Genomic DNA, 57,671 nt, shown 5'->3' with positions numbered 1-57,671 from the left:
TATATTAAAGAATGAATACAAAAATAGGTTATTTTACAGATTTTTTGGTCATTTATCTATCTTATTTTTGCCCGAGGCTCGATGGAAATAGAAAAATCACTTTTCGACAATTTACAAGATTTTTTTGGTTTTGATACTTTTAAGGGGGATCAAGAAGCAATCATAACAAATGTACTACAGAGAAAGGACACATTTGTCATAATGCCTACTGGGGGTGGTAAATCTATCTGTTACCAGTTACCGGCATTGATGAGTGAGGGGACAGCGATTGTCATTTCACCGTTAATTGCCTTGATGAAAAACCAAGTTGATCAGCTTCGCGCATTTGGCGGAGAGGATAGTATTGCTCACTTTTTAAATTCTTCATTGAACAAAGGTGATATCATGCGTGTCAAACAGGATGTTACAGCAGGGAAAACAAAATTACTTTATGTAGCACCAGAATCGCTTTCGAAATTGGAGAATGTCGAGTTTCTGAAGCAGATTACGGTATCTTTTGTTGCTGTCGATGAAGCCCATTGTATCTCCGAATGGGGACATGACTTCCGTCCGGAATACCGCAAGATTCGTCAGGTTATCAATGGTATAGGTGAAAAAATACCCATTATTGCATTGACAGCTACAGCTACACCTAAGGTGCAGTCAGATATTCGTAAGAATCTTCAAATGAATGATGCTATGCTCTTTAAATCTTCATTTAACAGAGGTAACTTATTCTACGAAGTAAGGCCGAAGAAAAATGTCGTTAAAGAAATTGTTCGTTTTATAAAAGGACAGTCTGGTAAAACAGGTATCATCTATTGCTTGAGCCGTAAGAAGGTTGAAGAAATTAGTGAAGTTCTTAATATCAATGGAATCAAAGCACTTCCTTATCATGCTGGATTGGATGCGAAAACACGCGCCGATACACAGGATAAGTTTTTGATGGAAGATGTCGAAGTTATCGTAGCAACGATAGCATTCGGTATGGGTATTGATAAGCCCGATGTACGTTTTGTGATTCACCATGACATTCCAAAATCTATGGAAGGTTATTACCAAGAAACTGGTCGTGCTGGACGTGATGGTGGAGAAGGTCTATGTTTAGCTTTTTATTCGGAGAAAGACGTTGAGAAATTAACGAAATTCATGAAGGATAAGCCCGTTGCTGAAAGGGAAATCGGAACACAAATTTTAAAAGAAGTTATTGATTATTCAGAATCTGCAGTCTGTCGTCGTAAACAAATTCTACATTATTTTGGTGAGAATTTTGACGAAACCGGATGTAGTAATATGTGTGATAATTGTCGTGCTCAAAAAACTTATTTTGAAGCAGAACAATCGTTATTTGAAGTTCTTTCTTTTATTAAAGCACAAGGTGAAAACTTTGACGATCTACACGTGATCAATGTCATGGTGGGTCAGAATAATCAACCTGTTTCTGCTTATAAACATGATGAGCATCCTTTGTTCGGAAAAGGTAAAGATAAAGGAGTAGTGTATTGGGAATCATTGGTTCGTCAAGCGGTGCTCAATAACTTTCTAGCAAAGGATATTGATCATTATGGCTTATTAAAGATGACGGACATTGGTCGTCATTACCTGGAAAATCCGTATGCACTGAAATTTGTGATGAACCGTCCTTTGGATTTTTCAGATGATTCATCATCTGAAGATGCTGGACATTCAACAGGCGCTTTAGATACGGAGCTATTGAAAATGCTGAAAGATCTTCGTAAAAAGATTGCGAAATCAAAGTCACTTCCTCCGTTTGTTATTTTTCAAGATCCATCATTGGATGAAATGTGTACGCATTATCCCGTCTCATTGGACGAACTGAAACAGATACAGGGTGTCGGTAACGGCAAAGCGGTTAAATTTGGCGCTCAGTTTGTAGAATTGATCAAGGCGTATGTCGAAGAAAATGATATTGATCGTCCGGTAGATTTAGTTATAAAAGGTACAGCAAATAAATCAGCGCTTAAGGTCGCGATTATTCAAAATATAGACCGTAAAATTGGTTTAGATGATATCGCAGCCGCAAAAGGAATTAGCTATGAAGAATTGTTGAAAGAAGTTGAAACAATTGTAAATGCTGGTACCAAACTTAATATCGGATATTTCGTTGATGAGATGATCGATCAAGATCGTCAAGATGAAGTCTACGATTATTTTAAGCAAGCAGATTCGGATTCTATTGATGAAGCTTTAAAAGATTTAGGTGGAGATGATTATTCGTATGAAGATATTCAACTGATGCGAATAAAGTTCATGTCTGAATTAGGGAATTAGAAACGCATATATTAAATGATAAATACAGTACTACCTCAAATTAAAAATGGAGATTCGACGAATTTCTTTTTAATGGCAGGACCATGTGCGATAGAGGGAGAAGAAATCGCTTTAAGAATCGCAGAGAAAATCGTAACCATTACAGACCGCTTAAATATTCCTTATATATTTAAAGGATCTTACCGTAAAGCAAATCGTTCGCGTGTTGATTCTTTTACAGGAATAGGTGATGAGAAAGCTTTGCGTATTTTAGAGAAGGTTGGTAAAACATTTGGTGTACCCACTGTAACAGATATTCATGAAAGTCATGAAGCAGCTTTAGCTGCAGCATATGTTGATGTTCTACAGATTCCAGCTTTTTTATGCCGCCAAACAGAATTGCTTGTTGCAGCAGCGCAGACTGGAAAGGTAGTAAACATTAAAAAAGGACAATTTTTAAATGCAGCTTCGATGAAGTTTGCTGTTGATAAAGTTATTGACTCGGGCAATAAGAACGTGTTATTAACAGATCGCGGTAATACATTTGGTTACCAGGATTTAATTGTTGATTTCAGAGGAATTCCAGAGATGAGAGGTTTTGGTGTACCGACTATTATGGACTGTACACACTCTTTGCAACAGCCAAATCAAACTTCTGGCGTAACGGGTGGTAAACCTGAATTGATAGAAACGATCGCAAAAGCTGCAATAGCAGTTGGAGCTGATGGTTTATTTATTGAGACTCATCCAAATCCAGCACAAGCAAAATCTGATGGCGCTAATATGCTACATTTAGATTACTTAGAAGACTTAATGGAAAAGTTAGTTCGTGTAAGACAAGCTATTCTTTAATTAAAGAGCTTTTATCATAAAGAAAAGTCATCGTTCTAAACGATGACTTTTTTTTATGCACTTATTTCTTGTTGCCTCGATGAATTCTTTATGGCAACTAAAGTAATTCGAATGATACAAAAGAATTATTTCTATTTATCCTGATAATTGGTAGATTTGGTTTTCAATCTAAATTATGAAATTAAACTTAGTTTTATCTTTTGCCAGTCTATTTGTTGCTTTTAGTTCATTTGCTCAACAATCGATCAACTGGAATGATCCGCTTAAAAATAAGGTGATTCAAGGACGTATTCATACGGAAGAATTATCGAATTATTACCGTTTGCCCGAGAGCCTGAAAAGTCAGGTGCGATCTCCTGTATGGAGCTTAGGTACCAATAGTGCCGGTTTGTATGTTGACTTTCAGACCGATGCGGAAGCCATTAAAGTACGCTATAAAGTAAGCGGATCTTTAAATATGCCACATATGCCTACGATTGGTGTTAGTGGTGTCGATTTATATGCGCAAGATGATAGGGGTAATTGGAACTGGGCATTTGGTAACTATAATTTTGCTGATACGGTAACCTATAATTACAAAGCATTAGGCAAAAATTCAAATTTTACTTATCGCTTATACCTGCCTTTATACAATACAGTGGAATGGTTGGAAATAGGAGTAGGGTCTGATAAGAGTTTTAAATTTGTTGTTCAAGAAGGTAAGCCAGTTGTTGTTTACGGAACTTCAATCGCTCAAGGCGCATGTGCTACTAGACCTGGATTAGCCTGGAGTAATATGCTAGGTAGAGCTATTAAAAACCCAGTCATCAATGTTGCCTTTTCGGGTAATGGTCGTTTAGAACAACCTATTATCGATCATATAAACCAAGTGGATGCTGCTGTTTTTATATTGGACTGTATTCCAAATCTAGCTTTAACGAAAGATAGAACTGCACAGCAACTGGATTCTTTACTGTCTAATGCAGTTACCGAAATTCGAAAAAAACATCCGAAGACACCGATTATTGTTACCGAGCATAGCTCAGGATTTAATAACGCCATCTTCAATTTAGATATTAACGAAGAATATAAAAAGAGCAGTGCTGTCGCTAACCAATTTGTAAATCGTATTAAGCAATCTGGAGATAAAAATCTCTATCTATTAACAAATAGGGAAATTGGTTTAGATATTAATTCAACCGTAGATTCTGCTCATCCAAATGATATCGGAATGAAAAAAATAGCCGATGCTTATCAAAAATTGATCAATAAAATTGTTAAAAAGTAAACGTAGTTTTATTGCGACCAAATGGGCCATTATCATGATTCATTAAGCGTCCAATTGCTAGCATTAGATGCTTAATTACAGTTTGTGTTATAGCTGTAATTAAGCATTTTTTATGTGCTTCAAGTTAGAAGCCTATTCATAGAAGGGACTTGGAGCATAAGTTCGTCCTCCTTGCGATAATCAAAACCCTTAAATTGTTAAAGGGTGATTTTTACTGATCGATGTAGCAACCCAAACACCTGTACTAAAACAAGCTTGTAGCAGATATCCGCCTGTTGGTGCTTCCCAGTCTACCATTTCGCCGGCACAGTATACCAAAGGAAATTTATGTAATGAAAGGTCTTTATTCAGTTCATTAAAGGGTATACCTCCAGCCGTAGAGATCACCTCATCTAAGGGTCTTAATCCTGATACTTGGATAGGGTAGTTTTTAATATGCTGTCCTAGTGCTATTGGATCTGTGAATGTTTGTTTATCCAATTTCTTTAATAGCGCAACTGCAGTGGATGAAAGTTTAAGTTTGTTTTTTAATAGTGAACTTATATTTCCGCCAGATTGCATCTGCTTTAAAATTGCATCTAATGACACATTGGGCTTGAGATCAATATGAAGTGTGATCGGGAATTCGTATGGTCTGCTGTAGCGGTTCATATAATAGAGCGGACTCCCTTCTATTCCATAGGTTGTAAATACAATTTCTCCTAATTTACTCGTGCCGTTAAATGCAACCTGAATGTTTTTTAATACCTGTCCCTCTAGATCGCTCAGGTCATTGGTCGTATTATATCCCGAATTGGCAGCTTGTAAAGGGGTAATGTTTATCTTTTTATTTGTCAGAATCGGAATCCATGAAGCATCTGATCCTGTTTTTTTCCATGAACCACCACCTAGTGCCAAGATGAGCTGACGATAACTTTTGCGCACAACTTCTTTGTTGTGCAGCAATGTGACAGAATTTACATCAAAATCCACGAAACTGTACTCATAGTTAATGAGGACTCCCAGTTGGTTAAGATGATCTAGCCATGCTTGTAAAACTTGGATGGGTTTTATATGTTTTTCGGGAAATATTTTTCCAGAACTGCCAACATATGTCAGAATTCCGATTGATGAAAGCCATTCCACAGTAGCATTATTATCAAAATGGCGTACGATCTTTTGGATTTCCGCGGCATCATATTGAGTAACGAAGTTTTCTATTTGCTCACTATGCGTTAGGTTAAATCCGCCATGACCAGCGACTAAGAATTTTCTGGCCGCAGCTTTATTTTTTTCATAGATGTGTACCTGATAACCTCTTGTTGCCAGTTGTTGCGCAGCCATCAGTCCAGCTGGACCAGCACCAATGATGATAATAGGATCTTCGTTCATGATCTGCAAAAATAGGCATTTACGACTAGGAATAAACTAAATTGAACCGGAAATATAAATACGGGCCTATATAGTGTGGATGTTTACCGCAAATCTATGATCATCTGTTATGATAGTAGGATTTTCTATTTTGAAATTTAGCTGTTGTTTAGTAGGACAATACCATAGCTAGTAATAAAGCTTTCGTGTCAATTTTTTCCAAGAGAATAGGCGGGAATTATGAATTGGAATAAGAATTTGATTTTTGTATATTTAGTTAAAAAATATATCTTCATATGGCTAAATCAATTAAACTAACTCAAAGGGTTAAAAAAGGTGATGAAGTAGTAGAAAGACCCATCTTTTTTATAGCCGAAAACATTGTTCATTTTGTTCAAAATGAATATCAGGGAAGGACCTTGACTACTATATTTTGTATTGTTTCGTCAACGCACGGAACGACGTCTTTTGATGTTATTGAAACGGCAGAAGAGGTTGATAGATTGATCAATTTGTAATAACTGAAAAACCCGACCTATTGTCGGGTTTTTATTATTCAGGATGTCCTCTGGATAGAAACTTATTTTTCTTTATTAAAGATGTATTGTCCACCACCTTGTTTAAGAATCATTACGTTCTCTGCAGGTTTAAATTCGAGTACAATTCCAGCCTTATCAAATTTGAATATATTTTCCGCAGTACATTCAAGTTGCATGGATGCTTGTCCGTCAGCTTGCGCAGTTAAATTTTTGCCATCATTGGTTATTGTTATTTTTATGGGTATTTGAGCGGATGCATAAACTCCGTTATACTTTGCCAGTTCCTCAGCATTTATTTGATATGTTGAAAATTCGGGAATTTCAAAAGGTTTACCGAATATGGCATTCAAAACAGTCACAGCTACTTCATTATTGTTATAATTGGAACCGTTTGAAGTCAGTGCAAAAGATATGTGATCGCTCGGAAAGTAAGAAAATACTGCGGTGAACTTATCTATTCCGCCACGATGACCAAATCCTTGCTTGTCGTAAAAAGGTTGTTTAAAAAGTCCCAGACCATGTCCATCTTGGATGTTTTCCATTAATGCCAGACTCTCGGCTTTTAATATCTTTCCTGAAAAAAGGGCGTCGCTAAATTTTATCAGATCAAGCGGATTAGAAACGATTCCTCCAGCTCCTAAAGGAATTGATGTGTCGGTTTCTTTGGCAACTTTCCAGTTATCTTCAAAGGTATATGATTTTGCCTCATTATTTGAAGTATTAATTGAACCTCCAAAATAAGTATTTTTAAGCGAGAATGGATCAGTAATACATTTTTTCAAAAGTGTTGCATAGGACGTTTTGTAAATTTTCTCAAGAATATAAGTTAATAGTACATAGTTTGAATTGCTATATTCCGATTTTGTATCAGGTTGAAAGTCCGAACCTCCCTTTTCAATAAATGCCATCATTTCCTTTTCGCTTTTGGGAGTATAGCACCAGTTGATGTAATTTTCATCATCCGTAAAGTCATGGACACCACTTCTATGGCTAAGCAAATGACCAATTGTTATGGCAGATGCGTTTGTTAAGGAAGGAAAGAATTTATCAATATGTTGAGCGAGGTCCAGTTTTTTTTCCTCAACTGCTTTCATGATCAGTACTGCAGTAAACGTTTTAGAGATTGAACCGATTCTATATTTGGTATTAGCATTAGATCTGGTATTATTTTCATAATTGGAATAACCTATGGATCTACTGTAGATAATTTTTTCATTTTTCGACACTGCAACAGTTCCCATAAATTTATTAGCTTTCTCCAAGGAGCTGAAATACAAATCGAGTTTGTTCGTGTCAAATTGTTGCGCATTTGTCAATGTCGAAACAAAAAAACAGGATAATAAGAAGAGATATTTTTTAATCATAACGGTTTGTGGTTTATATTTTTTTTCAATTTTAACAGTAAGGTTAATAGTATATATAATGTGATCGAGGCTACAACCATTAAAGGGATAAACCAATTTCCTAAGCGCTCATATTGAAGATAACTGACACCATCTGAATTATTATATTGCCCGAGTATAAAGATGTCCTTTGCACGATAAAAGAGTCCCACGTGATCCGGGTCGATCAGTTTAGCAATGATTAAAAAAAGAAATCCAAATAAAAATAGATATAGTATTGCAAATATTATATAGGAAATTCCGTTGCTAATATTTAATGTTAAAGCTTTCACTATTTCGAGAGGATTGAAAGTACGTGTTGCTTCCTCCAGTTTCTTATTTGCTACCAGAGGTTTTAGAAATTCTTCCGGTTGTCCGAGTTTTTCTAAAATATCTAATAAATGTTCCACTTCGTCCCGACCATTGGGATTATCTGAAAAGCCTTCGAAAAGATGACTGTTTATCTCCAGTAAAATTTCCTGTTGATTTTGTTCATTTAATACCTTAACAGTATTTCGGACACGTTTAAGGTAATCTCGGTATATCCGTGTACAATTCCTGTTTTCAAATTCTATTTCTTTAAACTTCATATTAGATTGAATTGATGGTGTCGTTTAATGTGATCCAGTATTTTTTCATCTCTTCGGCTGTTTCCTGACCTAAACTTGTGATGTTGTAATATTTTCTGGGAATTCCTGAATTCTGTTCTACCCATTTATAGTCAACAAGTTTTTCATCTTTAAGTCTGTTCATCAACGGATATAATGTGCCCTCCGCGATTTCAATGGCCGTCCTTTTTTTTATTTCGTTAATTAGATCATAGCCATAATATTCACGCTTATCCATTAAGATCCTTAAAACAACAAAAGATAAGGTTCCCTTTTTGAGCTGTGAAGTCCATTTATTTACAAAGTCATTATCCATGGAGCTAAGCTAAAGAAAATACATAGTATAACAAAGTACTTGATTTAAAATTGTTTATTTTTTTGAATTGATATTTGATGTAGGATTTATAGGTAAACTATTTTTGAGGTAACCAGTATACGATATCTGCAGCGATATGGAGGGATTCAATAGTTGATTTTAGTCGTAAGCACTAAAAATAGCAATAGCGTTACGATAGGAGATTATTAGTGATCCTATCATAACGCATTGAATTGATCTATTGTTGATTAGAAATTGTTAACTGGATTATAAATTTCGTTTGTTGCTTTCTATAGCAATGAATTCTGGTAAATAATTTGGTGTACAGCCTTTTGATACCATATCACCTATATAGAGGCCTGTTTTTTCTCCGATTGCAATACACCGGTCTCGGTATTGTTTTTCATAAACGCCAATCCATCCTGCTAGGAAATTCATTGCCCATTGTACTTCTGGCTCTTCTCTGGCAATTTTGGCTTCTATTTCATTTAATAATTCTAGTGAATTAGGAGGAGGTATTTGTCCTGTCCATCTTAAACGGGCTTGGTAGTACCAGAATATCCGCCTTTGTAGCGGTGATACACTATTTTGCCAGGATTCAATAAGTGCAATCGTTTTTTTGTCTTTGGTCAGTTGGTTTGCCATAAGCCAATCCATAAGCTGATTCCGTTCTTCGGGTGGATGCATAAGCATATCCTGATCGAGCTGATTGACGGTGTCTTGTGAAATGCGCTTATTATCCATAATCAGAATGGCCAATAGCCTTGCTAAAAAATCAGGTGTAGACCATAACTCCAGTGCTAATTCGTGATCTTTTTTGATCTCCTTCGCAATTTTTCTTAAGTCTCCGAGCTTAGTTGTTGTGCTGATCTGACTTAGAATATGCGCTGTTTTTGACGAAAGTTTCATGACAATTCTTTTTAATATTGAATACCTAGAAATTCAACGTTAAGTTATCAAAAACTATTTACTCTTTTTTAACGAATTTCTTGACAATAATTATGGATTCTTACCAATTTGTAGTGCAATAGGGTATTAAGCTATTTCATTGTTTATGTGCTTTCTTAAAACTTACGTTTACAAAACGTCCATAAACAACAAAACTTTGGCTACGGATTCCTGATCAATCCTTTTTATAATCAAGGACATCGGTTGATTGCTCATGATGGAGGCTTTTTTGGAGCTAAAGGTGGGTCGTGGAAATACGAAAAAACTATTTAAATGAACCCAAAGGGGAATAGTAGAACAATTCACAAAGTAGTTCATTTTATCGAGACCCTAGATGACCAAATTTAAGGGGCTCGTTAGGTCTCTTTAAAGATGAGAAGTATTGAAAAAAAACGATAGGTGTATAAAAGGCAAATCTTGTTGATCGATCGTTTTTTATTTTTTTATTTCAACAAAAATAGATTGTGCATATCCGTTTTTTGTACCATCAGTTAGGTTTTTAGCAACCCCGTTTATCCATAATTTCGCCACATCTCTGTCGTTATCATTTTTTTCATATCCTCCGATGTAAATATTATTGTTGTTTACAAAAACTGAATTAGCAACAGCGTGATGTTTTCCATCTGTAATGGCTTGTACTTTTCCATTTATCCATAATCTCGCCACTTCAACTCCATTAATATTTTCACTACCAACTATATATGTATCATTGTTCCAAATATATATGGATCTTGCATATGAATCATTTAGGCCATCAGACAAATTTTGAGATTTTCCATTTTTCCATAATTTGGCTATATATTTATCATGTTCTATTTCATATCCCACAACATAAATGGTACCATTTTCAACAAATAACGAGAGCGCATAAGCATCATTTAATCCATTACTAAGATTTTGTGGTTTTCCGTTTTTCCAGATTTTAGCTACACTATTATTTCTGTAATGTTTACTTTTATTTCCGGTTTGTTCGTGTCCACATATATATTCATCTCCTTTATATACAAAAATCGAAGCATCATCTGTTGGGTTTTCTCCATTTGTTATATCAGTATAAACACCATTCTTCCATACTTTAATCATATAATTTTTTGTATTATACTGAGCACCAAGAATATAAATATTGTTCTTATCTATAAACAAAGAACTGGTATGAGCAGCAGTTTTACCGTTTGTTAATTTTTGTATTTTTCCATTTTTCCAAATAGTTGCAACGTATTCATTATCAAGTATAATTGATCCTACAATATAAACATCATTGTTGTTTACAAATACGGATTTAGCATCTGAATATAGTTCACTGTTTTCTAAGTGAATGTCTTTACCATTTTTCCATAGTTTTGCTACGTGTTTCATGCCTACCTCGTCTGCAATTTCTTCTATTGAAGATTCAAACTTGCTATCATTGTATTCGTACCCTACAACATATATATCAACCTCATTTAAAGTTTTACTTGTATCAGTTGATATTTTGCTTGTTTTACAAGACATTAATAAACTTACAATTGAAATAGTGAATGATAATTTTATAAAAGACGAATTCATTTTACCTTATTTTTAGCTTTTATTATTTTATTTATTGAAATGTCGCCCAATGTCTTACAGCTTGTCGATTGTGGAGAATTGTACGCAATTCCGCTCAAATTATTACTGAAGATTACTAGAATTACTCATGCTGAAATTTAGCAGTTGAGCTCCACTATAGTTAAATCGATGTTAGCAATTTTTTTTATTTATTTGCTTCTTAACAGTATTATAAATTTCATTTTTGTCTGACTTAGACAAGACATTTAGCGCGGTCAATATTTTTCGTCCTGAACTTGTTTCTATTTCTAAATAGTTTCCTTTCCAGAAATCTTCTACATAATATATATTAGTAATCTTTGAATAATGTAAAAGTGTCAATGGATTTAGGTCAAAAGATAATCTTTCAAGTTTATTACCTCCTGTAATTTCCTTAAAATATAATCCCTTGTCATCAGTTTTTGCTCTAATGATTTTACTTCTATATTTTATAGTAATATATCCAAAAAAGATGAAGCCAGCTCTGAAAAGCAATAACAATATCGAGACAATAAAATGCATTATGCCTCTGAAATCAATAATCATGCTTTGAAAGTTATTCCAAAATGACCTTTTTATATCAAACCCAATAAATGTTGTGGCAATGCCCATAATTATAAAAATTACTCCTATAGTTATGGACCTAAAATTAGATAAATAATAACTTTTCACTTCCATTTATTATCTTTTTCCCTTCTATGGTGTTTCTTAAAATTACCTCTAACTCAAAAATTGATGCAATGCATATTTTGTTTTATTAGACTTATTTTAGTTATCAATATACCGTAAATTCATGAAATATCTAAAATCCAACATCAATATAACGACGTTAGTGTATCAAAAGTGTTGATGAAATTTACAACGCTTACAAACCCTAGCTTTATAATTAAAACGTGTAGGAGGACTGTTGTTATTTGCACGGGATTGTTTTTAAGCTGACGCAAAACGTTACGGTGCTTTACGCAATGGCGGATTTTGGAGCCGAAACTTTCAACTCAAATACAAATTTCCACCAAAGCACATAACTTGAAGTATGTACATTCCGCCCACTATTGTCATCTGCGATGTAATCATTAAAACAAAAAAAAGACAAGATGTGATACCCCATTGCTCGTTACCAACTTTTATTATTTTATTCGTCATTCGACTTTAAATATCTCGCAGGTACATGGTCAGTCAGCCAAACACCATTTGTCGAAATGAAAAACTGAAAATTGTCGGTGTACATTTTTTCAGCAAGGACTTTAAGTACAACAGGCTTTCCGTGTCTTCGTCCAACCTTAATTGCTGTTTCAATGTCGCTACTCAAATGAACGTGCTGTCTGCTCCGCTTTTCAAGTCCTTTGTCAATTATTGATTGTACTGATTTTTCGCTTGTTCCATGATATAGAATTTCAGGTGGTTTTTGGCTCTCGTAGCCTAATTCAATTTCTATTGAATGTCCTTGACTTGCTCTTATTTTGTCAAGCGTTTCATTAAAAGCAAATCTCTTTTTTGGATTTGTCGCAACAATATAGTTAAGTGTATCTCGGTCGAAACTTATACCATTTTCGTTTGCCTTTTCAATTAATTCTTTAACGTCGGTCCAACCATTTTGGTCAAGTTGAATACCAATTGTTTTAGGTTGGTGTCTTAGTACCAAACTTAAAAACTTGCTTATATGTGTCAGTTGTTTATCGCTTGTCATATTATTTTGTATAGATGAGGAAATACTCTTTCAATTTTATTTCTGTCAATTAGGTCTATTAGCTCCAGACTGTTCCAATCAATTAACACCAATTTACAACTTTCGCCTGATTCATAAAGTGCATCTAAAATTTTAATAAAATGGTCATTTGTTATTTTGCAGATTCGCGATACGCTTGCGACTATCGATTCGGCAAAACCCTTGTATGTGAAGGCATAATTTTATTCGAAAATTTGGTCAATTAAATTTTTGTAACTTTCATAAACCGTATTTCCTCTTTTGCTAACACTTGGTAAATCAAAGTCAGTAATTTTCGTTATCTTGAATAGTTCAAATATCGGATGTAAATCATCTATTGTTTCTTTAACCAGTGGTCTTTTATTGTCAAAATGATAATTTGCAATGCGATTACATATAAATTCGCTAGCACTTATTTGATAATTACTAGTTGAATTAGATGAATAAATGTCAGCACCTTTTTCTATTAGTAATTTCATAATTTCAAATGCCTCTCGATATTTTTTTGTAGGTTCACTTTTAACCGTCCATTGGTCTTTTTTGAATAATCCTAAAAAGCCAGAATTATTTTGAGGACTATATTTAGGAATGTAAATTTCATCTCTTGAATTGGCAATAACTGCTTCAATTTCGAAATGTAAAACCGGTTTTCTCCAATCTTCATCTTCAATTTCTGTTTCCATAAATTTTACATCAGCTCCACGTTCAATTAGTAGTTTAGCTATGTCAAAGTTTTCAGTTTTAATTGCAGTCTGTAAAGGAATTTCTCCATCATCGCGTTTAGATATTCCTTTTGCAATACAATTTACTAATTCCGGATTTTTGTCGAGAATTTTAGAAATTTCGTTAATTTCTTTTTTCCTTATTGTACTAAATAATTTTTTCATCTTTTAGTCTATGGATTATGCTTGAAAATACTTGCACATAACGTTTCGGGGCTTTGCGATGGTGGGGTAATCGAAGCACAATCTTCAGTTTTGTACAAAAGTTGAACCGAAGAACTGCCGTTGAACTCTGCAGTTTCGCCCCAATATTGCAAAACCCTTGTTACCTGCTTTGCTAATTTGCTATCATATTTTCTGTTTATTTGGGATTAGGAAAATAAAAACTAACCAAACTAGTTGTATGACAATCAAAACAAAAGCAACTAATTGAGTTTGAAAAGCGATGTTTTGCAATGTTTTTTTCATTTTTGCGATTTTGGTCTATTTGATTTTTCAGAAGTTCTTTCTCATAATTGTTAATGTCAGTTCTTTCACTTACTTTATGTTTTGCATCCATTACATACCAATCAGTTTTGTTAGATGAGATGTCAACATATTTGACATAATTAATAATTATCCATCCGCAAATTAGAATGGTAATTAAGTATAATGCTATGGCAATTTTTTTCTTCATCTATTTATTGTTCACAATATCTAGCTATGCAACCTTTTGTAAGGTTCTTTACATACAATCTTCGTTCTCCGTAATGATAGGTTATAGTATCAATAATGCCAATTAGTGAATCTTTGTGATGCCAATTTATATAAATGCTATCATTCTTTTTATGCAAATAATCTTTTCTAAAATCCAATACATCAGCGACACTGCAATCATCTCCACACGATTTCCATACCGACTTTTCAAGGTTGTTTTTGTCTTTACTGTTACAAGAATTCAATATTATAGTGCAAGTGAGCACGGTAAATAGTTTTTTCATTTGTTTTTATTTTCTCGTACTTCCGATACGCCAGAATATGGTGGCTCATTATTGATAAGTTTCCCTGCTTTGTCGTAGCTTAAAGTGCGTATTTCTCCGTTGAGCTTTTTTTCTACAGCCTTTTTTTGGAAAACACCATTTTGATAGTATTCTCTTACTTCATTTTTTTCTTCGTCTTGGTAAGAACGTGTATTTAATTTCCCTTTATTGTAATAGTCATTGTATCTGATATCATTTTTGGTGTATTGTTTGTTGTGTAAGTTGCCGTCTTCATTATAGGTTTCATAGATATTTTGTCCTTGTTTCTTTTTTTTATTACCGTTGGGATAGAACTCTGTATAAGTTTCTGTAACCCTGTCTGATATATAAGATAAAGTGCCGTTTTCATAATACTTCTTTGATATTCCTCTGCCATAGTATTTGTTTTTGTCTAAAGACATCCATCCTTCAGATTTAAGCGTTTGCTTTTCATCGGGATAATATTCCTTGTAGTAGGCTTTTTCATCATCCCTATGTCCTGTCTGGCATAGAAGGCTGTCAATATATATCGTGAATTCTTTTACCATAGAATTCTCAATCTTGTATTGGGTTACTTTCTCTTTCTTATGATTATTTGTAACGAAAACCAATCCGTAAATCAGACCTTTTTTTATGGAAATATCAATCGTTTGCTCCTTATTCTTAAAAGCGTAATTCCCATCATTTAGTAATACTTTTCTATCGGTCCGGCTGTCGGATACTGTTACTTTTTGCATGAACACCTTATCAGTTTCTGTATTCCCAAGATTTACTTTCAATGTGTCTTGCCCCTTTTGTGCAAAAGCAAGAAAGCAGGTGAAAAGTAGTGTTGTGAGCGAGAGTAGTTTTTTCATTTTAGTAATTTTCATTCCTTTGTCTGTCCATTGTTGGCCGTATTTGTTTAGATTGTGTCAACCTATTTTCATACGGGAGGTTTATAAGCATTGCAGGTAACGTTGAAGCATTGGCGATGGTGGGGCAATCGAAGCACAAATCTTCAATTTTGCACAAAAGTTCAATTGAAGAACTGAACTTGAATTTAGCAGTTTCGCCCCACTATTGCAAAGAACCCTTGTTGTGCAATTGTGCTTTTTAGTCTATCAAGAATACTCTATTTTTTCCATAGCAGACAGAAAATCCAATCGAAATTTCGTAGCGTCAAAATTTCCTAACTTCTTTTGTTTGTCAACTAAAACTTGTGTTGAATTATATAACAATTCAAATACATAGTCGCAAATTTCTTTATCCGTTGATAATTCTTTCAATCTTTCGTAATCTGGATGAATACTATAATGACCAACATTATATGTAAAGAAGTCCGTGTATGAGGAAGGCTGACTAACTCTCTTCTGATAACGAAATGGATGAGATTTGTAATGTGCTACCAACTCCAAATCTATCCAAAGATATTCCATAATACCTCCATAATCATTATTTAGTTCTTTTTCAAAGTGCTCAAAATATTTGTCAATGGCTTTAGCTACTTTAGTGGTATTTTTATCCATAATATTCGCAAAAAATTCCATTTTCAAACGATGTCCGTTAGGTCTTGAACGACTTTCGGGAAATTCTCTGATAATACCACTTTTAAATGTGCCATATGAATTAAAGAACATCATTTTCGTAAATGATTTATCTATAATGCCAATTTCCTTTTTATGTAGAATTTTTGCGATTTCTGTGACAGCTTCTGATTTAGAAACCAAAGAACTTTTATTTGAAGAAATGCACAAATAGATATCCCCATCATTAAAAGTCTCTTCGATTTTTTGACTTACAAATTCGGATTTAAAATCTTCATTTATACCACTGTAAAACCATTTTACATCTCCTTCGCTTTGGGCTAACTCTCCGTTTTCATTTAGCCAATTCGTTAAGTCACATTTACTGTGAAAAAATCTAAATAATTGTTTTGTATCCATTGATTTAAATTTTGGTTGTCTGCGTGTTATCGGTTTAGCATATCGCACAACGATTTGGGGCTTTGCGTTCGGGCAGGAAATCGAAGCACAAAAGCCGATATTATTACTAAAGTTAAATTGAAAAACTACTATTGAGTTTTGCACTTCAGCCCGCCTGACGGAAACCCTTGTTAGTGGCAGTTTTTTATATGTTATTCAATATTAATTCTTCTAAATTTTCAGCAAGTTTTTCAATTTCGTTATTGTCGTGGTAATATATTTTTACATTTCCATTTGGTGTAATAAATATTGGGTCTCCTGAACCGTCAATAGAAATTACATAGCTTGATTGGATTTCATTACAAACCTGAAATTCTAAATAACTACTTCTAAATGATTTTGTAATTTCAAGAATGGTTTGTTCTGCTTTTTTTGAACCTCTTTTTGTGCAAGGAAGCAAATCAATTCCTACATAAGCATCTCCATAATTTAAAAGTATATATTTATACGTATTGTCAAACGTTATGTTTAACTCTTTTTCTGTTTGTTGAATATCTTTTTCTTCGTTTCTCTCTTTCAGAAAAATTTTAGTTTCTTCTGATGAAAAATATTTATCTATTGCATTTTTAAACTCACTTGTCATTTGTTTATATTTCAAAAGGATAATTTTCTAATAAATGTTCGTTTATTGATTGAAGTTGTTTTTAAAACTCAATTTTTGTTTGTTTGTTTGTCTAGTTTTCCGATTGTATCATAAATTTCATCAAGTTGTTTGTTTAAAAAGGAAAATTGCAACCATTGCTGAAAATTAACACCAAGGTTTATAAAATTTATTGGGCTTAATTCTTCGTGGTTATGGTCGTAAAATAAGACCTTGTTATTCTTGTCAAATAGCCAAAAATCTCCTTGTCCGTTTTGACCGAATAACCAAAAATTTTCTATTTCTGTTGAAGTTATGTTTTCTGTCCAATAGCTTTTGTCTGAAAATTCTTTAGTTATATTATGTGCTTCAACGCTGTTGAATAAAATGCATTCAGATGAAATTTCAATAGTTTTAATTTGAGTTACAATTTCTGAATAGAGCGTGTCAAATATGTAATTGACAGTTTTAGGAAAATTCTGTTTACTAGAATTCTCAACTAAAAGTGTTATTCTTATTTCTTCTATTGGAATGATTTTCATTTTTGCTGGTGCGTTGTTTTAAAATTGCCATTAACTCAAAAATTGACGCAATGCATATTTTGTTTTGTAAAACTTATTTTAGTTATCAATATACTGTAAATTTATGAAATATCTAAAATCCAATATCAATATAGCGACGCTCTTTTACTTGCTTTCTTTGGTCGAGAATTCGGTTCGTTTACCTTGTATGGTTATGCGGACATAAATGGGATGTAGTCCTGCTTTGTTAGCTTTTACAGCACGGGTATACATGTAGATAGTAACTTGATTGCTCATTGTGGTGGTGTTTTATTTCAATATTCAATTTATTCTATTGGATATAAACTGTCAAGATGTTCAGCATCTGGTCATGCCTTTATGCGGTATTCATCTAGCGGTTCATTTAAGCGAGACCCTAGCTAGCCAAATTTTAGGGTCTCGCTAGGGTCTCGCTAGAAATGAGAAGTATTGAAAAAAACGATAGGTGTATAAAAAGAAAAACCCTATAAATCCTTGAATTTATAGGGTTTTGATATATTTTCTTTATCAGGATGCGGAAGAGGAGGGATTATTTCATGATCCCAAAAAGGGGGGCTTCAATACAAAACAAAGCCATTTACTCCGTTCATTAGTTTTATTGTTTATATACTTTTTTTTAAAACTTACGTTTACAAAAGTCCATAAACAACAAAGCCCTACTATGAGTCGGGCTTTATTTTGTCTTGGCGGAAGAGGAGGGATTATTTTCATGATCCCAAAAAGGGGGGATTCAATACAAACAAAGCCATTCACTCCGTTCATCACTTTTGTTGTTTATATACTTTTTTTTAAAACTTACGTTTACAAAAGTCCATAAACAACAAAACCCGACCAATAGTCGGGCTTTGTTTTGTCTTGGCGGAAGAGGAGGGATTCGAACCCTCGGTACCGTTTCCAGTACGACAGTTTAGCAAACTGTTCCTTTCGGCCACTCAGGCACTCTTCCTCGTTTTGACAATGCAAACATAAGGCAATTATTTTATTTTTGCAAAGTCTAGAAACGCCTTTTTTATCCTTTTATTGATTTTTTTTTATGAAAGTCGATAAATAGCAAAAATCGCACTTATCAGCAGGCTTTATTTTGTCTTGATGAAGGGATTATTTACTTCATCATGAATGGAGATCGTTATTCCTATAAAATTTGACGATCCTCTTCGCCCATTATTTTACTGTACATCGACTTTCTTAAAATCGATTTTTACAAACGTATATAAACAACAAAAGCCGACTATAAGTCGGCTTTTATTTTGTCTTTGCGGAAGGGGAGGGATTATTTTCATGATCCAAAAAAGGGGGGGGGCTTCAATACAAAACAAAGCCATTCACTTTGTTCATTACTTTTGTTGTTTATATCCTTTTTGTTAAAACTAACGTTTACAAAAGTCCATAAACAACAAAACCCGACTATTGTCGGGCTTTGTTGTGTCTTGGCGGAAGGGGAGGGATTCGAACCCTCGGTACCGTTTCCAGTACGACAGTTTAGCAAACTGTTCCTTTCGGCCACTCAGGCACCCTTCCTCGTTTTGATATTGCAAACATAAGGCAATTATTCTATTCTGCAAAGTCAATTTTATAAAAAAAATACAAAAAATACGTAAGGTTATAGTAAGCGATTGTATGTCAATTTATTGCTTACAGAATAATTTTCACTTATTTTTTCTTGCTGAGATCGTAATCGACCCGAACATGGTAAATGCTCTTCAACATTGCCTTGAAAATGGTTGCAGATTCTGTGATTTCCTTTAATGTAATATTACTATTTGCAAATTGATTCAGCTTCAGCTTATGCTCAATAATTTTATCGACAAGCGTATTAATAGAATCTTCCGTATGTTCTTTAAGAGCTCTAGATGCTGCTTCTACAGAATCTGCCATCATTAGTACAGCTGTTTCTTTCGAATAGGGAATAGGCCCAGGATATTGGTACAAAGATTCATCAACTAGTTTGTCGGGATTATTCTTTATAAATAAATTATAGAAGTAATCGACTTTTGTCGTACCGTGATGCGTTTTGATGAAATCGATTATAACATCTGGAAGCTGGTTTCTTTTTGCAATCTCAACGCCCTTTATAACGTGTGAAATAATAATTTGCGCACTCTGTTCAGGTGATAATTCATCGTGCGGATTCTTTTCTGTTTTTTGATTTTCAATAAAGAACTGTGGATTTGTCATTTTACCAATATCGTGGTAAAGTGCACCTGCCCGTACTAAGAGAGGATTTCCGCCAATTCGGTAGATAGCCGCTTCAGCTAAATTGGCTACTTGTAAGGAGTGCTGGAAAGTACCAGGGGCTTTAAATGAAAGTTCCCGCAGAAGCTTTGAATTACTGTTGGTCAATTCCATTAACGTCAGATCAGATACGATTCCAAATAGTTTTTCAAATGCGTATACTAATGGGTACGCCATTAATGTGATCATGACACTGACCACAAAAGGGATGACGTCCATGACGTTAATGGTACTTAAGGATCCGTTACGTGTGAGTAAAAGTCCAAAATAAGCAATCAAATAAGTCGCGAGTATAATGGCTGACGAGATGAAGAATTGTTCTCTTTTTACTAATGTTTTGATACTGTAAATCGCCACGATTCCAGCCATGAATTGCAGAAATACAAATTCATACGAGTTCGGAACAAATAACGCTGCCAGTAGGACCATGAGTAGGTGAATATTCAAAGCTACCCGGGAATCAAATAGGATGCGGATAATGATCGGAACTGAACAGAATGGAATGTAGTATAAATTAGGAATTTTAATCTTGATGGCCCATGACAAGACGGCAAGCATGCCGATGATCACAATCATAATGATTGATAGCAGGCGATTGTTGTAATAGATGTCTTTTCTGAAAAGATATAGAAATACCATCAGAATACATAAAGCAAGAGAGATAATCAAAAATTGCCCCAGTGTAACGTAAATCTGATTGCCAGAGATTTTTCCTTCGTCCTCATAAATCTTGCGTAACGATTCTAGTTTCTGATAGGTTTCATTACTGATAATTTTATCCTTTTCAGCAATTAATTCTCCCTTTTGTACAACTCCTCGGGTAGAGGAGATATTTGCTAAAGCATTTTGTTCCAGTCGCTCTGTCTGTTGATCATTGTAAACATAATTTAGGGTAATATAGTTTTTTAATGTCTCTAAGAGCCATTTCTTGTACACGATCTTTGACGAATTGCTTAAGACTGAATTGGCGTATTCATAAGAAGATTCGATTGTATAACAATCTGCCGTATTTTTTTGAGTGGCGACTTTATCTTGTATCAAGGTGAAATTATACTGCTTTGCAGCAGGACTCTTGTCGTCATTTCGGTTTTGAAAACGATTATTTAAAGACAGGATGCCTCGATCGTAGAGATGCGTTAATATGGCATTTCCGACGGCACGGTAATCCTGTATTTTTTGAGGAGTAGTGTCTAATTTATTGGTTTGCCATTTTTCAGCTAGATCAGTTTCAAATTGATCGATCTGTTCCCTACTGATGGTCGAATTAACGTCATAGATAGGTTGAATGGTTTTAAGAATGTTTTTCTTGTCTTCATTTAGTTCCTCCTGTGTTTTGAGTATCGCAAAATTATAAGGAGAAATTAAGTTTTCGTGATCCCAGACTTTTCCTTTCTGAAATTCATAGCGAAAGCGAGCCTGCTTTGGAAGGAAGATACAAATAAGAATGATGGTTGCCAATATTAAGCTTATCTTACGAATAAGGTTAAGATTAGTGTCGGACTCACGATTATATTTAATTTTTAATCTACTCACGGGGTTGAATTGTAGTTGGATAATAAAAAATTACTCAAACAAATGTACTTAAAAATGCGCTATTATAAAGCTCATTGTCATTACGAGGTCAGGTTATGTTTAATTTTTTTGATTTAAATTCGGGCTATCCGCAAGACTTAATTATCTTTGCAAAAACAAATCAAAGACTCATGTCAAGTAAAAAGCATCTTATTGCACCTTCAGTTTTGGCAGCGGATTTCGCTAAATTGTACGATGATATTATAATGGTAAACAATAGTGAAGCCGATTGGTTTCATATTGATATTATGGATGGCGTGTTTGTGCCAAATATTTCTTTTGGTTTTCCAGTAATGCAGGCAATCGCTAAACATGCTACAAAACCTTTAGATGTACATTTAATGATTGTAGATCCTGATCGTTATTTACAGTTATGTAAAGATTCTGGAGCTGCTGTTATTACCGTGCATTATGAGGCTTGTACACATTTACATCGTACGTTAGCAGCGATTAAGGAATTAGGTTGTAAAGCTGGGGTCGCTTTGAATCCGCATACACCAGTTTCTTTATTGGAAGATGTGATTGCAGATTTAGATTTAGTGTGTTTAATGTCTGTAAATCCAGGTTTTGGCGGGCAGAAATTTATTCAAAACACCTACAGTAAAGTAAAACAATTGCGCGCTATGGCAACAGGTGTGAATGATGGATTATTGATTGAAATCGATGGAGGTGTCGGAGTAGGTAATGCAGGCGCACTTTTACAAGCTGGCGCAGATGTGTTGGTAGCGGGAAGTTCTGTGTTTGCAGCAGCAAATCCAACACAGTCGATCGCTGATTTGAAAGCTGTTGATATTCAATTGAAAAATATTTAGTTAAACTAATATATTGGCTATAAAGGGAGATCGGATATGATTTCCCTTTTTTTGTGGGTTATTTCCACATTATATTTAATCTTAGCGTCAAAATTTACTAATTTCTTACCCTAAATATTTTAAATTTAAATAGTCAAGTGTCTGTATTTTAGCATGTTGTTTCGATATTTTATTTTGAAATAAATGTTGTTTAGAATATTTCCAAATTAAAGCAATAAGTCTTATTGGTACGTATTAACCGTTGATTTTTAGTATTTTTGTAGTACGAGATGAGAAGTTTTTTTAAATGAAAACAGATCGTCAAAATGAAAGAATTGTAGAGTTAAATTTAAGCACCGGCTTGCAGTGCATTACTGATGTTTTTTTAGCTTAATTATTAAACGTGTGGTAGTATCAGGAGATAATATTTGATATTTTTTGTATTGCCTTTAAACATATAAAAGATTTATATACTATGAGTATTTACAACGATTACGTACAAGAGGTTGTAGAACGAAAAGGTGAAGGTTTAAATCCTAAACCAATTGACGGAGCAGAATTACTAAGTGAAGTTATTGCTCAAATTAAAGATTTGAATAACGAAAATAGAGTCGAGTCTCTGAAGTTATTTATTTACAACACTTTATCTGGTACGACTAGTGCGGCTGGTGTAAAAGCAAAGTTCTTAAAAGAAATTATTCTTGGTCAAGAGACTGTTGCAGAAATTACACCTACTTACGCATTTGAGTTGTTATCTCATATGAAAGGCGGTCCTTCTATTGAAGTACTTCTGGATTTGGCATTAGGTAATGATGCAGCTATTGCTAAGCAAGCTGCTGAAGTTCTTAAAACACAGGTTTTCCTTTATGATGCCGATACAGAGCGTCTAAGAGAAGCATTTAACAGCGGTAATGCAATTGCGAAAGAGATTCTTGAAAGCTATGCCCAAGCTGAATTTTTCACGAAACTTCCAGAGTTACCAGAAGAAATAAAAGTTGTAACTTATATTGCAGGTGAAGGTGATATCTCTACGGATTTACTGTCTCCAGGTAACCAGGCGCACTCGCGTTCTGATCGTGAGCTACATGGAAAATGTATGATCACTCCAGAAGCGCAGCAAGAAATCAAAGCTTTACAGGTACAATATCCAGACGCAAGCGTTATGCTGATTGCTGAAAAAGGTACAATGGGAGTGGGATCTTCAAGGATGTCAGGTGTAAACAATGTGGCGTTATGGACAGGTAAACAAGCAAGTCCTTATATCCCATTTGTAAATATTGCTCCAATTGTTGGTGGTACGAATGGTATTTCTCCAATCTTTTTGACAACGGTAGATGTTACCGGTGGTATTGGAATTGATCTTCAGAACTGGAAGAAAAAAGTAGACGAAAATGGTCAAGTTGTCCGTAATGAAAATAATGAACCTGTTTTAGAAGAAGTTTATTCTGTTGCTACAGGAACTGTTCTTACAATCAACACGAAGACTGAAAAATTATATAATGGAGATCAGGAATTGATCGACATCTCTAAATCGCTTACTCCTCAAAAAAGAGAGTTTATAAGAGCAGGTGGCTCATATGCAATTGTATTTGGTAAAAAGATCCAAACGTTTGCTGCAGGAGTTTTAGGGATTTCAATTCCGACTGTTTTTGCTCCTGCAAAAGAAATTTCTATTGAAAATCAGGGCTTAACGGCTGTTGAAAAAATCTTCAATAAAAATGCTGTTGGTTCAACTCCAGGAAAAGTGTTACATGCTGGTTCTGATGTTCGTGTTAAAGTGAATATCGTAGGATCTCAAGATACAACAGGTTTAATGACCGCTCAAGAGTTAGAGGCAATGGCTGCTAAAGTTATTTCTCCTACAGTTGACGGTGCGTATCAATCAGGATGTCACACAGCATCTGTATGGGATAAGAAAGCGCAAGCTAACATTCCTAAGTTGATGAAGTTTATGAACGACTTCGGATTAATCACTGCACGTGATCCTAAAGGAGAATACCATGCCATGACTGACGTTATTCACAAGGTATTAAACGATATTACGATTGATGAGTGGGCGATTATTATTGGTGGCGATTCTCATACACGTATGTCTAAAGGTGTTGCTTTTGGAGCTGACTCTGGAACTGTTGCCTTAGCATTAGCTACAGGTGAGGCGTCTATGCCGATTCCAGAATCCGTTAAAGTAACTTTCAAAGGCAGTATGAAACAGCACATGGATTTCCGTGATGTGGTTCATGCGACACAATCTCAAATGTTACAGCAATTTGGTGGAGAGAATGTGTTCCAAGGTAGAATTATCGAGGTACATATCGGTACACTTCTTGCCGATCAGGCCTTTACTTTTACAGACTGGACTGCAGAGATGAAAGCAAAAGCTTCGATCTGTATCTCCCAAGATGAAACGTTAATTCAGTCTTTAGAAATCGCTAAGAGCCGTATCCAGATCATGATCAATAAGGGTATGGAGAATAAAAATCAAGTATTACAGGGATTGATCGATAAAGCTAATAAACGTATCGAGGAAATTAGAACAGGTGAAAAACCAGCTTTATCTCCAGATGCAAATGCTAAATATTATGCTGAAGTCGTGATCGATCTTGATATTATTGATGAGCCGATGATTGCCGATCCTGATGTTAACAATGTTGACGTTTCAAAACGTTATACACATGACGCAATTAGAGAACTTTCTTATTACGGCGGTGACAAAAAAGTAGACTTAGGTTTCGTAGGTTCTTGTATGGTACATAAAGACGATTTAAAAATCGTTTCTCAAATGCTTAAGAATGTGGAGAAACAACTTGGTGTTGTTAAATTTAATGCACCTTTAGTTGTCGCTGCGCCTACTTACAACATCATTGATGAATTGAAAGCAGAAGGAGATTGGGAATACTTACAGAAATATTCGGGTTTTGAATTCAGTGATGCTTTGCCAAAAAGTACTGCACGTACAGAGTACGAAAATATCATGTATTTAGAGCGTCCAGGTTGTAACCTTTGTATGGGTAACCAAGAAAAAGCGGCAAAAGGTGATACGGTAATGGCTACTTCAACCCGTCTTTTCCAAGGTCGTGTTGTTGAAGATAGAGACGGTAAAAAAGGAGAATCTTTATTAGCATCTACTCCAGTGGTTGTGCTTTCTGCTATCTTAGGTAGAATTCCAAACGTTGAAGAGTACAAAGCTGCTGTCGAAGGTATCAACTTAACTAAGTTTGCGCCTATCTCGACAAAGTAGAAAAAACTAATATTGAAGTTTTGGTAATTAACTAAATTAATATCATAAATTAGAAATATATGGCTTTTGATATAGAAATGATTAAAAAGGTCTATAGCCGTTATGAGGAGCGTGTAAACGCTGCTCGTAATCTGGTTAATAAACCTTTAACCCTATCTGAGAAAATTTTATATACTCACTTATGGGATGGTAATGCAACTGAAACATACGATAGAGGTGTATCTTATGTAGACTTCGCTCCAGACCGTGTAGCGATGCAAGATGCGACTGCACAGATGGCTTTATTGCAATTTATGCAAGCAGGTCGTCCTCAAGCGGCTGTTCCTTCGACTGTGCACTGTGATCACTTGATTCAGGCAAAAGAAGGAGCTCAAGTGGATTTACAAAGAGCAAATACAGAATCAAAAGAGGTTTTTAATTTCTTGGGTTCTGTTGCAAATAAGTATGGTATCGGATTCTGGAAGCCTGGAGCAGGTATTATTCACCAAGTTGTCTTGGAGAACTATGCTTTCCCTGGTGGTATGATGATCGGTACAGATTCACATACTGTTAATGCTGGTGGTTTGGGTATGTTGGCTATCGGTGTCGGTGGTGCTGATGCATGTGACGTGATGGCTGGTTTACCTTGGGAACTGAAATTCCCGAAATTGATCGGTGTTAAATTAACAGGTAAGCTAAGCGGATGGACGTCTCCTAAAGATGTTATCTTGAAGGTTGCAGGTATCTTAACCGTTAAAGGCGGTACTGGTGCTGTTGTAGAATACTTCGGTGAAGGGGCTCAATCTATGTCTTGTACGGGTAAAGGTACCATCTGTAACATGGGGGCTGAAATTGGTGCTACGACATCTACTTTCGGTTATGATGAGTCAATGGAACGTTATTTACGTGCAACTGACCGTGCGGATGTTGCGGATGCAGCGAATGCTGTTAAAGAACATTTAACTGCGGATCCTGAGGTTTACGCAAATCCTGAGCTATATTTTGATCAAGTTATTGAAATTAATTTATCTGAATTAGAACCTTCTTTAAACGGTCCTTTTACACCAGATTTATATACTCCAGTTTCACGCATGCGTGAAGAAGCGGCTAAAAATGGCTGGCCTACAACAGTAGAATGGGGATTGATCGGTTCATGTACAAACTCTTCTTACGAGGATTTGTCACGTGCTGCTTCTATCGCTAAACAAGCGGTTGATAAAGGTTTAGTAACGAAGGCAGAATTTGGTATCAATCCGGGTTCTGAGCAAGTTCGTTATACTGCTGCTCGTGATGGTTTATTGAAAACTTTCGAAGATCTGAATGCGACGATCTTTACAAATGCTTGTGGTCCATGTATTGGTATGTGGGACCGTGTTGGTGCTGAAAAACAAGAGAAAAATACGATTGTTCACTCGTTCAACCGTAACTTTGCTAAACGTGCCGATGGTAACCCAAATACATTTGCTTTTGTAGCTTCACCGGAAATCGTTGCTGCAATTGCCATTTCGGGTGATTTAGGTTTCAATCCATTGACAGACACCTTGACAAATGCTAAGGGTGAGCAGGTTAAATTAGACCCGCCTACAGGTGATGAATTACCTTCAAAAGGTTTTGCTGTAGAGGATGCAGGTTATCAAGCTCCTGCGGCGGATGGTTCATCGGTTAAGATTGATGTGGATCCAAATTCTGACCGTCTGCAATTATTAGAGCCTTTTGCGGCTTGGGAAGGTACAGACTTGAAAGGTTTGAAATTATTGATCAAAGCTAAAGGTAAATGTACAACTGACCATATTTCTATGGCTGGTCCTTGGTTGAAATACAGAGGTCACTTGGATAACATCTCGAACAATATGTTGATTGGTGCTGTTAATTACTTTAATGAGAAAACAGATTCCGTTAAAAATCAATTGACAGGTGAGTACGGACCAGTTCCTGCAACGCAACGTGTTTATAAGGCAGCCGGTATCGGATCTATCGTTGTTGGTGATGAAAACTATGGTGAAGGTTCTTCACGTGAGCATGCTGCCATGGAGCCTCGTCATTTAGGTGTTCGTGCAGTGTTGGTTAAATCTTTTGCTCGTATCCACGAGACAAACTTGAAAAAACAAGGTATGTTAGGTTTAACTTTTGCTAATAAAGAAGATTACGATAAAATCCAAGAAGACGATACAATCGACATCTTAGGATTGACAACATTTACTCCAGGGCAACCGCTAACGTTAGTACTTCACCATGCAGATGGAACGGAAGATCAGATCTTAGCTAACCATACTTACAACGCTCAACAAATTGAGTGGTTTAAAGAAGGTGGTGCTTTGAACATTATACGTAAAAACCAAGCAAAATAATTTTATTTGCTTATCAACGCATAACCCGGTACTTTTGTGCCGGGTTTTTTTTGACAACAATATGAATAAATTTTTATTAGCCTTAAGTGCGCTAACTTTATCTGCTTCTTCTTTATTTGCGCAAGATAATAGTAATGAATCTCCTGCAAAACCAATTGCTAAGAGTATTTTCAATCCGAAATATTCCCGTACAGAAAGTAATAAGGGAAAATTTTATTTTCACTGGGGCTATAATTTTTCATCTTATGGTAAGAGTGATATCCGTTTTAAAGGAACCGGATATGATTTTACATTAATGGATGTAAAAGCGGCAGATAGACCGACTAAACTGTCCATGACCTATATTAACCCGGCAACGATCTCGATTCCGCAGTTTAATTTCCACTTCGGTTATTTTATTAAAGATAATTATTCGATTTCGCTAGGTTGGGATCACATGAAATATGTTGTTGATATTCCGCAGACGGTAAGAATTAAAGGACATATTAGTCCTGAGATCTCTGAACCAGGTATCCCAACATATGGCATGGCTGGAACCTATAATGGAGAACAGGTTACTTTGGTTGATTCGGTATTGCAATTTGAGCATACCGATGGTTATAATTTTGCCTCTGTCGCTTTAGAAAGACATGATGATATCTGGGTTTCCAGAACCGGAAAGTCTTACTTGTCGATGGAAACAGGTGCCGAAGTAGGTTTATTGGTTCCTAGAACTGATGTTCGTCTGTTTGGAGTTGGAGAGAATAACTATTGGAACATTGCCGGCTACGGTGCTGCTGCAAAAGTAGGTTTGCAGTATCATTTTTTTAGAGGATTATATCTTCAAACGAGTTTTAAAACAGGTTGGACAGACCTGAATAATATTCGTACAACGGGTAGAAATAATATAGATAAAGCAAGTCAATCCATATGGTTTTTCGAGAACTATTGGGTCCTTGGATTTAAATTCTAATAAAGTAAAAATGGGATGATCTAAAAATCATCCCATTTTTGTTTAAATATCAGAAAGTTGAAAACTGTCTTTGAGCCGTATTCCTTTTTCTGTATGCTGTAAGGTACAGCAAGCATTCACGGCGTCATGCTCTAAGAAAAGTATATATTCTTGATCGACAATCTCTTCCCAATAATTTTTCCTTTCTTCCATGGTTGTCAATGGTCTTACATCGTAACCCATCACATACGGAAGGGGTACATGTCCCACAGAAGGAAGTAAATCTGCCATATAAAGAATTGTTTTGTCTTTATATTTGATCTGGGGCAACATCATTGACTCTGTATGTCCATGGGCATATCTGATTTGGATATCTGGTCCAAACGGATTTTTTTCTTTTTCGACAAACTTGAGTTGTCCGCTTTCTTGTATCGGTTTTATATTTTCCTCTAAAAAAGAAGCTTTTTCTCTTGGATTTGGATTTGTGGCCCAGTTCCAATGTTCGGCATTACTCCAGTAATTCGCCTTTGTAAAAGAAGGCCTCAGTTTTTCACCTTCGCGGACTATAGCACCCCCACAGTGGTCAAAATGCAAGTGTGTTAAAATAACATCGGTGATGTCTTCTCTATTAAATCCATATTTTGCTAAAGACTTGTCAATGGAGTTGTCTCCGTGTATATAATAATGCCCAAAAAATTTCTCAGACTGTTTGTCTCCGAGTCCAGTATCGATAAGAATTAATTTTGCGCCATCTTCTATAAGTAATAGGCGATTGGTCCAGGTGCACATATTATTTGCATCGGCAGGATTTGTTTTGTGCCATATGGATTTTGGAACCACACCGAACATGGCACCTCCATCTAATTTGAAGTTCTGCGTTTCAATTGTATAAAGTTGCATGATATTCTCTTTTTACTATTTACACGAATATACTAGTTTTGTTTTGGAAAAAATAAACCTTAATAATATGATAATATAGTGGTTATTGCTGTATCATTTCTTTATAAATGAGCTGTATGCAATCTTTTAATAATGGGTTAAAGTCTACGTTTTCAGGTGTACGGTAACCATTTGTTATCACAACAATTCCGAATTTTTCTTTAGGATCGAAAAACATAGCACTGTAGAGACCATATGCGGAGCCTGTATGTCCAATTAAAACTTTATTAGGGATCAATGTGTTGATGGATCTTAAAGCTAGCCCATATCCTTCTTCAGCAGTAATGGGCGTCTGCATAATTTTAGAATTCCGTTTCTTAATGATCTGTTTTCCATTTAATCCTGTACCATAGTTCATATGCATACCCATGTATTTAGCGAGATCGACTGCTGAGATCTTCATCCCGCCCGTAGGTGAGAAAATAGGAGTGGAATGCCCTAGTGTATAATTTTTTATTTCCAGCGATCTTGGATTATAAGCGCTGGGCTGTGGAAAAAACTCATGCTTAGCAGAATCGTATTCATATAAGGTTACAAATTTGTTTTGATCTAGAGAGTCCACGCAATATCCTGCATACAACTGCAGCGGATCTAAAATATGTTCTTTAATATATTGGTCAAAACGTTGTCCTGAAAGGCGCTCAATCACAGCGCCAACCATATTAAAGTTGAGGTTGCAATAATCGTAGGTCGTGCCAGGTTCGTTTGGGCTGTAAGAAGAGGCATATTGATCTGACTTTGATGGATTGATGACATCAAGATCAAAATATCCATTTTTATCATTAATACTGGAAGTATGGGAGAGAACCATTCTGAGTGTAATCTTCTTATTCGGAAACTTTGGATTTTGAACTTTAAAACCTATTAGATCACCAAAGTCATCATCGAGATGACATTTCTTTTGCTCTATTAACTGCATAATAGCTGTTGCTGAAAAGGACTTTGATATAGAGGCAATTCTGAATAGGTCATCCTGATCCAAAGGTTGTGCTTGTTCTCTGTTTTTCAAACCGTAAGATTTATTGAAAAACAACTCGTTATTTTTAATAACAGCTACCGACAGTCCAATAGCTTCATATTGAGCCATGATATCAGTAATTTTTTTGTCTAAACTGTTCGTTTGTGCCCACGTTATTGGACTTATCAGAAACAAATAAATTAAAAGAAGAGGAACGTACTTTTTCATGATTTAAGGATTAGTATTGGAAAGGTATAAATAATTAATAAGGATCATGATATTGTCTTGCATTTTTATGCAATTTTTATGCAATTTTTATGCTGATTCATTCGGTTTTCAAAGATTTGGGATCATAAATGGGAATCGATATCATTGAAGCCGATTTTAGTAGCAGTAGTTATAAAATATAATTTAAATTACTTTTTTATGCAGTTTAAAATACTGTTTTTTAGCTTGTTATGGCTATTTATAAATCAACTACTTTTATTTAAAATAAATCTAAATAGAATCAAAAAAAGATTGTAAGTTTGCATCCAAAATAAAATTAATCTAATTATTCATATACATATGAAAAAGTCATTTCTCGGCTTAGTTTTAAGCTTAGGATTAGTTGGAGGGGTACAACTTGAGGGGGTTGCACAACATCATGGAATTCATGGGAAACTAAAAAGCAAATCCGGTGCTCCAATCGAAGCAGCTACAGTTACAGTTAAAGAATTGGGGACTTCTACTGCAACAGATCGCAATGGATCGTTTTCATTTTCAACTTTACCAGATGGAACTTATACCATAATTGTTAAAAGTTTAGGTAATGTTATAGACGAAGAGAAGATAAAAGTAGTGAACGGTTCTTCTCAGCCTATTAATTTGGTTGGAGAAAGCCGTGATTCGAAATTGGATGTGGTAGATGTCCGAGGATATAACTCGCATAATAATCAGACTGTCAATGTTGGAAAAGCTGGAATTATAGATAAAGACTTACCGCAAAGCGTTCAGATCATTAATGAGCAGGTGATCCGGGATCAACAGGTTAATCGATTGAGTGATGCCTTGAAAAATGCCAATGGTATTGCTATGGGCGCAAATAGAGGTGGTGTAAATGAAAATTTTTATGCACGTGGATACAGCCTTGGTGCGAATAATATTTTCAAAAATGGTGCACGTACCAATAACGGTGGATCTATTGAAGCGAGTACATTAGAATCGGTAGAAATATTGAAAGGTAGTGCCGCATTATTATATGGTGGTGTAACTGGGGGTGCTGTCGTTAATTTAGTAACTAAGAAACCTAAATTTGAATATGGAGGTGAAGCTTCATTCCGTGTGGGAAGTTATGATTTTTACAAACCAACGGTTGATGTGTACGGGCCTATTTCAGATAAGGTTGCTTTTCGTGTAATCAGTACTTATGAAAAATCTGGAAGTTTTAGAGATCATGTCGACTCAAAAAGATTGTATGTCAATCCTTCTATTTTATATAAGATCAATGACCGTACGGATATCAACTTTATGTTTGATTACCTAAAAAGCGATTACACACCAGATTTTGGTATTGGATCGGTAGACGGTAAATTGAATCAGGATGTTGGTCGTAATACTTTTATGAATACCTTGTGGGCATATAATAAAACCAATACCACAAATGGGCAGATCAACTTAAATCATCAGTTTAATGATAACTGGAAGTTGAATGCAATTGCGAGTTATCAAAGTTATGGACGTGATTACTACGGATCGGATAGGGTTCAAGCAAATGCACAAGGTATCGCACCACGTAATTTGACGCGTTCAAAATCGGATGAACTTACTTTCAATCAGCAGTTGAATTTAACCGGAACTGTTAAAACAGGTGCTATCAAGCATAAGATCTTAATCGGAGCTGATGCTGATCAGTCTAATACAAAAGCATATGCATACTTTATAGACGGTATTAATTATTATGATAAGCAAGGGGCATTAAAAGTCAATGTTTATGATTCTATTTATGTCTTTAATCCGAGTGAAACGGCGGCTCATTTACCTTCTGGCAAAGGTTTGCGCACAGATATGCCTGGTGCAGAGTATTTGACCAGAACAACGACTAATATTTACCGTTATGGTGTATTTTTTCAAGATTTAATTGAAGTTTCGGAAAAATTCAAAGTATTAGCGGGTTTACGTTATACTTACCAAAGAACACCATATGCAGATAAATACACCTATGCAACTGGTGAAACAGAAGAATTAAAGAACCTAGATGCAAACAAAAATGAACTGGGTGCTAAAGTTGATCAGGCATGGTCGCCAAAATTTGGTTTGATTTATCAACCGATTAAGAGCTCTAGTGTTTATGTAACTTATGCGAATAACTTCACATCAAACGCAGGTTATGATGTTGATTATAAGCCAATGGGGCCTTCAACGATTGATCAGTATGAAGCAGGTGTTAAAAATGATTTCTTCAATGGTCGATTAACCCTGAATGCATCGGTTTACAGAATCAATAACAATCGCTTTGCTCAGCAATTATTGGTGAAACCTGATGGCACTGATAATGGTGATACAAACATGAAAGAGTTTTCTGGAAAAACATCTTCAGATGGTGTTGAAATAGATGTAACTGGTTCTATCTTACCAGGACTAGATATCTTGGCCGGATACTCGTACAACTACATGCGCTATACGGAGACAAGTCCGATCACAAAGATCACGACTGTTGTCAACGGTAGTTATAAAGTTACGGAGGTTTCTGGTAATGAGGAAGATGTACGTCTGGTGGGAACAACAGCACATACAGCCAATGGAACTATTTTCTATACTTTGCAAAATGGTGGTGCTAAAGGTCTGAAATTTGGGGTTTCTGCATTTTACACTGGAAGAAGAAATGCCGGTTGGAATAATACAAAAATCAATGTGAGAGATGGTGTTGACCGTTTAATTACTGTTAGCCCATTCACAACAGTAGATATCTCTGCTGGTTATACATATAAAAAATGGAGCATTTTAGCTAAAATGTCTAATGTTAATAATGCTTTCAATTATTATATCCATGAAAACTACAGTGTGAATCCAATTCCTCCAAGAAGTTTCATGACAACATTGACGTATAAATTTTAAAATGTTTAGTTTGCTTATAGTTTATGTTAAAAGGGCCTCCATGGAGGCCCTTTTTATCTTGAATAGCATGTGATTTTGTCTTTTATAGCTTACTGATTTTATCAAGAAGATCAACAAGTCGATTTGAGTATCCAAACTCATTATCATACCAGCCAACAACTTTTACCAGACCTCCTACAATTGAGGTAAGTTCTGAATCAAAGACACAAGAATATGGATTGTTTATGATGTCAACAGATACAATTGGATCTTCTGTATAGTAAAGTACATTTTTCAATTCACCTTCTGCTGCTTCTTTAAATTTTGCATTAATCTCTGCTACTGTTGGTTGATGTGTCAATGTACAGGTAAAATCTGTTAACGAACCGTTTAAAACAGGAACACGGATACCGGCACCACCTAGTTTACCCTCTAAATGAGTGAAAACATTAGTAATTGCCTTGGCAGCACCAGTTGTAGTTGGAATAATGGAAGATGACGCAGCACGTGCCCGGCGAAGATCACGGTGGGGGGCATCATGCAGATTCTGATCACCTGTCATGGAATGTACCGTCGTGATATAACCGTCTTTGATTCCCCAGTTTTCATCTAAAATTTTGACCAAAGGAGCAACATTATTCGTTGTACAAGAAGCATTAGAAAGAATAGGGACATTTAAGTCAAAATCCTTGTCGTTAATGCCCAATACGATTGTTGGTATATCTTTATCTGAAGAGGGGGCAGAAATGATTACTTTTTTTGCTCCCGCTATCAAATGTAAATTTGCTTTCTCTTTACTGGTAAAATGACCCGTTGACTCGATAACGACATCAATGTCAAGCGTATTCCAGGGCAGATTTTCGGGATTCTTTTCATTCGTGACTAAAATACGCTTGTTATTGATGATGAGATGATTATCATCAAAGTCAACCGTTCCAGAAAATGGACCGTGAACAGAGTCATACTTGAATAGATGTGCTAATGTCTTTGTATCTGTTAGATCATTGATCGCAATGACTTCTAGATGTTCAGCATCCCTAATGAAAATATTGCGCAGTGTATTACGGCCAATACGTCCAAACCCATTGATTGCAATATGCATAACTGATTTTTATTTATGAAATTCAGCTATAGCTTCATTTATATTTTTATCACCTTCCCATTGTGCTTTTAATTGACCGTCGGCACCGTAAACATAATTTGCAGGGAATTGCTCAGGAACATGTATTTTTTGAATAAACTCTTGGCCTTTGTCTACTAAAACTTCAACATTCTCCATTTTTGATAATTTTGGAGCGAAATTGTCAAAGAAGCCTAATATTAAAGCAGGATCATTCATTGAAACATAGTAGATGTTAACATCTTTCAAGCGCTCTCTGTTTTTTTCTAAAGCAGTTGCTTCTTGTTGACAGTGGCTACATCCTGGATCAAAAAGGATAAAAACTGTGTTTTTATCTTTGGAAACATCTGATTTTGAAACTTTAATACCCGATCTTAATTGGTAAAAAGTGAAGTCAGGAAGTGTTTTTGCAGCTTCTTTTTGCATAGCTGCAGGAGCTTCCGCATGTGCACTATGATCATGCCCACTATGGTCGTGACCATCATGCTCATCATGTGCTTCTGTTTTTGCCGCTTCTTGCGTTTTAGTATTTGAATTGCAAGAGAATAACAGGGACGCTGTGACAACTCCTGTTATGCCTAATATTAATTTTTTATTCATGGTAATGGGTATCAATTATCTATCAAAACTATAAAAAATATTGAATTTAAACCTTAAAAAAGCTGATTAATGACACTGTACTGTATAATCATACGATGTTAAGTAATGATATTATTATCATTGTCATAATTTGTGAAGGAGGTTGATTCTATGATTTCAGGTTTTCCCTTTCCATATTCATTGTTGTATACTTTTAATAATACACGAACTGATGAGATGATCAATGGTCCAAAAATAAGCCCTAGCATACCAAAAAGATTTAACCCCAGTAATACGCCAAATACCGTAATCAGTGGCGGTACATCGCCAAGTTTACGCAATATCGTAAAACGAAGTACATTGTCAATACCACCAATTAATATAAATCCATATAAAGCCAGACCAATGGCATTTCCTGTCGAGCCAATAGCTAACAGATAAATTGCGGTAGGTACGTAAACAGTCATCGTGCCCAAGACCGGGATAATCGTGGAAACGGCCGTTATTATTCCCAGTAGAATAGGGCTGTCAACTCCAAAAATCCAATAGCCAATACCGGCAACAACGCCCTGACATATGCCAAGAATTGGAATACCGATAGCATTTGAACGTACCATCATGCTTATTTCGTTCCAGAGTTCCTTTTTACTTTGTTGCGAAAAAGGAATAGCATGCTGAATCGTAGATTCCATCTCTTTGCTATAATATTGCATAAAATAAAGTACAAATAAAGCGACGATGATATTGACGACAGTTTCCGCGACAGAATTTAAAACATTGGGTATGTATTTTGCTAATTTTTGAAGAGAATTAAGAATTGCGGCATCGGATAAATCTATGTTTTTTAATACAGGCTTATTGTGCATATAGTCTTTTACAGAATCAAATTTAGACAATAGGTCTTTTTGATTAACAATAAGCTGTTCTAACTGGGGAATTAGATAGTTAATCAATCCCCATAATGGAAACACAATAAAGATCACAGAAAGACTGATCAGGAATATACTTGAAATAGATTTACCCCACTTTTTCTTTTCAGTGAGGGTATGGTAAATATTTCTAAATAATATATAAAGTGTTATTGCTCCTAAAAAGCCCGGTAGATAGTATGATAAATTTGTAAATATTAATATACAGATCAAAAGTATGATCGTAATCAACATGATTTGGTTAATGGAGTTATTGTTTATTTGTTTGTACTTCATGGCTGGATCCTCAGAATAAATAAATACTAAGCATTTTTTAGCTAAACTAAGATAAATTTGTTTTATTTAATTGTATCATAATATAAAACAAATTTATCGATATCTGCGCTACCTTCAAGAATTATTTTATACTTGAAATTGATTAAATAGGACTAAGCAAGTTCCGGAATGAAATAAAAAAATGTTGGACTAAAGTACAGCTAGCGCTATTGAAATCAAATTTCATAAAGCTCAATGGGTAATCCATCGGGATCTTCAAAAAATGTAAATTTTTTATTTGTAAGTTCATCAATTCGGATGGGCTCTACTGAAATATCAGACTGCTGTAATAGTTGGACTTCTTTGGAGATGTCCTGTACCGCAAAAGCAAGATGTCTCAGCCCTACGGCCTCAGGTCTTGAAGGTCGTTTGGGAGGATTTGGAAATGAAAATAGCTCAATGATATAATTGCCATTTAAGGCTAAGTCTAACTTGTAAGAGTTTCTGTTTTCACGATATACTTCCTGTATAATGGTAAATCCGAGTAACTCGGTGTAAAACTTTTTGGATTTTTCATAATCGCTACAAATAATAGCAATATGATGTACTTGTTGTAAATTTAATTTCATACCAGATTATTTAGCACGGGCGTATTGATTGGTCCATTCGATGTGATCACCTAAAGTTTCTGCAAAATAGAGTGGAAGATGTGGATTTTTTAGAAAAGCACGCGCTATCATGATGATGTCTGCTTTTTTATCTTGTAAGATTTGTTCAGCGTGCGACGCTTCTTTGATAAGCCCAACAGTTGCTGTGATAAGATCTGTTTCTTTCTTTATTGCCGCAGCAAAAGGTAGTTGGTAATCTTTTGCAGGACTAATTTTTTGATGTGCAACTGCTCCACCAGTAGAAACATCAATTACTTCAACACCTACTTGTTTCAATTCTTGGGCAAGAGTAATAGACTGTTCCAGATCCCAGCCATCAGTAGCCCAGTCTGTCGCAGAAATACGGACCCATAACGATTGTGTTGTAAGTTCATGCTGAACGGCCTCAATGATTTCTTTTAAAAATCGCATTCTGTTGTCTAGAGAACCACCATATTGATCAGTTCTATCATTCGATAGGGGAGATAGAAACTGATGGATTAGATATCCGTGAGCGGCATGAATTTCGATAATATCATAGCCAGCGGTGACAGCTCTTTTCGTAGCTAGCTGAAAATCAGTAATTGTTTTTTTGATATCATCTAAGGTCATGGCACGAGGGGCTATGTCCTTCTCGGGTCTGAATGCCAGAGCAGAAGGTGCAACTGTTTGCCATCCGTTTTCAGCATCCGGTGCAATTTGATAATGATTTTCCCAAGGTTTGCCTGAACTTGCTTTACGTCCAGCATGTGCTAACTGTATGCCAGGTATTGAATTTTGTTCTTTTATGAATGTCGTTATTTCTTTTAATTTTTCGATTTGTTCATCTTTCCAAATCCCTAGATCTCCGGCACTGATTCTTCCTTCGGGCGAAACAGCCGTTGCTTCCTGAATAATGGCGGCGGCGCCTCCCATTGCAAACTGTCCCAAATGAACAAGGTGCCAGTTATTGGCAAAACCATCTACAGCCGAATATTGGCACATCGGAGAAACGACTAGTCTGTTTTTTAAACTTATGTTTTTTAGGCTAAGGCTTGAAAATAGAATGCTCATATAAAATGATTTAAATGAAATAAAAAAGGAGCATGATGCTCCTTTAAATTATATTATGGATTTGTTGACCAAAGCGAAGCAGATTTTAACATCGCTCTTCTTGGTAATTTTAAGTTTGCAATAATCAATTCTGCAAAATCCTCAGGTTGCAATACTGATTCTGGATTTCCATCTGTTAATCCGAGATCTGTGGACATATCCGAAGCAATTGTGCTTGGCATTAGCGTACAAACGCGAATATTATGTTTACGGACCTCCCGCATTAACGAATCCGCCATACCGATTACAGCAAATTTTGATGCACTATAAGCAGAAGTCGTTGCGGCTCCATTCAGCCCTGCGGTAGAAGAAACAAAAATAATGTCACCTTCATTTTTTTCAATCAACTGTGGAAGTACTACTTTTGTTACGTGGTAACTACCCAATACGTTTGTGTTAATAATATTTGTCCAAGTTTCGGCATCCATATCCACTAAAGATCCAAAGGCTGCAATTCCGGCATTGTTGATGATAATGTCAAACTGACCAAATGAAGCATTCAATTTTGCTATTGCTTCCTGCACAGCTGCTAAATCTGAAACATCAAAAACTTCATAAGTAGCTTGTACGCCTATATCCTGTAATTCCTTTACCGTAGTTTTCAGAAGTTCTTCGTTACGACCTGTGATAGCCACATGAACACCTTCTTTCGCTAGTGCGATAGCAGTTGCTTTTCCTAATCCACGAGCACCACCAGTGACGAGTGCTTTTTTCCCAGCTATATTTTCCATGTTTTAAAATTACTGATTCAAGTCCAGTTTAATGTCAATCAAATTTAATAATTACAAGTTTTCCTCTAAAATATTTGCGATGATCGGATAGGTATTTTGTTTTACCTGCTTCAGACTATGTTTATCTAACCATTCTGCTTTGGTGATATCCTCTTCAGTTTGAGGTATGAGTTTAGGGATTTTATTAACACCCATTTCATACCAATTGGTTTGTTTCAGGATAAAATCACCATTTCTCAAATAATAGGTATGGTATGATGTCTGTATTTTCTTTCCGAGGTAATCTATTTTTATGCCACATTCCTCTTCCACTTCCCTTACAGCAGCTTCTTTCATCTTTTCATGACTTTCTACTTTCCCTTTCGGAAGGTCCCATTTGCCTAATCTAAAGATGAATAAATAGTCGCCATCGCCATTTTTCACTAAGCCTCCGGCCGCTTTTATGATTTTATTCTTTTCCTTTAATTTATGGAAAATCAATTCACAGTCTTTATGAATATATAAAAATGATTTAGGAATGTCATTTTGTTCAGATAATTTAAAAAGTTTTTCAAGTTCAATATCTTGAACATCAATAGTTTGAGGGTTTTTAATACCCGTGGGAACAAAATCTGCCAAAATTAGCACAGATTGGTTCATATAAATTTTATAAATTTGCGACATGAATAATTTAAATGAGGTTGAACAAAAAGTTGCCGAATCCTTATTGCAAATTAAAGCAATAAAATTGCAACCTAAAAACCCTTTTACTTGGGCATCGGGTTGGAAGTCTCCAATTTATTGTGATAATCGTATTACTTTATCGTATCCAGCAATCCGTACGTATATTCGTCAGAAGCTTTCAAAGTTGATTCAAGAAGAATTTGGATCAGTGGATATGATTTCTGGTGTAGCTACTGCAGGTATTCCACAAGGTGTACTAGTTGCTCAAGATTTGGGCTTACCATTTTCTTATGTGAGAAGCAGTGCTAAAGATCACGGTCGTCAAAATATGATTGAAGGTGAGATTGTTAGCGGTCAACGTGTTGTTGTTGTTGAAGATTTAGTTTCAACGGGTAAAAGTAGTTTAATTGCGGTAAAAGCTTTACGTGAGGTAGGATGTAATGTGGTAGGTCTAGTGTCTATTTTCACATATGGTCTGGATGAAGCAACAAAGAATTTTGCTGATGCAAAATGTACTTTACATAGTCTTTGTGATTACAATTCACTCATTCAAGTGGCTGCAGAAAATGGTTTTATTTTTGAAGAAGATGTTGAGTTATTAAAAGATTGGAGAAAAAATCCTTCAACCTGGTCACCAATTGTCTAATTTATAAAAAGGAATTTTTATGACAACTATTCAGAACAATGTAACAATTGAAAAGTCGGTTCAGGAGGTTTATGCTTTTTTGAAAGACTTAAATAATCATGAGCAATTGATGCCTGAGAATATTTATAATTGGTCGTCAACTGCCGATGAGGCACGCTTTACAATTCAGAATATGGCTAAGTTGGCCCTGAAAGTAGACGAAAGGATAGAAGATCAAGAAATAAAACTAGTTCCATCTGAAAAGGCTCCTTTTGATGTTACATTAAAATGGACTTTGTCAACAGTTTCGGCTAACGTAACAGTGGCAACATTTACGATTGAAGCTGACTTGAATATGATGATGAAAATGATCGCTTCAGGACCTCTTCAAAAATTAGCTGATTTTCAAGTGAATAAATTGAAAGAGATTTTAGGATAATCTATCCCTATTTTATCCTATAAATTTTCAGTCTATAAAGAAATGTCTTCCAATTTGGAAGACATTTTCATTTTATATATTATGCAAGTCTTTCGTGTACTTTATTCCAATTCACTACATTCCACCAGTTTTTGATGTAATCTGCTCTCTTATTTTGATAATGTAAATAGTAGGCATGTTCCCATACATCTAATGCTAAAACTGGAATACCTCTTTGATCGACCACATCCATTAATGGATTGTCTTGATTAGCGGTTGATGTTATTTTTAGCTTACCTGAATCGTCCAAGATTAACCAGGCCCAGCCTGAACCAAATCTTGAAGTCGCCGCAGCCGCAAACTGTTCTTTAAATTTGTCCATTGATCCAAAAGATGAGATGATCAATTGCATCACTTTTTCAGAAGGACCCGTTTGTTTTCCAGATAGGTTTTCCCAGAAAAAATTATGATTCCAAGCCCCACCAGCGTTATTGCGTGCTTTAGCAGAATATTTAGAAATATTTGCCAACAACTGCTCTTCAGAAGTTTCAGTAATATTTTCTGCCACTATTGCCTCATTGATAGCTTTAATATATGCAGTATGATGCTTCGTGTAATGGATTTCCATTGTTAAGGCATCAATATTGGGTTCGAGGTCGGAATAAGTATAAGGAAGTTTGATTTGACTAAAAGAAAGAGGAGCGGCTTGATTACGTGCAGGTTCAGCTTGGGCTAAATTAGTTAAAACACTGCCCGATACTGCGACAGCCAAGGTTGCTTTAGCGGTGTTGTGAAGGAAGTTTCTACGTGTTTGCATTCTTTTATTTATTAAGTTAATGGTAGTAATATAACGCGTTTTTTTTGTTTTATTATTCTTTAACACGGGAAATTTTAGAATAGATCGAGAATGTTACTAAACCATGACTTTTGCTATTTTTTTAAGATGCTATTGTAGCTGTAATTTTCTTTTAAAATTAATAAAGTTAAAATTAAGTATAAAAAGTGGCGAAGTATTAACTCTTAATGTTGACTTCGTGGCTCAACCTTTTTAAGACACGATTTAAACTTCTAGTCGAAATACCGCGGTATGACACAAGCTCTTCTTTTGAAATTATAATTGTTTGCTGATGCTGTAAATGCATGAGGATAGCCACATTTATCTTGCACCAGCAATAGTTCTGACGGGAAATTTGGTTTTGTATATAGCGGTTATGAAAAAAGGTTGTTATCATACTCTTTGACAACAACCCATTTTAGGATATTATATCTAGCGGCTAACTTTTAACTTATCCAAGAGCAAAAACAATAAAAATCCAACAATTGAAGGGATAACCCACCACAGTTCATATGTCGCCAAAGGAATTGATGCTAATATATTTTCAGCTCCTTTAATATGTATTTCAAATCCTGCTAAGAGATAAATTGTAGAAACAAGTGTTGTTCCTGCTAAAGCTCCAATGTAGGGTAGTCTAGATTTAATCAAACGACCAAAGATAAGTACATAGAGTACGAGGGTAATTACAATTGGATAAATGAATGCTAAAAATGGATAAGCAATTTGAATAATATACTCCACGCCGGTTATGGCAAGTACTGCCGAAAAGAGACAGCAAATAATGACAATCCACTCGTAGGTAATTCGATTATTAAACAGCTGACTAAAAAATGTACCTACAGCACAAGTTAAGGCGATTGCAGTAGTTAGGCACGCTAAAGCAATACTGACTGAAATGGCAAGCACGCCATAGCTTCCAAAGATTTTATGCGAAATAAACAGGAGTAACTCTGCCCTTTTTACATCTGGAGATAAAGGATATCCAGATTTTGCCCCTAAAAAAACTAAACCACCGTAGATCAATAATAAACAAAATGTTGCTAGGCAACCTGCACTCGTGACGATTCTATTTTTATCTTTAAGTTTTTCATATCCTTTGGCTTTTGCTGCAGCGATAATAATACTGCTAAAAATGACTGAAGCCAACACATCCAATGTTTGGTACCCTTCTATGAAACCAAGCTTAAAGGCTTGCATGGATTCCATCTGATGTGCGGTATTCGGTGATAAAGGAAACAAAATTCCCATGATGATCATACCGATCAATAAAATCAAAAGTAACGGTGTTAGAAAATTTCCAATTACATTCACGACTTTGGAAGGGCGGATAGAAAGGATAAAAGTAACCGCAAAAAATAGTATTGAACCCCAGATGGGAGATAAGTTCTGAAATGCAGGCAATAAACCTACTTCAAAAGTAGTCGCGGCTGTTCTCGGAATGGCAATTAGAGGCCCTATACCCAGCATGATGATGATACCCAGGATGGTGGCTATATAAGGATGAGTTCGATTACCTAAATCTTTGAATGATTCACCTGAATTGATGATCGATAAAACGCCTAACAGAGGAAGTAAAATACCTGTAAGCCCAAAACCTATTATTGCCCAGTCCCATTGATCTGCCGCATTTAATCCAATAAAAGGAGGAAGCAGTAAGTTCCCAGCTCCAAAAAACATAGCAAATAAGGCGAATCCTAGTGTCGTAATATCTTTGATTTTTTTCATCAATAGTTAATTATGTTCTTTCAAACAGGTCTGAGCTTCTTATCAACACAAGAGTGTTCATAGGCTGCACGTTGTAGATCTTTGAGATGTAAATAGTATTATCGAACGGCAAATATAATAGGACTTTCCAATTAAACAAGAAATAAGTAACGCTGTTTTTAAATAGCTTATTTATATTGTTGACTAGGGTTCGGAAATAAAATGCAGTATAAGCAATATGGTTGCAGTAGTTTGAATGTCTGTATTGCTGCGTAAAATGATCAGATCTAAGATTTTTTTACCTTCCCTAAGTTATGCTGAAATCAGTTGATTTCAAAAAAGAGACCGAATATCACGGAGATATCATACATCGTACTAAAAATAAGAAAGCATCTTGATACAAATCAAGATGCTTCATGCTATTATAAAAATTGACTTTTAGGTCTATTTTATGAACTGTTTTATTTTCAATTTAAAGGTCACATCTCTACCTGCAGTAACGAGTTCATTTGCTTTGAAGATGATGACTTCATTTGGATTTTCAGATAAGGATGTTCCTTTATACAATACTACATACCGATCAGCAGTAGGGTATACAGCATGTGTTGGAGCACCTGCGTACACCATCCATGTTGGACCTGTTACTGGTACGTTCATGCTTGTGGCATCTAATCCTAATGATGTTGCTTCTTTAAAATCAAGTTCTTTTAAGTTCGCGATTTTGATATCTTCAATAGCCTTTCCTTTTAAATCAAAATATCCAAATTTATAAGCTGCTGTACTTGGTTTAAGAGTTGTACCGGAAGTTCCTGAGAAATTTACTAGACTTGTTTCGACAGTTTCAGTAATTTTATCATTTAATAAATCATAAAATACTGTTTTCCCAGAAGCAACAGCAACAGTACCTGTTTTTACTTCTTTTTCTTTGAGGATATTGATATCATGCGATTCCGATTTTAATTGGTATCGTGCATTTCCATCTTTAGCTGTTACTTTATCTGCTTGCATAATGATGACTTCAGTTTGTGCACCACTTGTGATGTCTGCTTTTTTGTAGAATACAATATAACGATCTGCAGTCGGGTATACAGCATGATTATTTTTATAGTCATAAATAATCCAAGTTGGACCGTTTGCCGGTTCTCCTGCAGTGGATGCATCTATAGTTAAAAAATTAGTTTCTTTAACATCCAATTGGTTAAAGTCTGCTGTATTGGTCAACTTAATATCTTTGATACTCGTATTTTTCAAGTCAAAATATCCCATTTGATAGCCTTGGTTTCCCAAATCTAAACGAGACCCGTACATGCCTGAAAGTTTAAAAGTATAAGAGCTTTCTGTCGCATCTTCTTGTTTCTTTAAGTCGTAAAATATGGTTTTACCACTTGGTACAGCAACATTAAGTCCTTCAGTTTTGAAAACTTCTTCTTCTTTTGGATCTTCAACTTTATCTTTTTTACAAGCTGTAAATTGAAAAGAGGTCAGTGCAATAGCACTAACACACAGGATACTTTTTAATTTGTGTGATGATTTCATGATTACACGGATTTAAAATTACGAGATAACTGCTTTTGAATTAAATGTATTGGTAAATGCTTCAAATGTCGCTAATGCAGCATCGATAGCTTCTTGCTCGTCATTTTCGGCAACTTCTGCATTGATTATTGCAGTAAACTCCGCCCATTTTTCCATTGATTGGTCACCATAACCATTAAAAAAGTTAAATCCCGAATTGATACCTCTATGTTGAAGCATTTTGACAATATGTGGCCCGCCCATGATAGATCCCTCTAGTACATAAAGAGCACCGATAGCTTGGTTTTTTGTGCTGATCGTCGGTAACACAACTTCAGGTAAGTTTTCTAAACTACCACCTAGTTCAATGATATCTTTGGCAACATGTGATGCATTTCTGCGTGTGGCATAGTAAGACGCTAAGCTTGCTGGTAATGCCGCTTCAATGTTTCCTTCTGCAGCATTAAAATAAGCATAGAAATATTTCAATACGTCTGCATAATCTAAGTTATTTTCAATAGCCTTCAATTTAAAAATAACATTTTTTTCTAACTCTTGATGGCCATTTTTTGTGGCTTCTTTGATTTTTAAGTTTAACATGATATTTGCTTATTAATTTTATAAATTACTCGTTTTTAAATTTTTTGTTCCATCTTCTTGTATGAAATATCGGAAAGTAAAGTAGGGGGCAGGCCAGTAAAGGTCAGTAATCGGCGTAAAATTGTGAATACCCTGATATACACTGATCATTTGTAGCTTGACATATTTCCCATTACTTAAACGGATGACATAGGTGCGGTCAGGCATGGCCTGTACCAGATGACGCTGTATATTATAATCATACCAGCCTGACGACTCGGCATCCATAATAATACCGAATGCATTTATCTTTGAGTTTTCAAATTCAATATCCTCAGGAGCAGAATCGACCTGGTCATATGGCTTTTTAATCAGTACAACTCGGTGTCTTGATGGATTTCCGTAAGCGGGATTATTTTCCATCGTTCCATCATTTATAAAAATTGTTCCATTGTATTGTCCTGTAAAGGCAAGATCCCAATCTGTTTTTGCAAAGTTCGTTACCGAATCGGTATGATTTTTTAACCAAGTCTGGTTTTGATCTGAAAACCGAAATAGGAAAGTATAAAAGTCTCTTGTTTCTTTGGGGTTTCCGCCACCGACACCTGCTCCGACATAAGCATTTACATCACCAGCAAGATCTTTTATGATCGTACTTTTTCCGTCGGCTAAGATGTCTGGCTCAATGTTGGGTTTAAAACATGAAGTAAACACTGTTGCTATGCAACTATAAAAGAGTATTTTTATGGATAATTTCATCTTTTTACTTTATTAATCTGTAGGATAGGCCAAAGGATAAACTTCGACCAATTTGGCCTGGAATTAAATAATTAATATAGTTTCCGAGATTTTCTCCAGTCACCCGGACAGTTAAAGGAAGTTTGTCAAACTTTTTTTCAATAGTTGCATTATAGAGAATATGCTGATTGACAAATGTGTCAAAACGATCAATAAAATGATTGCCATTTGCATCTGAAAATGCATACTTCCCTCTGTAGTTAGCACGTGCATTTATTGTCAGATTCCAAGGAGCTTGATAAATTGCACCTATGTTGAATTGATGTCTTGATCTGTTTTCTAAGCCCCAGTAGTCTTTTGATGTTGGCGTAAATGTCTCTCCGGTCTTTGGATCTCTTAAGGTATTAAATGGCCAATTCCCTTGTTTTATGCTGTCAACAACACTCATATCTTTCGCAATCAGGTATTGATAACCTGCATTGATTGTGATTTTTTCTAACACCCGAGTAGAAAAAGATATGTCAAATCCTTTATTGACTGACTTTGGTAAATTTTGATACGAATAAATCGCCATGTTTTGCATACCTGTAGCAACCTGTATACTATTGATTTGATTTTTAAGCTGATGACGAAATACATTGACTTCTACTGTTGTATTCGTTAACGGCTTCCAGGTCAAACCTGCATTGATTGAGGTGTTGTGCTCGGCTTTTAAGTTACCATCAAGTTGATTGATGATGTAATTGCGACGTTCAGAAATTTGTCCTGCGGCATCCATTTCATCCAGAGTACTGTTTAAAACTTCATTGCCGATAACGTAGTAATTGGCAGCAGGGTTGTAAAACACTTGATAACGGGTCTTGAAGTCAGGAGCTTTAAATCCAGTTCCTATACCTGTTTTCAAAGCAAGCTGAGGCAGTAATTGATAGGTCACACCTAAACTTGGGTTTAATCGCCCTCCGTAATTGTCTGTCTGGTCATAGCGCAATCCTGCAACAACAGTGGTTTTTTCTCCGATTGTTTTATTCGCTTGGGAATATAAAAAGAAGTTCTTCTGATTTTTGTTGTCAAAATTTTCAGCAAGATCCATAGCTTCTATAGCTCCACCTAGTCCCATAGTCACATTTAAGCCTTCTGACTGATAAGCAAATTGTTGTTCCAGACGATGGACCATCTGTGTGAAATTGTCTGAAGCTAAATTGGCATTGTTTTGCTGTGCTGTTACTTTATTATCGGATTGATAATGCGATACGTAATAGGTAGAAAGTGATTTCCAGCGTTCATTCCAACGGCTATCGTAGAACAATGAAGCATTGATGTCAGTCTCTTTTTGTTGATCTAGCGTGCTGAAATCTTGTCCGTAACCACGGTGCATATCGGATTGGCGATAGTTATAACGCCCTGAAGCGCCAATGAAATGCTGATTATCTTTCAATTGATGTCTTACTTTTCCCTGGATGGAAAAAGTTTGGTAGGGTGGGACTGTGGTTCCGCTTGACTGAAATTTTTTGTTTGTATTAAAACCATCCGTACGGTAGTAATTCGTAGATAGTAAAGCTGTTCCTCTATTTTTATTAAAGGAAGTCTCACCCTCTAAAGTTGCATCCAATACGTTGAAGCTTCCATAGTTAATATTTGCATGCATTTGAGGAGTTACTTTACCTAAACGGGTGATGATATTGATCGCTCCTCCCAGTGCATCACTCCCATAAAGACAAGAAGAAGCCCCTTTGATAATCTCTATACGTTCTATATTTGTTACCGAAATACGTGATAAGTCAAAGTTACCGGAACTTCTGCCGAGCATCGGCTGTCCGTCAATAAGGATCATGACGTATTCACTAGAGAATCCCTGCAGCTGCACACCTACAGAACGGTTACCGCCAGCAGTATTGTTAACAATAGCAATACCTGTCTGTTCTTTTAAGACCTCGTCCAAACGTCTACTCCCCATAAGTTCAATTGCCTTCCTGTCGATAATAGTAACCGGCATAGCAGAGTTCTTAGGATCAATTAATGTTGGACGGTTTTGAATCTCTTGCGTAACCAATGCTTCATCTAAAACTTGATTCGATTTATGAAGCTGGAAGCGATGTAGCTGCTTATCTTTTGCGATCAACTCAATAGAGCCAGTTAAGGTTTCATATCCAATTGCACTTAAAGTATAAGTATATGTTCCGGCATATAATTTTTTGACTATGAAATTTCCCCGATTATCTGTTTTTGTCGTAGATCGGTCTGGTTCGATTAAAATACTAACATCTGCCAACGGTCTTTGTAATTCATCCACAATAAGCCCCTGAAATTGCGCATTCTGTTGTGCAAGCACTGAATTGCTTTTCCCGATTAGAAAAAGAAAACTAAATAGCAGGCATAGATAGTGTGTTGTCTTCAAAGTTATTTGTAATAATTCTAAATAATAATGCAAGTATCTCCATAAAATGCCAAAGTTTATTTATGCATTGTGTATTTTGATTTGTGCAAAGCGTATTAATTTTTGTGCAATATGATATTATTTAAATGACATAATGATCCCTGCTGTTTAGTTAATTTATTGTTAACCAGAGTATTTAAGTTGTTTATGTCTATTCTTGTGTATTAGTGTAAGCGTATTGCAAACAGAACTCTTTATTTGTAATTAGTTTAAATAAGCCCATTTTTGTTCTTCATAAATGAACAAATTATATGAAGAAAATATTAAATAATTTTGCGCTTGTCATCATTTTATGGTCTAGCTATACAGTAGCTATAGCACAGGGCAACACGCCAAAAAGAATTGTTTCCTTAAGTGGAAGTTTGACGGAAATTGTTGATGCATTAGGGCTAGGTGCTAATCTAGTGGCTGTTGATGTGACAAGCGATTATCCAAGTTATGTGAAAGAGATTCCTAAAGTGAGCAAAAACAGATCAATTACGGCTGAAGGAATTGCTTCATTTCGTCCAGATATCGTACTAGGTTTTGAAGGAGAGGTCAGTGCGGCTGTATTGGCGCAATTTAAGACCTTAAATATTTCATGTGTTTTGTTTAAACAGGAATTTTCTGAGGCAGGATTAACAGGATTGGTTCGCAAAGTAGGACAATCTTTAAATGTTACTACAAAGGGAAATCAGGTTGCAGATCAATTATCGAAAGATCTAAAGTCGGCAATTGCGAAGGGGAAATCGAGTAAAGCAACTAAAATGATGTTTGTATATGCACGTGGGGCAGGAGCAATGAGTGTATCTGGTTCAGGAACTGCCGTTGATGCGGTAATCAAGTTAGCCGGTGCTCAAAATGTGATGAAAGGTTTTACAGGATACAAAACATATAATACAGAAGCTTTAGTTCAGGCCAATCCGGAAGTTATTTTGTTATTTGATTTTGGGATGTCCAGTTTAGGAGGAAAAGAAGCTATTTTGAAGTTACCAGGTGTTAACTTAACTACAGCAGGTAAAAATAAAAGAGTAATTGCTATGGATGCATCCTTGTTAAATGGTTTCAGTATGCGTTTACCACAGGCGATACAGCAGTTGCACGAAAAATTATTTGGAAAATAGTTGCTGTAATGAAAAATACCTTAATTTACACGCTACTCAGCATATTACTTATTATCGTAGTCATATTTTCATTAGGGATGGGATCGATTTCGGTTTCCTTTTGGGATGTTTGCTCTATACTGTTACATAAGATAGGTCTTAAAGCTTCATCAGGTATTGATGAGCTGACTGTGAATGTCTTGGAGCAAATACGATTACCTAGAATTCTAATGGGAATTGCAGTTGGTGCAGCTTTAGGAATCAGTGGAGCAGCTATCCAAGGTATATTTCGAAATCCATTAGCGGAACCTGGCTTAATGGGAATTTCTTCAGGCGCTTCTTTTTTTGCCGCACTCGTTATCTCTTTCGAAGGCTTGTTACTTCCCATGATTTCTGCAAGCCTGGGTTATTACGTTCTGGCATTTGCCGCGTTTTTAGGAGCAACATTGACAGTGCTTATTGTTTATCGTATATCCATGAACAATGGGAAATCTCATATTGCAACCATGCTTTTAGCAGGTGTTGCTATGAATGCATTTGCAGGAGCCTTAACGGGATTATTGAGTTATTTAGCAACTGAACAACAATTACGTTCCATCACCTTTTGGTCATTGGGCAGTTTAGCGGGAGCATCATGGGAAAATATTAAAGTATTGTATCCCTGTGTCTTGATTTCTTTAGTTATTCTACCTCTTTTTGCGAAACAATTGAATGTTTTTGCTTTAGGAGAATCTCAAGCTGAAATGATGGGCGTCAATACAAGCCGGTTGAAAATTGTTGTTATTTTGTTTTCAACATTGGCAGTAGGAGCAGCTGTTGCATTTTCCGGAGTTATCAGCTTCGTGGGTTTATTAGTGCCGCATGCAATCCGGTTGATTGGTGGTGTTGATAATCGTTACGTGCTCGTGGCATCAAGTATTGCCGGAGCATTGGTCCTCACACTTGCTGATCTGCTTTCCCGCTTAATTATTCAGCCATTGGAACTTCCTATTGGGGTTATTACAGCATTATTGGGTACTCCAGTTTTCTTATTTATCCTGATCAGAGACAAGAATAAAATCTAGTTTATGCTACAAGTACAATCACTATCATACGAAATCAAAGGGCGTCCCATTTTAAGGGATATTGATATCTCTATTCAAAAAGGCGAATTTTACGCAATTGTAGGAGCAAATGGAGCCGGAAAAACATCTTTGTTACGTATGTTGGCTTCCGATCTGAAACCTGCAAAGGGAGAAATATTGTTTAAAGGCAAACCACTTCGTTCTTACTCATTGAAAGAACTTGCTTATGCGAGAGCTTTCCTACACCAGTCCAATAGTATGGCTATGGCGTTTACTGTCGAGGAGGTCGTCCGTATGGGACGCTATCATTTGAAAGCATCTCAGGAGCAACACGACGTGGCTATAGCAGAGTGTATGCGTATCTGTGAAGTCGAACATCTGGGCGATAGAAAAATACAGCAACTGTCGGGTGGAGAGCAGCAACGTGTTCATTTTGCAAGGGTATTGGCACAGGTGTGGGACCAGAAAGACGTTTTGTTATTATTAGATGAGCCTGTAGCGAGTATGGATATCCAATTTCAACATCAAACATTAGCCATTGCGAAAGCTTTGACTGCTGTTGGATTTAGTGTTGTTGCCATATTACATGAACTGAATCTTGTTGCACAGTATGCCGATCGTGTATTGATGCTCAAATCGGGTAGGAAATGGTGGGAGGGAGCTCCTATTGAAGTGCTCAAGCCTGAAAATATATATGCTATATTTGGTGTACAAACAAAAGTGAGTACTGATATGGCTACGCTGACACCGTCTGTACAAACCTGTACAGTACATTATTCAGCAGCAAAATTTAATTCAAATTATAAACATGAACTGGCGATGGAATTAAAAGAAAAGTACGAAAATTATAAAAAAGATAATCCTAAGGCAAGGATTTACGACTGTGCAAAAGCACTTAAGGTAAGTGAAGCACAGCTTCTATTGACACAATTGTCAGATGATGTGGTGTTACTTAAGGATGATATTTGGGCTATTTTGCAGGAATTACCGCGCTTAGGGCATGTTATGGCTTTGACACGTAATGATGCATGTGTTCATGAAAGAAAAGGAACGTATCCCACACCTTCCAATGAGGGGCATGTCGTATTATTTCATAATGATGATATTGACCTACGCGTTTTTATTCAGAATTGGGCTTATGCATTTGCTGTAAAAGTTAAAGATCTTTTGAGTATCCAGTTCTTTGATAAAGCGGGATTAGCTGTTCATAAAGTTTATTTGACCAAAGACTCTAATCCGATTGCTGTTTATGAAGAACTTGTAAATTCTTATCGTGCTGCAGACCAGACGTATTTTACAATCAATATTCCCGCAGTTTTAAGCGATATCTCCATTCCAGATACGGAAATTGCTGTCGATAGTTTTCAGTCAGATTGGCTGAATATGAAGGATAGCCATGAATTCTTTGGTATTTTACGTAAATATAGCTTACAGCGGACACAGGCATTACGTCTGGCACCTTCTGGTTTCGCAGAGCAATTGCCATTAGAGCGATTTACAGAAATCTTAAACCAGGCTTCAGAACAGGAAGTTCCTGTCATGGTTTTTGTTAGCAATAAAGGCTGTATTCAGATACATTCGGGATTGATCAAGAAACTTGTAACTATGGAGAATTGGTTTAATGTACTAGATCCACAGTTTAATCTGCATCTTAATATGGATGCGATTGACCAAATATGGCAGGTTAGAAAACCTTCTACGGATGGTGATGTAAACGCATTGGAAGTTTACGACAAGCAGGGAAATCTAATTGTTCAACTTTTTGGGAAACGAAAACCGGGTATTCCTGAATTAGAATCATGGCGTTCGCTATTGCAAGGTCAAAAGGTATAAAAGTAAATTAACGGCTTATTTCTGAAGGGAGTAAGCCGTAATATTTTTTAAATGCATGTGTAAAGCTAGCCTGATGTTTAAAACCCACGATCGTACTCACCTCATACATGTTTTTGTTTTCATTTAAAATCAGACGTTTTGCCTCCTCCATTCGGATACGTGTGATGTAGTTGTAAATGGTAGTACCAAAATGTTGTTTAAAGCCATTGCGAAGTTTAAACTCATTCAATAGTACTAATTTTGATAATTGCTTGTGTGTTGGCGGATTGACAAAATTATTGCGAAGGATCCGCTGTGCCTCTTCCAGTTTTTGAACATCTTCGATCTTTAAAAGATCCGTAAGTTTATCGCTGATGAAACTGAACTGTTCAAACTGAAGCATGATGAGTTCGAGAATGCGCGCATTGACAAATATCTGCTTCAATTCATTTTTATTTGTCGTGGTACGAATACTATCAATGATCCCCTTCATTTCTGTGGTAACAAAAAGATCTTCTTCGACAATGGAGATCACTTTCTTTTCCTTCATCTTTTCTTTGAATTCCAAATGAAGTGGCGTATGTATGCTGATCATATTCTGATAGAGTTCAGGTGTCATGATGACCATAAAATACAGGAAGTCCTGATTGCTCTGAATCGGATGCTCTTCGTAAAGAGAAGGAATGTAACGTATGTTATGTTTACTGAAAGTAAATCCATGCGCAGATTCTGATTTACTGAGGATAAATTGGCTCACGACAGCTTCGCCTTCTATCTCCGAGATAATATCTACAGGAGCTGAAACACGCATATCCGCGCAGAGCACAAACAAGCCTCTGCTCAGGATCTGATAGGTACTGATATTTATCGGGCTTTTATTGATTGCAATATGCTTTTCGGATAAAATGGTATTGATCGAGCTGATCTCAGGAAGCTCTTCCCAAAATAGCCATTCATTATGTTGTTTTATCTTTGCTTTTATAATCATACCTTATTACAAATATACATTATTTGTAATAGATCTAAATTAATTTATTGAAATGAGACCTTTAAATGACGAGCAATTATTCTATTTTAAAAAACAGGTTGATTGAAATGCAAACAGATGTTTATGAATAAGATAATTAGCGTATAGCCGATGAATCTAAGTGTCATATCGGGCAATAAGTTGGTTAATCTACTCTATTTTAATATCTTTTAAATTAAAAAAATGTATATATTTGCCGCCATAGCCGAGAACCATTTTTAGAAATGAACGAACAGTATAAGCCAGGAACCCATCAATTGTTAACACTTCAGGTGAATGATGTTAATCTATTAACCGATATGTCGAATTTTTTAGATTTTACAATACATCAAATAAATGATCATGGTCTGAAAATTGTCGGAATCTCATCTCATGAATTTGACAGTAAAGGTTTCACAGTAGCTATATGTTTGATGGAATCACATATCTGTATCCATACATGGCCTGAGTTTTCACAGCTTACACTAGATATTTATCTATGTAATTATCTCAAGGATAATACGAAGAAAGTACTTGAGCTAGGGGAGGTTTTTAAGCATTATTTTGATGCGTCAGTATTGAATGAAACCATTGTTAATCGATAGTTTATGCTTATCATTTGCTCGAAATGTAATTTTAAACATGGTTTTGATGTTGAAGTGGTTGATTATAAGGGTTTCGTATGTTCTAATTGCGGAAGTTATTATAAAGGTGAAGATCATACAACTTGGGTTTTTGTTAAAGTCTTTCCGAAGCCTGAATATATTTTATGGACTAGCTTAGGGGAACGGATTGGAGAAAAGAAAAACGATTATGTGGTTATTACCAAAATACAACGGGTTAATCTAGATGGCGAGTATAGTAATGAATATGTAGGTCTCAATTCCAAAAACAACGAAATTTATTGGAGTGATGGACCTGATTATGCAGCTATTCTACATTCAGTTGGACTGCCAGAAATAAAATCAGTAAAGGAAGATCGGCTTAAATTACAGACAAGGACCTATATTTTAAAATATCAGGATACTTTAAAGGTAGTGTACGCGGAAGGGTTTGTCTTTGAAGATCTTGATGCAAGATCTCAAGCTAATACTTATATCAATAGTATCAATGAAGATCGTTTCGTATCGCATGAAATAATTGATAACGTGAACGAGTACTATAGTGGAACATATCAAAATCAAGAAGATTATTTTCAAACCTTTGAATATTATAATGAATACCTAAGCCGGAAGAAAAAGACGAGTACGATCCTCAATATATTGACCATTTGTTTTGTTATCTTAATCGGACTAGGATTCTTTTTAATTAACAGGTCTAATATTCAGGAGTATTACTATCAATTTGATCAAAAATTTACTTCCTCAAAATTGAATAATGAGTACATTGGGGAGTCTTTTAGTGTAAATGGCAGTGAACCACAAAAATTAACTTTTCAAGGAATTTCAGATGTTAATGTTCCAAATGTGCATCTTCGGATCAAGTTGATTAATGAACTTACCAACCAAATACAGGAAACAGCACTTTTGCAACATCATTATAATGAAGTTAATCATGCTTGCGGTATTTCGGTGAGTTTTTGCAAAGTAGAGCCCGGCACATATCACATGGTATTTGAAACCTACTCAACTAATAAGAATGTTGCTTCAGTATATCTAAATGAAGACTACAAGATCACTTTTGGAGGTGTAGATTACTGGGGCTTAATTATTACTTATGTTTTGCTCGTATTGTTGGTCTTGTGGATAAGAAATTCATTGTTAGGACTGGGAAAAGATAGCCTTATGTTTGTCAATAAAGAAATTAATTATTTAGCGGTATTGAATTATAAAGGCTTTGGATCCTGGTTCGTGATCTTGTTTGGATTATCTTTAGGCTTACAGTACTATAATAAATATATCAAAACTTGTACAACATCTTATCAAGTAAATACAGTGGAAGATAATACATATACCGGATCTCGGTATCATTATTATCGACCAACATATTCGGATTATGGTTCTAGTCACAAATAAAAATATATAGTCATATGAATTATGAAATCTTTTACAAAGGAATAGCGGCATCTATTGTCTATTCTATAATCGGAATTGTCGTTTTTATATTTGCTTATTGGGTTATAGAGAGGTTAACACCTGAAAAATCATGGCAAGAAATCGTTAAAAACAAAAATATTGCATTAGCGATTGTTTTTGCTGCATTCATTCTAGGCATATCGATTATTATTGCGGCAGCTATTCATGGATAAAAAAAAGAATCTGCCCATATTTCTGCTGATATCTGTTTTCATAATTGCTACATGTGGTCTTATTTATGAACTGGTTGCAGGTGCATTAGCTAGTTATTTGTTAGGAGATTCTGTAAAACAATTTTCATTTATTATTGGGACCTATCTTTTTGCGATGGGCGTGGGTTCGTTTTTTGCTAAGTATATTGTTAAAAATCTTTTAGACCGATTTATAGATATCGAGTTGTTGATTGGAATAATTGGTGGAACTAGTTCTGTTATTTTATTTCTGTTATTTCAACAAGTTGAACATTTCCAGTTGATCTTATATCTTTTTGTTTTTTTAACAGGATGTCTTAGCGGAATGGAAATACCGCTGTTAATGAATATTTTAAAAGATCGTGTCAACTTTAGAGACTTGGTTTCTAATGTCTTCACTTTTGATTATATCGGTGCTCTTATTGCCTCTGTATTATTTCCAATATTACTCATTCCGAAACTTGGGGTAATGGGGACATCATTATTTTTTGGAATTATCAATGTTACTGTTGGCATATTTCTCTCTTTTTATTTGAGTAAACAACTTAAAAATCCAATTATTCTTAAAATAAAGTCACTTGTATGCTTTATTATTTTGATTGGTTTGTTTTTTTACTCTAATGAACTGTTAAAATATTCCGAGAATCAGCTATACAGTACCAATGTTATTTATAAACACTCTACGCCATATCAACGTATTGTACTGACTGAGGCAAAAGGAGAATATCAGCTGTTCTTAAATAATAATCTACAATTCAATACAAAGGACGAATATCGATATCATGAAACGTTGGTCCACCCAGCGATGTCTATTGCTAAAAGTCCAAAGAAAGTACTTGTTTTAGGAGGGGGTGACGGGCTTGCAGTAAGAGAAATTTTAAAATATTCTTCTGTAGAAAAAGTAGTGCTTGTCGATCTGGATGAGGGGATGACAAAATTGTTCCAGACAAATGAACTGTTGAGAAAGCATAATGCTAATGCATTGAACAATTCTCGTGTTGAGGTTATAAATAGGGATGCGTTTCTTTGGGTGAAGGAAGCAAAAGATAAATTTGATGTGATGATTATCGATTTTCCTGATCCATCTAATTATAGTTTGGGAAAACTCTATACAAACAATTTTTACAAAAGCCTATATCCACTCATGGAGCCGCAATGTATCGTTTCTGTTCAAACAACATCTCCATATTTTGCACCAAAATCTTATTGGTGCATTTATGAGACTATCGCATCTGTTTTTCCGAATAATTTGGCCTATCATACTTATGTTCCTTCTTTTGGCGAATGGGGATTTAACCTCTTCTCACCCGATATGAGAGTCAATTTCAATCGCGTAAACCAGCGTGTTCCAAATTTGAAGTATTATAATTATAATCTTCAGAAAATGACCGATTTTCCAGCTGATATGAAAGCTGTAGATGTGGAAATAAATCGTTTAGATAATCAGATTTTAGTACGGTATTTTGATGAGGAGTGGAGTAAAATATAAAGAATCCAGGCGATCATTTGTTAAAAATAGTATTTTACTGACGTTAGGAAGCTATCTTTTATCTTCTTGTAAAAGGAGAATGAATACCATATTTCTAAAATTAACGGGGACAAACCATATTTTAGGACATAAACTACGGTTTCCTGATTTTCCAAATATTAGTGAGACACTGGAGATTCCAGTTTTAATTATAGGGGGTGGGATTGCAGGGCTTACAGCCGGATATACATTAAATAAGCGTGGAGGGAAAGATTTTTTTCTTGTAGAATTAGAGGCTGAGACGGGAGGGAATGCAAAGAGTGGAGAAAATAAGTATTCCAAATATCCACTTGGAGCTCATTATTTACCACTTCCAAATGCTTCTAATGTTGAGTTGATTGATTTTTTATTTGATGTAGGAGTTGTAATTGGCCGAGATGACAAT

The 57,671-nt window shown here is 35.5% G+C and carries 51 protein-coding genes and 2 tRNA genes (1 of these 53 cut by a window edge); 19 read left to right on the top strand and 34 right to left on the bottom strand.

The window, feature by feature from the left end; genetic code table 11:
• The first annotated feature begins 81 nt into the window (after window positions 1-81).
• The 3 genes from recQ (at window position 82) to HCX49_RS10310 (ending at window position 4,369) form a co-directional block, all read left to right on the top strand.
• Window positions 82-2,271 (top strand): DNA helicase RecQ, encoded by a 2,190-nt coding sequence (gene recQ, locus HCX49_RS10320; RefSeq protein ID WP_168126991.1) that lies wholly within the window; start codon window positions 82-84, stop codon window positions 2,269-2,271.
• Between the two features lie 15 nt (window positions 2,272-2,286).
• A complete protein-coding gene (kdsA, locus tag HCX49_RS10315; RefSeq protein ID WP_132773126.1) occupies window positions 2,287-3,102 on the top strand; it encodes a 3-deoxy-8-phosphooctulonate synthase in 816 nt (271 codons plus the stop codon).
• A 175-nt stretch (window positions 3,103-3,277) separates the two neighbouring features.
• On the top strand, window positions 3,278-4,369 hold the full coding sequence (locus HCX49_RS10310) for an SGNH/GDSL hydrolase family protein (protein ID WP_168126990.1): 1,092 nt from the start codon (window positions 3,278-3,280) through the stop codon (window positions 4,367-4,369).
• Window positions 4,370-4,558: 189 nt separating this feature from the next.
• Here HCX49_RS10310 and HCX49_RS10305 read toward each other — a convergent pair whose 3' ends face one another.
• Entirely contained in the window at window positions 4,559-5,740 is a 1,182-nt protein-coding gene (locus HCX49_RS10305) for an NAD(P)/FAD-dependent oxidoreductase (protein ID WP_168126989.1), read from the bottom strand.
• Between the two features lie 275 nt (window positions 5,741-6,015).
• Here HCX49_RS10305 and HCX49_RS10300 point away from each other — a divergent pair, with 275 nt between their 5' ends.
• Window positions 6,016-6,237: a hypothetical protein gene (locus HCX49_RS10300; RefSeq protein WP_132773120.1), complete on the top strand. Its 222-nt coding sequence runs from the start codon at window positions 6,016-6,018 to the stop codon at window positions 6,235-6,237.
• A 62-nt stretch (window positions 6,238-6,299) separates the two neighbouring features.
• On the opposite strand, the gene HCX49_RS10295 is transcribed toward HCX49_RS10300, so the two are convergent.
• The 17 genes from HCX49_RS10295 to HCX49_RS10215 all read right to left on the bottom strand — a co-directional run bounded on the left by HCX49_RS10295 (window position 6,300) and on the right by HCX49_RS10215 (window position 21,366).
• Window positions 6,300-7,622 (bottom strand): serine hydrolase domain-containing protein, encoded by a 1,323-nt coding sequence (locus HCX49_RS10295; RefSeq protein ID WP_168126988.1) that lies wholly within the window; start codon window positions 7,620-7,622, stop codon window positions 6,300-6,302.
• Window positions 7,619-8,230, bottom strand: coding sequence for an HAAS signaling domain-containing protein (locus tag HCX49_RS10290; protein ID WP_132842237.1), 612 nt, complete (start codon window positions 8,228-8,230; stop codon window positions 7,619-7,621). The genes HCX49_RS10295 and HCX49_RS10290 overlap by 4 nt, the downstream gene beginning before the upstream one ends.
• Before the next feature lies 1 nt (window position 8,231).
• Window positions 8,232-8,564 carry a PadR family transcriptional regulator gene (locus HCX49_RS10285; protein WP_021187958.1) on the bottom strand — a complete coding sequence of 111 codons (333 nt, stop codon included), beginning with the start codon at window positions 8,562-8,564 and terminating at the stop codon, window positions 8,232-8,234.
• Window positions 8,565-8,831: 267 nt separating this feature from the next.
• On the bottom strand, window positions 8,832-9,473 hold the full coding sequence (locus HCX49_RS10280; RefSeq protein WP_168126987.1) for a DNA alkylation repair protein: 642 nt from the start codon (window positions 9,471-9,473) through the stop codon (window positions 8,832-8,834).
• Window positions 9,474-9,947: 474 nt separating this feature from the next.
• Complete coding sequence (locus HCX49_RS10275; RefSeq protein WP_206368359.1) at window positions 9,948-11,003, bottom strand: hypothetical protein; 1,056 nt, start codon at window positions 11,001-11,003, stop codon at window positions 9,948-9,950.
• Between the two features lie 225 nt (window positions 11,004-11,228).
• The gene (locus tag HCX49_RS10270; RefSeq protein ID WP_168126985.1) at window positions 11,229-11,753 is read right to left on the bottom strand and encodes a hypothetical protein; all 525 of its coding nucleotides are present in this window, start codon (window positions 11,751-11,753) and stop codon (window positions 11,229-11,231) included.
• 454 nt (window positions 11,754-12,207) lie between these two features.
• Entirely contained in the window at window positions 12,208-12,762 is a 555-nt protein-coding gene (locus HCX49_RS10265) for an RNA 2'-phosphotransferase (protein WP_168126984.1), read from the bottom strand.
• A 221-nt stretch (window positions 12,763-12,983) separates the two neighbouring features.
• Entirely contained in the window at window positions 12,984-13,667 is a 684-nt protein-coding gene (locus HCX49_RS10260; RefSeq protein WP_168126983.1) for an ankyrin repeat domain-containing protein, read from the bottom strand.
• Between the two features lie 196 nt (window positions 13,668-13,863).
• On the bottom strand, window positions 13,864-14,178 hold the full coding sequence (locus HCX49_RS10255; protein WP_168126982.1) for a hypothetical protein: 315 nt from the start codon (window positions 14,176-14,178) through the stop codon (window positions 13,864-13,866).
• A 300-nt stretch (window positions 14,179-14,478) separates the two neighbouring features.
• Window positions 14,479-15,369 (bottom strand): hypothetical protein, encoded by an 891-nt coding sequence (locus tag HCX49_RS10250; RefSeq protein WP_206368357.1) that lies wholly within the window; start codon window positions 15,367-15,369, stop codon window positions 14,479-14,481.
• Between the two features lie 231 nt (window positions 15,370-15,600).
• Window positions 15,601-16,422 carry a hypothetical protein gene (locus HCX49_RS10245; RefSeq protein WP_132773099.1) on the bottom strand — a complete coding sequence of 274 codons (822 nt, stop codon included), beginning with the start codon at window positions 16,420-16,422 and terminating at the stop codon, window positions 15,601-15,603.
• A 184-nt stretch (window positions 16,423-16,606) separates the two neighbouring features.
• Window positions 16,607-17,059, bottom strand: coding sequence for an SMI1/KNR4 family protein (locus HCX49_RS10240; RefSeq protein WP_168126981.1), 453 nt, complete (start codon window positions 17,057-17,059; stop codon window positions 16,607-16,609).
• A gap of 53 nt (window positions 17,060-17,112) precedes the next feature.
• Entirely contained in the window at window positions 17,113-17,583 is a 471-nt protein-coding gene (locus HCX49_RS10235) for a hypothetical protein (protein WP_168126980.1), read from the bottom strand.
• A 144-nt stretch (window positions 17,584-17,727) separates the two neighbouring features.
• Window positions 17,728-17,859 carry an Arm DNA-binding domain-containing protein gene (locus tag HCX49_RS10230; protein WP_132842246.1) on the bottom strand — a complete coding sequence of 44 codons (132 nt, stop codon included), beginning with the start codon at window positions 17,857-17,859 and terminating at the stop codon, window positions 17,728-17,730.
• 598 nt (window positions 17,860-18,457) lie between these two features.
• Window positions 18,458-18,547: transfer RNA gene (locus tag HCX49_RS10225), tRNA-Ser, on the bottom strand.
• Between the two features lie 482 nt (window positions 18,548-19,029).
• Window positions 19,030-19,119, bottom strand: a tRNA-Ser gene (locus HCX49_RS10220).
• Window positions 19,120-19,251: 132 nt separating this feature from the next.
• Window positions 19,252-21,366, bottom strand: coding sequence for an HD family phosphohydrolase (locus tag HCX49_RS10215; RefSeq protein WP_132773093.1), 2,115 nt, complete (start codon window positions 21,364-21,366; stop codon window positions 19,252-19,254).
• Window positions 21,367-21,536: 170 nt separating this feature from the next.
• Between HCX49_RS10215 and rpe the strand changes: the two genes are divergently transcribed.
• From rpe to HCX49_RS10195, 4 genes are all read left to right on the top strand, one after another.
• Entirely contained in the window at window positions 21,537-22,217 is a 681-nt protein-coding gene (gene rpe / locus HCX49_RS10210) for a ribulose-phosphate 3-epimerase (protein WP_168126979.1), read from the top strand.
• Window positions 22,218-22,671: 454 nt separating this feature from the next.
• On the top strand, window positions 22,672-25,434 hold the full coding sequence (locus tag HCX49_RS10205; RefSeq protein WP_168126978.1) for a bifunctional aconitate hydratase 2/2-methylisocitrate dehydratase: 2,763 nt from the start codon (window positions 22,672-22,674) through the stop codon (window positions 25,432-25,434).
• Window positions 25,435-25,493: 59 nt separating this feature from the next.
• Window positions 25,494-27,761, top strand: coding sequence for an aconitate hydratase (locus HCX49_RS10200; RefSeq protein ID WP_132773087.1), 2,268 nt, complete (start codon window positions 25,494-25,496; stop codon window positions 27,759-27,761).
• 61 nt (window positions 27,762-27,822) lie between these two features.
• Window positions 27,823-28,713 (top strand): hypothetical protein, encoded by an 891-nt coding sequence (locus HCX49_RS10195; RefSeq protein ID WP_132773085.1) that lies wholly within the window; start codon window positions 27,823-27,825, stop codon window positions 28,711-28,713.
• 42 nt (window positions 28,714-28,755) lie between these two features.
• Here the strand turns inward: HCX49_RS10195 and HCX49_RS10190 are convergent, their stop codons facing one another.
• Both HCX49_RS10190 and HCX49_RS10185 read right to left on the bottom strand, forming a co-directional pair.
• On the bottom strand, window positions 28,756-29,592 hold the full coding sequence (locus tag HCX49_RS10190) for an MBL fold metallo-hydrolase (RefSeq protein ID WP_168126977.1): 837 nt from the start codon (window positions 29,590-29,592) through the stop codon (window positions 28,756-28,758).
• A gap of 82 nt (window positions 29,593-29,674) precedes the next feature.
• Complete coding sequence (locus HCX49_RS10185; protein ID WP_168126976.1) at window positions 29,675-30,817, bottom strand: serine hydrolase domain-containing protein; 1,143 nt, start codon at window positions 30,815-30,817, stop codon at window positions 29,675-29,677.
• Between the two features lie 339 nt (window positions 30,818-31,156).
• Here HCX49_RS10185 and HCX49_RS10180 point away from each other — a divergent pair, with 339 nt between their 5' ends.
• The gene (locus HCX49_RS10180; RefSeq protein ID WP_168126975.1) at window positions 31,157-33,685 is read left to right on the top strand and encodes a TonB-dependent receptor; all 2,529 of its coding nucleotides are present in this window, start codon (window positions 31,157-31,159) and stop codon (window positions 33,683-33,685) included.
• Window positions 33,686-33,767: 82 nt separating this feature from the next.
• On the opposite strand, the gene gap is transcribed toward HCX49_RS10180, so the two are convergent.
• The 7 genes from gap to HCX49_RS10145 all read right to left on the bottom strand — a co-directional run bounded on the left by gap (window position 33,768) and on the right by HCX49_RS10145 (window position 39,680).
• Window positions 33,768-34,766, bottom strand: a complete 999-nt coding sequence (gap, locus tag HCX49_RS10175) for a type I glyceraldehyde-3-phosphate dehydrogenase (RefSeq protein ID WP_168126974.1) — start codon at window positions 34,764-34,766, stop codon at window positions 33,768-33,770.
• A gap of 9 nt (window positions 34,767-34,775) precedes the next feature.
• Window positions 34,776-35,384, bottom strand: coding sequence for a TlpA family protein disulfide reductase (locus HCX49_RS10170; RefSeq protein ID WP_168126973.1), 609 nt, complete (start codon window positions 35,382-35,384; stop codon window positions 34,776-34,778).
• Between the two features lie 98 nt (window positions 35,385-35,482).
• Entirely contained in the window at window positions 35,483-36,568 is a 1,086-nt protein-coding gene (locus tag HCX49_RS10165) for an AI-2E family transporter (RefSeq protein WP_132773075.1), read from the bottom strand.
• A gap of 215 nt (window positions 36,569-36,783) precedes the next feature.
• Window positions 36,784-37,176: a VOC family protein gene (locus HCX49_RS10160; protein WP_132773073.1), complete on the bottom strand. Its 393-nt coding sequence runs from the start codon at window positions 37,174-37,176 to the stop codon at window positions 36,784-36,786.
• A 6-nt stretch (window positions 37,177-37,182) separates the two neighbouring features.
• The gene (locus HCX49_RS10155) at window positions 37,183-38,247 is read right to left on the bottom strand and encodes an NADH:flavin oxidoreductase/NADH oxidase (protein ID WP_168126972.1); all 1,065 of its coding nucleotides are present in this window, start codon (window positions 38,245-38,247) and stop codon (window positions 37,183-37,185) included.
• 53 nt (window positions 38,248-38,300) lie between these two features.
• On the bottom strand, window positions 38,301-39,017 hold the full coding sequence (locus HCX49_RS10150) for a 3-ketoacyl-ACP reductase (protein ID WP_168126971.1): 717 nt from the start codon (window positions 39,015-39,017) through the stop codon (window positions 38,301-38,303).
• 51 nt (window positions 39,018-39,068) lie between these two features.
• The gene (locus HCX49_RS10145) at window positions 39,069-39,680 is read right to left on the bottom strand and encodes an NUDIX domain-containing protein (RefSeq protein ID WP_021190350.1); all 612 of its coding nucleotides are present in this window, start codon (window positions 39,678-39,680) and stop codon (window positions 39,069-39,071) included.
• Between HCX49_RS10145 and pyrE the strand changes: the two genes are divergently transcribed.
• Together pyrE and HCX49_RS10135 are read left to right on the top strand one after the other, a co-directional pair.
• A complete protein-coding gene (gene pyrE, locus HCX49_RS10140) occupies window positions 39,679-40,326 on the top strand; it encodes an orotate phosphoribosyltransferase (protein ID WP_168126970.1) in 648 nt (215 codons plus the stop codon). The two genes, HCX49_RS10145 and pyrE, sit on opposite strands and share 2 nt — an antisense overlap.
• 19 nt (window positions 40,327-40,345) lie before the next feature.
• The gene (locus HCX49_RS10135; RefSeq protein ID WP_132773065.1) at window positions 40,346-40,744 is read left to right on the top strand and encodes an SRPBCC family protein; all 399 of its coding nucleotides are present in this window, start codon (window positions 40,346-40,348) and stop codon (window positions 40,742-40,744) included.
• A gap of 79 nt (window positions 40,745-40,823) precedes the next feature.
• Here HCX49_RS10135 and HCX49_RS10130 read toward each other — a convergent pair whose 3' ends face one another.
• The 6 genes from HCX49_RS10130 to HCX49_RS10105 form a co-directional block, all read right to left on the bottom strand.
• Entirely contained in the window at window positions 40,824-41,540 is a 717-nt protein-coding gene (locus HCX49_RS10130) for a superoxide dismutase (protein ID WP_132842264.1), read from the bottom strand.
• Window positions 41,541-41,990: 450 nt separating this feature from the next.
• A complete protein-coding gene (gene brnQ, locus HCX49_RS10125; RefSeq protein WP_168126969.1) occupies window positions 41,991-43,283 on the bottom strand; it encodes a branched-chain amino acid transport system II carrier protein in 1,293 nt (430 codons plus the stop codon).
• Window positions 43,284-43,706: 423 nt separating this feature from the next.
• Window positions 43,707-44,798, bottom strand: a complete 1,092-nt coding sequence (locus tag HCX49_RS10120; RefSeq protein WP_132842267.1) for a hypothetical protein — start codon at window positions 44,796-44,798, stop codon at window positions 43,707-43,709.
• Window positions 44,799-44,816: 18 nt separating this feature from the next.
• Window positions 44,817-45,377 (bottom strand): biliverdin-producing heme oxygenase, encoded by a 561-nt coding sequence (locus HCX49_RS10115; protein WP_132842269.1) that lies wholly within the window; start codon window positions 45,375-45,377, stop codon window positions 44,817-44,819.
• A gap of 18 nt (window positions 45,378-45,395) precedes the next feature.
• The gene (locus tag HCX49_RS10110; RefSeq protein ID WP_168126968.1) at window positions 45,396-46,115 is read right to left on the bottom strand and encodes an HmuY family protein; all 720 of its coding nucleotides are present in this window, start codon (window positions 46,113-46,115) and stop codon (window positions 45,396-45,398) included.
• Between the two features lie 4 nt (window positions 46,116-46,119).
• Window positions 46,120-48,489: a TonB-dependent receptor gene (locus HCX49_RS10105; RefSeq protein ID WP_237682751.1), complete on the bottom strand. Its 2,370-nt coding sequence runs from the start codon at window positions 48,487-48,489 to the stop codon at window positions 46,120-46,122.
• Between the two features lie 290 nt (window positions 48,490-48,779).
• On the opposite strand from HCX49_RS10105, the gene HCX49_RS10100 reads away from it, so the two are divergent.
• Genes HCX49_RS10100 through HCX49_RS10090 form a run of 3 tightly spaced genes read left to right on the top strand, consistent with a single transcriptional unit; the run spans window position 48,780 to window position 52,507 of the window.
• On the top strand, window positions 48,780-49,631 hold the full coding sequence (locus HCX49_RS10100) for a hemin ABC transporter substrate-binding protein (RefSeq protein ID WP_132842273.1): 852 nt from the start codon (window positions 48,780-48,782) through the stop codon (window positions 49,629-49,631).
• Between the two features lie 8 nt (window positions 49,632-49,639).
• Entirely contained in the window at window positions 49,640-50,674 is a 1,035-nt protein-coding gene (locus HCX49_RS10095; RefSeq protein ID WP_132842274.1) for a FecCD family ABC transporter permease, read from the top strand.
• A 3-nt stretch (window positions 50,675-50,677) separates the two neighbouring features.
• On the top strand, window positions 50,678-52,507 hold the full coding sequence (locus HCX49_RS10090; RefSeq protein ID WP_168126967.1) for a heme ABC transporter ATP-binding protein: 1,830 nt from the start codon (window positions 50,678-50,680) through the stop codon (window positions 52,505-52,507).
• 7 nt (window positions 52,508-52,514) lie between these two features.
• On the opposite strand, the gene HCX49_RS10085 is transcribed toward HCX49_RS10090, so the two are convergent.
• Window positions 52,515-53,474, bottom strand: coding sequence for a helix-turn-helix transcriptional regulator (locus HCX49_RS10085; RefSeq protein ID WP_021189896.1), 960 nt, complete (start codon window positions 53,472-53,474; stop codon window positions 52,515-52,517).
• A 263-nt stretch (window positions 53,475-53,737) separates the two neighbouring features.
• On the opposite strand from HCX49_RS10085, the gene HCX49_RS10080 reads away from it, so the two are divergent.
• The 5 genes from HCX49_RS10080 to HCX49_RS10060 form a co-directional block, all read left to right on the top strand.
• Entirely contained in the window at window positions 53,738-54,097 is a 360-nt protein-coding gene (locus tag HCX49_RS10080; protein ID WP_132842278.1) for an S-adenosylmethionine decarboxylase family protein, read from the top strand.
• A gap of 3 nt (window positions 54,098-54,100) precedes the next feature.
• Window positions 54,101-55,507 carry a hypothetical protein gene (locus HCX49_RS10075; RefSeq protein ID WP_168126966.1) on the top strand — a complete coding sequence of 469 codons (1,407 nt, stop codon included), beginning with the start codon at window positions 54,101-54,103 and terminating at the stop codon, window positions 55,505-55,507.
• A 14-nt stretch (window positions 55,508-55,521) separates the two neighbouring features.
• Window positions 55,522-55,740 carry a DUF350 domain-containing protein gene (locus tag HCX49_RS10070; RefSeq protein ID WP_108160091.1) on the top strand — a complete coding sequence of 73 codons (219 nt, stop codon included), beginning with the start codon at window positions 55,522-55,524 and terminating at the stop codon, window positions 55,738-55,740.
• Window positions 55,733-57,247 carry a polyamine aminopropyltransferase gene (locus HCX49_RS10065; RefSeq protein WP_132842282.1) on the top strand — a complete coding sequence of 505 codons (1,515 nt, stop codon included), beginning with the start codon at window positions 55,733-55,735 and terminating at the stop codon, window positions 57,245-57,247. The genes HCX49_RS10070 and HCX49_RS10065 overlap by 8 nt, the downstream gene beginning before the upstream one ends.
• A 79-nt stretch (window positions 57,248-57,326) precedes the next feature.
• Window positions 57,327-57,671: the 5' end (the start) of an NAD(P)/FAD-dependent oxidoreductase gene (locus HCX49_RS10060; RefSeq protein WP_168126965.1), read on the top strand. 1,173 nt of this gene lie beyond the right edge of the window; the window shows 345 of its 1,518 coding nt (coding positions 1-345); its start codon is at window positions 57,327-57,329; the stop codon falls past the right edge of the window.

This window comes from Sphingobacterium sp. B16(2022), from assembly GCF_012030425.1.
Classification (GTDB): domain Bacteria; phylum Bacteroidota; class Bacteroidia; order Sphingobacteriales; family Sphingobacteriaceae; genus Sphingobacterium; species Sphingobacterium anhuiense.
The sequence above is the reverse complement of the archived record's forward strand: the minus strand, read 5'-3'. Positions and strand labels throughout refer to the sequence as shown.

Bases quoted from the DNA above. Each gene is read 5' to 3' on its own strand.
- HCX49_RS10205 (WP_168126978.1), top strand. From the start codon at position 22,672: ATGAGTATTTACAACGATTACGTACAAGAGGTTGTAGAACGAAAAGGT.
- HCX49_RS10180 (WP_168126975.1), top strand. From the start codon at position 31,157: ATGAAAAAGTCATTTCTCGGCTTAGTTTTAAGCTTAGGATTAGTTGGA.
- HCX49_RS10100 (WP_132842273.1), top strand. From the start codon at position 48,780: ATGAAGAAAATATTAAATAATTTTGCGCTTGTCATCATTTTATGGTCT.
- HCX49_RS10120 (WP_132842267.1), bottom strand. From the start codon at position 44,798: ATGAAATCATCACACAAATTAAAAAGTATCCTGTGTGTTAGTGCTATT.
- HCX49_RS10285 (WP_021187958.1), bottom strand. From the start codon at position 8,564: ATGGATAATGACTTTGTAAATAAATGGACTTCACAGCTCAAAAAGGGA.
- HCX49_RS10195 (WP_132773085.1), top strand. From the start codon at position 27,823: ATGAATAAATTTTTATTAGCCTTAAGTGCGCTAACTTTATCTGCTTCT.
- HCX49_RS10235 (WP_168126980.1), bottom strand. From the start codon at position 17,583: ATGAAAATCATTCCAATAGAAGAAATAAGAATAACACTTTTAGTTGAG.
- HCX49_RS10145 (WP_021190350.1), bottom strand. From the start codon at position 39,680: ATGTCGCAAATTTATAAAATTTATATGAACCAATCTGTGCTAATTTTG.
- HCX49_RS10155 (WP_168126972.1), bottom strand. From the start codon at position 38,247: ATGAGCATTCTATTTTCAAGCCTTAGCCTAAAAAACATAAGTTTAAAA.
- HCX49_RS10305 (WP_168126989.1), bottom strand. From the start codon at position 5,740: ATGAACGAAGATCCTATTATCATCATTGGTGCTGGTCCAGCTGGACTG.
- HCX49_RS10200 (WP_132773087.1), top strand. From the start codon at position 25,494: ATGGCTTTTGATATAGAAATGATTAAAAAGGTCTATAGCCGTTATGAG.
- HCX49_RS10300 (WP_132773120.1), top strand. From the start codon at position 6,016: ATGGCTAAATCAATTAAACTAACTCAAAGGGTTAAAAAAGGTGATGAA.
- HCX49_RS10185 (WP_168126976.1), bottom strand. From the start codon at position 30,817: ATGAAAAAGTACGTTCCTCTTCTTTTAATTTATTTGTTTCTGATAAGT.
- HCX49_RS10280 (WP_168126987.1), bottom strand. From the start codon at position 9,473: ATGAAACTTTCGTCAAAAACAGCGCATATTCTAAGTCAGATCAGCACA.
- HCX49_RS10265 (WP_168126984.1), bottom strand. From the start codon at position 12,762: ATGACAAGCGATAAACAACTGACACATATAAGCAAGTTTTTAAGTTTG.
- HCX49_RS10065 (WP_132842282.1), top strand. From the start codon at position 55,733: ATGGATAAAAAAAAGAATCTGCCCATATTTCTGCTGATATCTGTTTTC.
- HCX49_RS10290 (WP_132842237.1), bottom strand. From the start codon at position 8,230: ATGAAGTTTAAAGAAATAGAATTTGAAAACAGGAATTGTACACGGATA.
- HCX49_RS10095 (WP_132842274.1), top strand. From the start codon at position 49,640: ATGAAAAATACCTTAATTTACACGCTACTCAGCATATTACTTATTATC.
- kdsA (WP_132773126.1), top strand. From the start codon at position 2,287: ATGATAAATACAGTACTACCTCAAATTAAAAATGGAGATTCGACGAAT.
- recQ (WP_168126991.1), top strand. From the start codon at position 82: ATGGAAATAGAAAAATCACTTTTCGACAATTTACAAGATTTTTTTGGT.
- HCX49_RS10170 (WP_168126973.1), bottom strand. From the start codon at position 35,384: ATGAATAAAAAATTAATATTAGGCATAACAGGAGTTGTCACAGCGTCC.
- pyrE (WP_168126970.1), top strand. From the start codon at position 39,679: ATGAATAATTTAAATGAGGTTGAACAAAAAGTTGCCGAATCCTTATTG.
- HCX49_RS10295 (WP_168126988.1), bottom strand. From the start codon at position 7,622: ATGATTAAAAAATATCTCTTCTTATTATCCTGTTTTTTTGTTTCGACA.
- HCX49_RS10190 (WP_168126977.1), bottom strand. From the start codon at position 29,592: ATGCAACTTTATACAATTGAAACGCAGAACTTCAAATTAGATGGAGGT.
- HCX49_RS10150 (WP_168126971.1), bottom strand. From the start codon at position 39,017: ATGGAAAATATAGCTGGGAAAAAAGCACTCGTCACTGGTGGTGCTCGT.
- HCX49_RS10110 (WP_168126968.1), bottom strand. From the start codon at position 46,115: ATGAAATTATCCATAAAAATACTCTTTTATAGTTGCATAGCAACAGTG.
- HCX49_RS10165 (WP_132773075.1), bottom strand. From the start codon at position 36,568: ATGAAGTACAAACAAATAAACAATAACTCCATTAACCAAATCATGTTG.
- HCX49_RS10075 (WP_168126966.1), top strand. From the start codon at position 54,101: ATGCTTATCATTTGCTCGAAATGTAATTTTAAACATGGTTTTGATGTT.
- HCX49_RS10080 (WP_132842278.1), top strand. From the start codon at position 53,738: ATGAACGAACAGTATAAGCCAGGAACCCATCAATTGTTAACACTTCAG.
- brnQ (WP_168126969.1), bottom strand. From the start codon at position 43,283: ATGAAAAAAATCAAAGATATTACGACACTAGGATTCGCCTTATTTGCT.
- HCX49_RS10090 (WP_168126967.1), top strand. From the start codon at position 50,678: ATGCTACAAGTACAATCACTATCATACGAAATCAAAGGGCGTCCCATT.
- HCX49_RS10160 (WP_132773073.1), bottom strand. From the start codon at position 37,176: ATGAAATTAAATTTACAACAAGTACATCATATTGCTATTATTTGTAGC.
- HCX49_RS10070 (WP_108160091.1), top strand. From the start codon at position 55,522: ATGAATTATGAAATCTTTTACAAAGGAATAGCGGCATCTATTGTCTAT.
- HCX49_RS10250 (WP_206368357.1), bottom strand. From the start codon at position 15,369: ATGAAAATTACTAAAATGAAAAAACTACTCTCGCTCACAACACTACTT.
- HCX49_RS10085 (WP_021189896.1), bottom strand. From the start codon at position 53,474: ATGATTATAAAAGCAAAGATAAAACAACATAATGAATGGCTATTTTGG.
- HCX49_RS10275 (WP_206368359.1), bottom strand. From the start codon at position 11,003: ATGTCTTGTAAAACAAGCAAAATATCAACTGATACAAGTAAAACTTTA.
- HCX49_RS10135 (WP_132773065.1), top strand. From the start codon at position 40,346: ATGACAACTATTCAGAACAATGTAACAATTGAAAAGTCGGTTCAGGAG.
- HCX49_RS10245 (WP_132773099.1), bottom strand. From the start codon at position 16,422: ATGGATACAAAACAATTATTTAGATTTTTTCACAGTAAATGTGACTTA.
- rpe (WP_168126979.1), top strand. From the start codon at position 21,537: ATGTCAAGTAAAAAGCATCTTATTGCACCTTCAGTTTTGGCAGCGGAT.
- gap (WP_168126974.1), bottom strand. From the start codon at position 34,766: ATGCATATTGCAATCAATGGGTTTGGACGTATTGGCCGTAATACACTG.
- HCX49_RS10130 (WP_132842264.1), bottom strand. From the start codon at position 41,540: ATGCAAACACGTAGAAACTTCCTTCACAACACCGCTAAAGCAACCTTG.
- HCX49_RS10270 (WP_168126985.1), bottom strand. From the start codon at position 11,753: ATGGAAGTGAAAAGTTATTATTTATCTAATTTTAGGTCCATAACTATA.
- HCX49_RS10115 (WP_132842269.1), bottom strand. From the start codon at position 45,377: ATGTTAAACTTAAAAATCAAAGAAGCCACAAAAAATGGCCATCAAGAG.
- HCX49_RS10230 (WP_132842246.1), bottom strand. From the start codon at position 17,859: ATGAGCAATCAAGTTACTATCTACATGTATACCCGTGCTGTAAAAGCT.
- HCX49_RS10310 (WP_168126990.1), top strand. From the start codon at position 3,278: ATGAAATTAAACTTAGTTTTATCTTTTGCCAGTCTATTTGTTGCTTTT.
- HCX49_RS10260 (WP_168126983.1), bottom strand. From the start codon at position 13,667: ATGAAAAAATTATTTAGTACAATAAGGAAAAAAGAAATTAACGAAATT.
- HCX49_RS10255 (WP_168126982.1), bottom strand. From the start codon at position 14,178: ATGAAGAAAAAAATTGCCATAGCATTATACTTAATTACCATTCTAATT.